The 55,944-nt window shown below is 66.5% G+C and carries 56 protein-coding genes, 1 tRNA gene, 1 rRNA gene and 1 pseudogene (1 of these 59 only partly in view); 39 read left to right on the forward strand and 20 right to left on the reverse strand.

Annotated elements, in window-relative coordinates; all coding sequences use genetic code 11:
• The first annotated feature begins 3 nt into the window (after positions 1–3).
• Positions 4–117 (forward strand): 5S ribosomal RNA (rrf, locus tag E0T84_RS13840).
• A gap of 103 nt (positions 118–220) precedes the next feature.
• On the opposite strand, the gene E0T84_RS13845 is transcribed toward rrf, so the two are convergent.
• Positions 221–718 (reverse strand): methylated-DNA--[protein]-cysteine S-methyltransferase, encoded by a 498-nt coding sequence (locus E0T84_RS13845; protein WP_070188296.1) that lies wholly within the window; start codon positions 716–718, stop codon positions 221–223.
• Complete coding sequence (locus E0T84_RS13850; protein ID WP_070188302.1) at positions 715–2,205, reverse strand: DNA-3-methyladenine glycosylase 2 family protein; 1,491 nt, start codon at positions 2,203–2,205, stop codon at positions 715–717. Before E0T84_RS13850 ends, E0T84_RS13845 begins: the two co-directional genes overlap by 4 nt.
• Before the next feature lie 87 nt (positions 2,206–2,292).
• Here E0T84_RS13850 and glsA point away from each other — a divergent pair, with 87 nt between their 5' ends.
• Entirely contained in the window at positions 2,293–3,576 is a 1,284-nt protein-coding gene (gene glsA / locus E0T84_RS13855; RefSeq protein WP_070188295.1) for a glutaminase A, read from the forward strand.
• Here glsA and E0T84_RS13860 read toward each other — a convergent pair.
• Complete coding sequence (locus E0T84_RS13860; protein WP_070188294.1) at positions 3,573–5,177, reverse strand: mononucleotidyl cyclase; 1,605 nt, start codon at positions 5,175–5,177, stop codon at positions 3,573–3,575. The two genes, glsA and E0T84_RS13860, sit on opposite strands and share 4 nt — an antisense overlap.
• Positions 5,178–5,224: 47 nt before the next feature.
• On the opposite strand from E0T84_RS13860, the gene nucS reads away from it, so the two are divergent.
• A complete protein-coding gene (gene nucS / locus E0T84_RS13865) occupies positions 5,225–5,896 on the forward strand; it encodes an endonuclease NucS (protein WP_070188293.1) in 672 nt (223 codons plus the stop codon).
• A complete protein-coding gene (locus E0T84_RS13870) occupies positions 5,896–6,177 on the forward strand; it encodes a hypothetical protein (protein ID WP_070188292.1) in 282 nt (93 codons plus the stop codon). Before nucS ends, E0T84_RS13870 begins: the two co-directional genes overlap by 1 nt.
• Before the next feature lie 4 nt (positions 6,178–6,181).
• Here E0T84_RS13870 and mce read toward each other — a convergent pair whose 3' ends face one another.
• Positions 6,182–6,655, reverse strand: a complete 474-nt coding sequence (mce, locus tag E0T84_RS13875) for a methylmalonyl-CoA epimerase (RefSeq protein WP_070188291.1) — start codon at positions 6,653–6,655, stop codon at positions 6,182–6,184.
• An 82-nt stretch (positions 6,656–6,737) separates the two neighbouring features.
• Between mce and E0T84_RS13880 the strand changes: the two genes are divergently transcribed.
• From E0T84_RS13880 to E0T84_RS13890, 3 genes are all read left to right on the forward strand, one after another.
• A complete protein-coding gene (locus tag E0T84_RS13880; RefSeq protein WP_070188290.1) occupies positions 6,738–7,916 on the forward strand; it encodes an acetyl-CoA C-acetyltransferase in 1,179 nt (392 codons plus the stop codon).
• Positions 7,917–7,977: 61 nt separating this feature from the next.
• Complete coding sequence (locus E0T84_RS13885) at positions 7,978–8,373, forward strand: DUF3817 domain-containing protein (RefSeq protein ID WP_138744710.1); 396 nt, start codon at positions 7,978–7,980, stop codon at positions 8,371–8,373.
• Positions 8,374–8,386: 13 nt separating this feature from the next.
• Positions 8,387–9,289 (forward strand): tetratricopeptide repeat protein, encoded by a 903-nt coding sequence (locus tag E0T84_RS13890; RefSeq protein ID WP_138744711.1) that lies wholly within the window; start codon positions 8,387–8,389, stop codon positions 9,287–9,289.
• A gap of 33 nt (positions 9,290–9,322) precedes the next feature.
• On the opposite strand, the gene glgB is transcribed toward E0T84_RS13890, so the two are convergent.
• A complete protein-coding gene (gene glgB / locus E0T84_RS13895) occupies positions 9,323–11,530 on the reverse strand; it encodes a 1,4-alpha-glucan branching protein GlgB (RefSeq protein WP_138744712.1) in 2,208 nt (735 codons plus the stop codon).
• 7 nt (positions 11,531–11,537) lie between these two features.
• Entirely contained in the window at positions 11,538–13,634 is a 2,097-nt protein-coding gene (locus tag E0T84_RS13900) for an alpha-1,4-glucan--maltose-1-phosphate maltosyltransferase (protein ID WP_138744713.1), read from the reverse strand.
• 180 nt (positions 13,635–13,814) lie between these two features.
• Here E0T84_RS13900 and E0T84_RS13905 point away from each other — a divergent pair, with 180 nt between their 5' ends.
• The 3 genes from E0T84_RS13905 (at position 13,815) to E0T84_RS13915 (ending at position 18,083) form a co-directional block, all read left to right on the forward strand.
• Positions 13,815–16,436, forward strand: coding sequence for a glycosyltransferase family 1 protein (locus E0T84_RS13905; protein WP_138744714.1), 2,622 nt, complete (start codon positions 13,815–13,817; stop codon positions 16,434–16,436).
• 65 nt (positions 16,437–16,501) lie between these two features.
• Positions 16,502–17,281: a virginiamycin B lyase gene (locus E0T84_RS13910; RefSeq protein ID WP_249383642.1), complete on the forward strand. Its 780-nt coding sequence runs from the start codon at positions 16,502–16,504 to the stop codon at positions 17,279–17,281.
• A 76-nt stretch (positions 17,282–17,357) separates the two neighbouring features.
• On the forward strand, positions 17,358–18,083 hold the full coding sequence (locus E0T84_RS13915; protein WP_249383638.1) for an MspA family porin: 726 nt from the start codon (positions 17,358–17,360) through the stop codon (positions 18,081–18,083).
• Positions 18,084–18,094: 11 nt separating this feature from the next.
• Here the strand turns inward: E0T84_RS13915 and E0T84_RS13920 are convergent, their stop codons facing one another.
• The 3 genes from E0T84_RS13920 to E0T84_RS13930 all read right to left on the reverse strand — a co-directional run bounded on the left by E0T84_RS13920 (position 18,095) and on the right by E0T84_RS13930 (position 22,982).
• Positions 18,095–19,537 (reverse strand): neutral zinc metallopeptidase, encoded by a 1,443-nt coding sequence (locus E0T84_RS13920; protein WP_138744716.1) that lies wholly within the window; start codon positions 19,535–19,537, stop codon positions 18,095–18,097.
• Positions 19,538–19,629: 92 nt separating this feature from the next.
• Positions 19,630–21,675, reverse strand: a complete 2,046-nt coding sequence (locus E0T84_RS13925; RefSeq protein ID WP_138744717.1) for an ATP-dependent DNA helicase — start codon at positions 21,673–21,675, stop codon at positions 19,630–19,632.
• Positions 21,672–22,982: a nicotinate phosphoribosyltransferase gene (locus E0T84_RS13930; protein ID WP_249383639.1), complete on the reverse strand. Its 1,311-nt coding sequence runs from the start codon at positions 22,980–22,982 to the stop codon at positions 21,672–21,674. Before E0T84_RS13930 ends, E0T84_RS13925 begins: the two co-directional genes overlap by 4 nt.
• Before the next feature lie 65 nt (positions 22,983–23,047).
• On the opposite strand from E0T84_RS13930, the gene clpS reads away from it, so the two are divergent.
• From clpS to rdgB, 11 genes are all read left to right on the forward strand, one after another.
• Entirely contained in the window at positions 23,048–23,362 is a 315-nt protein-coding gene (gene clpS, locus E0T84_RS13935; RefSeq protein WP_070188281.1) for an ATP-dependent Clp protease adapter ClpS, read from the forward strand.
• A gap of 6 nt (positions 23,363–23,368) precedes the next feature.
• Complete coding sequence (locus E0T84_RS13940; protein WP_070188280.1) at positions 23,369–23,947, forward strand: DUF2017 domain-containing protein; 579 nt, start codon at positions 23,369–23,371, stop codon at positions 23,945–23,947.
• Positions 23,948–23,952: 5 nt separating this feature from the next.
• A complete protein-coding gene (locus E0T84_RS13945) occupies positions 23,953–24,984 on the forward strand; it encodes a P1 family peptidase (protein WP_138744719.1) in 1,032 nt (343 codons plus the stop codon).
• Between the two features lie 13 nt (positions 24,985–24,997).
• The gene (locus tag E0T84_RS13950; RefSeq protein WP_138744720.1) at positions 24,998–25,414 is read left to right on the forward strand and encodes a Mov34/MPN/PAD-1 family protein; all 417 of its coding nucleotides are present in this window, start codon (positions 24,998–25,000) and stop codon (positions 25,412–25,414) included.
• 9 nt (positions 25,415–25,423) lie between these two features.
• Positions 25,424–25,699 (forward strand): MoaD/ThiS family protein, encoded by a 276-nt coding sequence (locus E0T84_RS13955; protein WP_070188277.1) that lies wholly within the window; start codon positions 25,424–25,426, stop codon positions 25,697–25,699.
• Positions 25,700–25,705: 6 nt separating this feature from the next.
• Entirely contained in the window at positions 25,706–26,677 is a 972-nt protein-coding gene (locus E0T84_RS13960) for a cysteine synthase (RefSeq protein WP_138744721.1), read from the forward strand.
• A gap of 10 nt (positions 26,678–26,687) precedes the next feature.
• Entirely contained in the window at positions 26,688–27,353 is a 666-nt protein-coding gene (locus tag E0T84_RS13965) for a rhomboid family intramembrane serine protease (protein WP_138744722.1), read from the forward strand.
• A gap of 4 nt (positions 27,354–27,357) precedes the next feature.
• Positions 27,358–28,182, forward strand: a complete 825-nt coding sequence (murI, locus tag E0T84_RS13970; protein ID WP_138744723.1) for a glutamate racemase — start codon at positions 27,358–27,360, stop codon at positions 28,180–28,182.
• 64 nt (positions 28,183–28,246) lie between these two features.
• Complete coding sequence (locus tag E0T84_RS13975; protein WP_138744724.1) at positions 28,247–29,014, forward strand: cyclic nucleotide-degrading phosphodiesterase; 768 nt, start codon at positions 28,247–28,249, stop codon at positions 29,012–29,014.
• Between the two features lie 17 nt (positions 29,015–29,031).
• The gene (gene rph, locus E0T84_RS13980; RefSeq protein ID WP_138744725.1) at positions 29,032–29,811 is read left to right on the forward strand and encodes a ribonuclease PH; all 780 of its coding nucleotides are present in this window, start codon (positions 29,032–29,034) and stop codon (positions 29,809–29,811) included.
• Positions 29,812–30,417, forward strand: coding sequence for an RdgB/HAM1 family non-canonical purine NTP pyrophosphatase (gene rdgB / locus E0T84_RS13985; RefSeq protein ID WP_138744726.1), 606 nt, complete (start codon positions 29,812–29,814; stop codon positions 30,415–30,417).
• 155 nt (positions 30,418–30,572) lie between these two features.
• Here the strand turns inward: rdgB and E0T84_RS13990 are convergent, their stop codons facing one another.
• Together E0T84_RS13990 and E0T84_RS13995 are read right to left on the reverse strand one after the other, a co-directional pair.
• Positions 30,573–30,917 (reverse strand): DUF3817 domain-containing protein, encoded by a 345-nt coding sequence (locus tag E0T84_RS13990; RefSeq protein WP_138744727.1) that lies wholly within the window; start codon positions 30,915–30,917, stop codon positions 30,573–30,575.
• The gene (locus tag E0T84_RS13995; RefSeq protein ID WP_070945153.1) at positions 30,914–31,297 is read right to left on the reverse strand and encodes a hypothetical protein; all 384 of its coding nucleotides are present in this window, start codon (positions 31,295–31,297) and stop codon (positions 30,914–30,916) included. The genes E0T84_RS13990 and E0T84_RS13995 overlap by 4 nt, the downstream gene beginning before the upstream one ends.
• A 79-nt stretch (positions 31,298–31,376) precedes the next feature.
• On the opposite strand from E0T84_RS13995, the gene E0T84_RS14000 reads away from it, so the two are divergent.
• Positions 31,377–32,075 (forward strand): DUF6882 domain-containing protein, encoded by a 699-nt coding sequence (locus E0T84_RS14000; RefSeq protein ID WP_070188269.1) that lies wholly within the window; start codon positions 31,377–31,379, stop codon positions 32,073–32,075.
• On the opposite strand, the gene E0T84_RS32290 is transcribed toward E0T84_RS14000, so the two are convergent.
• Positions 32,072–32,242 carry a hypothetical protein gene (locus E0T84_RS32290; protein WP_234998490.1) on the reverse strand — a complete coding sequence of 57 codons (171 nt, stop codon included), beginning with the start codon at positions 32,240–32,242 and terminating at the stop codon, positions 32,072–32,074. The two genes, E0T84_RS14000 and E0T84_RS32290, sit on opposite strands and share 4 nt — an antisense overlap.
• A gap of 283 nt (positions 32,243–32,525) precedes the next feature.
• Here E0T84_RS32290 and E0T84_RS14010 point away from each other — a divergent pair.
• Positions 32,526–32,610: transfer RNA gene (locus E0T84_RS14010), tRNA-Leu, on the forward strand.
• A 20-nt stretch (positions 32,611–32,630) separates the two neighbouring features.
• Here the strand turns inward: E0T84_RS14010 and E0T84_RS14015 are convergent.
• Positions 32,631–33,032: pseudogene (locus E0T84_RS14015) on the reverse strand (potassium channel family protein); the annotation flags it as partial.
• A gap of 87 nt (positions 33,033–33,119) precedes the next feature.
• Between E0T84_RS14015 and E0T84_RS14020 the strand changes: the two are divergent.
• The 4 genes from E0T84_RS14020 (at position 33,120) to E0T84_RS14035 (ending at position 35,476) form a co-directional block, all read left to right on the forward strand.
• Complete coding sequence (locus E0T84_RS14020) at positions 33,120–33,773, forward strand: nitroreductase family protein (RefSeq protein WP_138744769.1); 654 nt, start codon at positions 33,120–33,122, stop codon at positions 33,771–33,773.
• A gap of 96 nt (positions 33,774–33,869) precedes the next feature.
• The gene (locus tag E0T84_RS14025; RefSeq protein ID WP_171055023.1) at positions 33,870–34,283 is read left to right on the forward strand and encodes a hypothetical protein; all 414 of its coding nucleotides are present in this window, start codon (positions 33,870–33,872) and stop codon (positions 34,281–34,283) included.
• Positions 34,284–34,329: 46 nt separating this feature from the next.
• Positions 34,330–34,698, forward strand: a complete 369-nt coding sequence (locus tag E0T84_RS14030; RefSeq protein ID WP_138744728.1) for an STAS/SEC14 domain-containing protein — start codon at positions 34,330–34,332, stop codon at positions 34,696–34,698.
• Positions 34,699–34,729: 31 nt separating this feature from the next.
• Positions 34,730–35,476 carry an alpha/beta fold hydrolase gene (locus E0T84_RS14035; RefSeq protein WP_070188297.1) on the forward strand — a complete coding sequence of 249 codons (747 nt, stop codon included), beginning with the start codon at positions 34,730–34,732 and terminating at the stop codon, positions 35,474–35,476.
• Between the two features lie 110 nt (positions 35,477–35,586).
• On the opposite strand, the gene E0T84_RS14040 is transcribed toward E0T84_RS14035, so the two are convergent.
• The 3 genes from E0T84_RS14040 to E0T84_RS14050 form a co-directional block, all read right to left on the reverse strand.
• Entirely contained in the window at positions 35,587–37,419 is a 1,833-nt protein-coding gene (locus tag E0T84_RS14040; protein ID WP_070945150.1) for a fatty acyl-AMP ligase, read from the reverse strand.
• A 92-nt stretch (positions 37,420–37,511) separates the two neighbouring features.
• Complete coding sequence (locus tag E0T84_RS14045; protein WP_249383640.1) at positions 37,512–37,805, reverse strand: DUF4333 domain-containing protein; 294 nt, start codon at positions 37,803–37,805, stop codon at positions 37,512–37,514.
• Positions 37,806–38,099: 294 nt separating this feature from the next.
• On the reverse strand, positions 38,100–39,533 hold the full coding sequence (locus E0T84_RS14050) for a peptidase (protein WP_138744729.1): 1,434 nt from the start codon (positions 39,531–39,533) through the stop codon (positions 38,100–38,102).
• Between the two features lie 99 nt (positions 39,534–39,632).
• On the opposite strand from E0T84_RS14050, the gene E0T84_RS14055 reads away from it, so the two are divergent.
• The 7 genes from E0T84_RS14055 (at position 39,633) to E0T84_RS14085 (ending at position 46,333) form a co-directional block, all read left to right on the forward strand.
• Positions 39,633–40,286, forward strand: a complete 654-nt coding sequence (locus tag E0T84_RS14055; RefSeq protein ID WP_138744730.1) for a nucleoside/nucleotide kinase family protein — start codon at positions 39,633–39,635, stop codon at positions 40,284–40,286.
• Between the two features lie 119 nt (positions 40,287–40,405).
• Positions 40,406–40,993, forward strand: coding sequence for a peroxiredoxin (locus E0T84_RS14060; RefSeq protein WP_070945148.1), 588 nt, complete (start codon positions 40,406–40,408; stop codon positions 40,991–40,993).
• A gap of 2 nt (positions 40,994–40,995) precedes the next feature.
• The gene (ahpD, locus tag E0T84_RS14065; RefSeq protein ID WP_070188307.1) at positions 40,996–41,529 is read left to right on the forward strand and encodes an alkyl hydroperoxide reductase AhpD; all 534 of its coding nucleotides are present in this window, start codon (positions 40,996–40,998) and stop codon (positions 41,527–41,529) included.
• 130 nt (positions 41,530–41,659) lie between these two features.
• Complete coding sequence (locus E0T84_RS14070) at positions 41,660–42,958, forward strand: MFS transporter (protein WP_138744731.1); 1,299 nt, start codon at positions 41,660–41,662, stop codon at positions 42,956–42,958.
• Positions 42,955–43,947: a LacI family DNA-binding transcriptional regulator gene (locus E0T84_RS14075; protein ID WP_138744732.1), complete on the forward strand. Its 993-nt coding sequence runs from the start codon at positions 42,955–42,957 to the stop codon at positions 43,945–43,947. The genes E0T84_RS14070 and E0T84_RS14075 overlap by 4 nt, the downstream gene beginning before the upstream one ends.
• 113 nt (positions 43,948–44,060) lie before the next feature.
• Positions 44,061–45,263, forward strand: coding sequence for a cytochrome P450 (locus E0T84_RS14080; protein WP_138744733.1), 1,203 nt, complete (start codon positions 44,061–44,063; stop codon positions 45,261–45,263).
• Between the two features lie 50 nt (positions 45,264–45,313).
• The gene (locus tag E0T84_RS14085; protein ID WP_171055032.1) at positions 45,314–46,333 is read left to right on the forward strand and encodes a phosphotransferase; all 1,020 of its coding nucleotides are present in this window, start codon (positions 45,314–45,316) and stop codon (positions 46,331–46,333) included.
• Here the strand turns inward: E0T84_RS14085 and E0T84_RS14090 are convergent.
• A complete protein-coding gene (locus tag E0T84_RS14090) occupies positions 46,330–47,706 on the reverse strand; it encodes an FAD-dependent oxidoreductase (protein WP_138744735.1) in 1,377 nt (458 codons plus the stop codon). The genes E0T84_RS14085 and E0T84_RS14090 overlap by 4 nt on opposite strands.
• A 116-nt stretch (positions 47,707–47,822) precedes the next feature.
• On the opposite strand from E0T84_RS14090, the gene E0T84_RS14095 reads away from it, so the two are divergent.
• From E0T84_RS14095 to E0T84_RS14110, 4 genes are all read left to right on the forward strand, one after another.
• A complete protein-coding gene (locus tag E0T84_RS14095) occupies positions 47,823–48,296 on the forward strand; it encodes a flavin reductase family protein (RefSeq protein ID WP_138744736.1) in 474 nt (157 codons plus the stop codon).
• Positions 48,297–48,333: 37 nt separating this feature from the next.
• Positions 48,334–49,527, forward strand: a complete 1,194-nt coding sequence (locus tag E0T84_RS14100; RefSeq protein ID WP_171055024.1) for an acyl-CoA dehydrogenase family protein — start codon at positions 48,334–48,336, stop codon at positions 49,525–49,527.
• A gap of 22 nt (positions 49,528–49,549) precedes the next feature.
• On the forward strand, positions 49,550–50,704 hold the full coding sequence (locus E0T84_RS14105; protein WP_171055025.1) for a CdaR family transcriptional regulator: 1,155 nt from the start codon (positions 49,550–49,552) through the stop codon (positions 50,702–50,704).
• Between the two features lie 76 nt (positions 50,705–50,780).
• Positions 50,781–51,518 (forward strand): SDR family NAD(P)-dependent oxidoreductase, encoded by a 738-nt coding sequence (locus tag E0T84_RS14110; protein ID WP_070188314.1) that lies wholly within the window; start codon positions 50,781–50,783, stop codon positions 51,516–51,518.
• Between the two features lies 1 nt (position 51,519).
• On the opposite strand, the gene E0T84_RS14115 is transcribed toward E0T84_RS14110, so the two are convergent.
• The 3 genes from E0T84_RS14115 to E0T84_RS14125 are packed head-to-tail and all read right to left on the reverse strand — an operon-like array spanning position 51,520 to position 54,160.
• Positions 51,520–51,822: a hypothetical protein gene (locus E0T84_RS14115; RefSeq protein WP_070188315.1), complete on the reverse strand. Its 303-nt coding sequence runs from the start codon at positions 51,820–51,822 to the stop codon at positions 51,520–51,522.
• Positions 51,819–53,321, reverse strand: a complete 1,503-nt coding sequence (locus E0T84_RS14120) for a class I adenylate-forming enzyme family protein (protein ID WP_138744739.1) — start codon at positions 53,319–53,321, stop codon at positions 51,819–51,821. The genes E0T84_RS14115 and E0T84_RS14120 overlap by 4 nt, the downstream gene beginning before the upstream one ends.
• Positions 53,318–54,160 (reverse strand): NAD(P)-dependent oxidoreductase, encoded by an 843-nt coding sequence (locus E0T84_RS14125; RefSeq protein WP_138744740.1) that lies wholly within the window; start codon positions 54,158–54,160, stop codon positions 53,318–53,320. Before E0T84_RS14125 ends, E0T84_RS14120 begins: the two co-directional genes overlap by 4 nt.
• Before the next feature lie 255 nt (positions 54,161–54,415).
• Here E0T84_RS14125 and E0T84_RS14130 point away from each other — a divergent pair, with 255 nt between their 5' ends.
• A protein-coding gene (locus tag E0T84_RS14130; RefSeq protein ID WP_138744741.1) for a methylmalonyl-CoA mutase family protein crosses the window boundary here: on the forward strand, positions 54,416–55,944 show its 5' portion. The gene runs 61 nt beyond the window's last position; 1,529 of the gene's 1,590 nt are visible here — the first part of the coding sequence; its start codon is at positions 54,416–54,418; its stop codon lies off the right edge, out of view.

Genomic DNA, 55,944 nt, shown 5'->3' on the forward strand with positions numbered 1-55,944 from the left:
AGTTACGGCGGTCCATAGCGGCAGGGAAACGCCCGGTCCCATCCCGAACCCGGAAGCTAAGCCTGCCAGCGCCGATGATACTACCCACACGGGTGGAAAAGTAGGACACCGCCGAACACAAATTAAGTCCCGGGCCCTCCAACTTCGATTGGAGGGCCCGGGCAATTTTGTATGTATGTACGTTCCCAATTTTATTGGCGAATCGCGAAACGCCCGTCGTTCAATTGAAAAGGGCCGGGGTGGTTCGGCTTTTCTCCAATTCCAACAACGCTCGCTTGCGGTCCAGGCCGCCGCCGTACCCGGTGAGGCTGCCATTCGCGCCGATCACCCGATGGCACGGGACGATGATGCCGATCGGGTTGTGCCCGTTGGCCAGACCGACTGCTCGGAATGCGCTCGGCGAACCGATCTGCCGGGCAATCTCGCCGTATGAGCAGGTTTGTCCGTAAGGAATGGCCTGCAGCGCTTGCCACACCCGGCGCTGAAATTGCGTGCCCATCATGTCGAGCTCGAGGTCGAACTCGGTGCGGTCGCCGGCAAAATACTCCGACAGCTGCTCGACGGCTTCGGGGAACGCGTTGTCGTCGACTTCCCACCCCTGGCGGCTCGGCTCATAGGTCTGATCGACCATCCGTAGATGCATGAGCTTTCCGTCCCGGCCGGCCAGGGTGAGGAGGCCGACGGGGCTGTCCATGGTGCGGTACTGCAGTGTCGTCATGACGTCTCCTGTCGATCGTGCGGGGGCCACTGGTTCACCGCGTGGTCCAGTGTGGTCCACAGGTGTTGTGTCGCATATGCGCGCCACGGACGCCAACGGGTGCTGTGTTCGACCAACACGTCAGGGGCGAGGCCGAGGTGCTCGGCGGCCGCGCGGACTCCGAGATCGGTGGCGGGGAAGGCATCTGGATCCCCGAGCGCCCTCATGGCGATCAACTCGGTCGTCCATGGACCCACCCCGGGTAGGGCGAGCAACTGTTCGCGAGCCCGATCCCAGTCGCATCCGGGGTCGAGGGTCAGATCGCCGGTTGCAATCGCGGACACCAACGCGGCGACGGTGCGTTTCCTGGATGCCGGCATCGCCAGACCATCGGGATCGAGACCGGCGAGCTCGGTTGCGCTCGGAAATACCTGGGTCAGACCTCCGGCCTCGTCGGAGATCGCGGTTCCGTAGCGGGCGACGAGTCGACCGACGTGCGTGCCGGCCGCCTTGATCGACACCTGTTGTCCGATCACCACCCTGAGTGCGAGCTCGGATTCGTCGACGGTCCGGGGGATGCGTTGCCCGGGCGCCTTGGCCACCACAGCCGCCAGTCGGGAGTCGTCTTGGAGTGCTTCCACCACAGCTTCGGGATCGGCGTCGAGGTCCAACAGGCGCCGGCACCGGGCGATCGCGGCCGCGAGATCGCGGAAGTCGTCGAGCACCAACTGGCAGCGGACATGATCGGGCTGTGGCGTCAGGCCCACCACGCCGTACCCATGTGGCAGCCGCAAGGTGCGCCGGTACTGACCGTCGCGAACCTCCTCAAGTCCTGGCACCGCGCTGGCCGCCAGATGCCCGAACATCCCTTCGTACGCGAATGGGGTGCGCACCGGCAGCCGTAGGGACAGGACGCCGGGAGTGGAAGCATCTGAGGAAAACCGGGTGCGCGCCCGCTGCCGCAGCTGAGTCGGGGTCAGATCGCACACTGCACGGACGGTGTCGTTGAATTGCCTGATGCTGGCGAAGCCCGCGGCGAATGCGACATCGGCGAACGGCAATTCGGTGGTCTCGATCAAGACCCGGGCGGTCTGGGCGCGTTGCGCCCGCGCCAGCGCCAGGGGATTGGCACCGAGCTCGGCCTGCAGGATGCGCTGCAACTGCCGGCTGGTGTAACCCACCCGGGCGGCCAGGCCGGTCACGCCTTCGCGGTCCACGGTGCCATCGGCGATCAGCCGCATGCACCGAGCCACGATGTCGCCGCGCACGTTCCATTCCGGGGAGCCCGGTGACGCGTCCGGACGGCACCGCTTGCAGGCCCGGAAGCCGGCTGCCTGCGCGGCAGCAGCGGTCGGATAGAACCGCATGTTGCGGGCGAACGGAGGGCGCACCGGGCAGCTGGGGCGGCAGTAGATGCCCGTGGTGAGTACGGCGGTGACGAACCAGCCGTCGAACCGGGCGTCCTTGGACTGGACTGCCCGGTAGCAGCGGTCGAAATCCTCGTGCATGCGCTCCACGATGGCACGGGTCCCGGCGCCGCACTAGCGGAAAAACGACATGGTCGTGGGATGGTGCCCGCGGTTAGACTCCGACTCGTGGCCGAGCTGGTGCAGCACTACCTGGACCGGATCCGTGCCGAGCAGATCGAGCGCCGCGACGGCGCTCTGGCGAGCTACATCCCTGAACTGGCCTACGTCGATCCCGAGTGTTTCGGGCTGAGCCTGTCCTCCTCGGATGGTTATGTCTACGAATCCGGTGATACCGCAGTGGAATTCACCATTCAGTCGATCTCCAAACCGTTCACCTATGCGCTGGCAATGAGCCGGATCGGTCAGGACGCCGTCGACGCCAGGATAGGTGTCGAACCATCCGGTGAGGCGTTCAACGAGATCAGCGTCGACGATGTCACCAAGACACCGAAGAACCCCATGATCAATGCCGGTGCCATCGCGGCGGTTTCGCTGATTCCCGGCGCGAACGCAGACGAACGGTTCGACCGCATCCTCGAGTTCCACTCGGCGTGTGCGGGCCGCAGGTTGGATATCGACATGCAGGTGTACGCCTCGGAAAAGGCGACCGGCAACCGCAATCGCGCGATCGCGTACATGCTGACCAGTTTCGGCGTGCTGGACGGTGACCCGGACGAGGTCCTCGACGTGTACTTCCGGCAGTGTTCGGTCAAGGTGACCAGCACCGACCTCGCACGGATGGCCGCGACCCTGGCCCGGGGCGGGCTCAACCCGCTGACGGGTCGGCGCGCCATCGATGCGGACGTGGTTCGGCGGACGTTGAGCGTGATGGTGACTTGCGGCATGTACGACGCGACAGGCGATTGGGTCAGCGCCGTCGGCATGCCCGCCAAGAGCGGCGTCGGCGGCGGCATCGTGGCGGTGCTGCCCGGTCAACTCGGGATAGGGGTGTACTCACCACGCCTCGATTCCCGCGGCAACAGTGTGCGCGGCGTGCAGGTGTGCCGCAATCTGTCCTCGCAGCTGGGGCTTCACTTCCTCACCGTCGGTCGTGAGTCGTCGTCGACGCTGCGGGCGGTGTTCGATGTCCATCCGGGTGTCCGCGTCTACGAGGTTCAGGGTGACCTGCTGTTCGCCGGGGCTGAGCAGGTGCTGCGGAGTGCCGAGCATGCGCGTGGCGAGTATGACGTCGCCGTGCTCGACGTCACTCGTGTGGATGACATCAACGATGCCGCGCGGGGCATGCTGACCGGAATGCGGGCAGGCCTGGCCGCCGCGGGCAAAGAGGCCTATCTCGTCGACCCGGATGGCCGCGTGGTGCCGCCCGACCGGCGAGGCGACTACGACGCCATCGTGTTCCGCACCGTCGACGAGGCAGTCGAGGCGGCACGGCAATGGGCCGCCGGCTAGGCCGGAACCGCTACCCGGGTCTGCTCGCCGAGACCGCGCAGGGTTACCGATTCGCCCAGTGTCCAACGGGCTCTCTCGGTTTCGGACGCGTTGGCGATCGTGTCCGATGAGGCCACCAGGTGCCCGGGGACCTGCTTGGAGAAATCGCACAGCCGCGCGGCCTCGTTGACCGGTTCCCCGATCACGGTGTATTCGAAGCGCTGTTTGGCGCCGACGTTGCCGGCCACCACCTGGCCGGCCGCCACCCCGATGCCCGCCTCGAGCTCGGGCACCTCGGTACGCAACCGACTCGCGATCGCCCTCGCGGCCCCCAGAGCTTCGTCCTCGGGATTCGGAAGTGACGCCGGTGCACCGAACACCGCGAGTATCGCGTCGCCCTCGAATTTGTTGACCAGGCCACGGTGGTTGTCGACCTCATCGACGATCACGGCGAAGAACCGGTTGAGCAGATCGACCACCTCCACCGCGGGCCGCGTGGTGACCAACTGCGTCGAGCCGATCACGTCGACGAAAATCACTGCGGCGTGGCGCTCCTCGCCGCCGAGGACAGGCTTCTCCTGTTCGGCCAGTGCCGCGACCTCGCGGCCGACGTGACGGCCGAACAGGTCGCGGACCCGCTCGCGCTCGCGCAGGCCGTGCACCATCGAGTTGAATCCCCGTTGCAGCTGGCCCAGTTCGGTGCCGTCGAACACCACCAGGTTGGTGTCCAGATCGCCTTGCTCGACACGGTTGAGCGCCGCACGCACCACCCGGATCGGGGTTGCGGTCAGATAGGACAGGATCCACATCAGCAGGAAGCCGAATATCAGCGCGAACGAGCCGAGACCTATGACGGCGTAAGCGAATTGAATCGGGGTCAGATTGTTCAGCGTCACGGCGAACATCGCGGCCAGCATGATGCCCACGATCGGGACCCCCGAGCTCAGTGCCCACACCACCATGGTGCGGCCCATGATGCCCGGAGCCAGCCGGACCGGCGGTGGGCCGGCCTCCAATGCCTGAGCGGCCACCGGCCGCAGTGCGAATTCGGTGAAGAGATGACAGCTGACCGACACCACGATGCCGGGAAAACTGACGCCCAGCAGGAACTTCGGAATGTAGTTGGTGTCGACGAGACCGTAGAGCGTCGTCAACAGCGCGGTGCCCACGCCCCAGAGGACCAACAGCACGCGGGTGAGCCGAAACGGGGCCAGGAACGTGTTCCGCTGGTCGGTGGCGGTGGGCGGACGTTCCTCGATCGCCCAGCGCACGTTGTCGATCACCCGGGTGGTCGCCCAGAACACGCCCACGATCAATGCCGTGGCGATGTAGATGGGAGCCACGATGAACGTGATCCAGCGGACCTGCGGATCGAACACCCCGGGAGAGGGGAACAACAGCGTGACGATGATCATCGAGATGCCGATGCCGAGCAGGTTCCCCAGGACCACGAACGCCGTGAGGATGGCCTGGATGCGCACCCTGCGGCGGCGCTGGCTCTCCGATACCCGCCCCAGGACCCACGATCCGTATTCCGGGGTCGCCGGGATCCGGCTGCTCTGGCGAGTGACACCCTCAAGGACGCGGCCCAGCCGTCGTGCCAGCGATTTGTCGGAGTTCATTGTGGCGTCAGCCTAGTTCGTCCGGGGATGCCCCTAAGGTGGTTCGAGTGCGCCTTGTGATTGCCCAGTGCACCGTCGACTATGTGGGGCGGCTGACCGCCCACCTCCCATCAGCCCGCAGGCTGTTGTTGTTCAAGTCCGACGGTTCGGTCAGCGTCCATGCCGACGATCGCGCCTACAAGCCGCTGAACTGGATGAGTCCGCCGTGCTGGCTCACCGAGGATGACGGCGATGGCGTGCCCGTCTGGGTGGTCGAGAACAAGGCCGGCGAGCAGCTGCGCATCACCGTCGAGGACGTCGAGCACGACTCCAGCCATGAACTCGGTGTCGATCCGGGTCTGGTGAAGGACGGCGTGGAGGCGCACCTGCAGGTCCTGCTGGCCGAGCACGTCGAGCTCCTGGGCGCCGGCTACACCTTGGTGCGCCGGGAGTACCCGACCGCGATCGGTCCGGTGGATCTGATGTGCCGCGACGAGCTCGGTCGGTCGGTGGCTGTCGAGATCAAACGGCGCGGGGAGATCGACGGCGTCGAACAGCTGACGCGCTATCTCGAACTGCTCAACCGCGACACCGTGCTCGCTCCGGTGACGGGTGTGTTTGCCGCCCAACAGATCAAGCCGCAGGCTCGAACCCTCGCTACTGACCGTGGAATCCGCTGCGTGACATTGGATTACGACCAGATGCGGGGTATGGACAGCGACGAGTACCGGCTGTTCTGATGAGTCGTCGGCCCCGTGAACACCGCCGGTTGGCGTCGTTGCCGCCGACGCGCCGAATCGAGACGGGCCCGGACGGATACGACTACGAAGTGCGAACAGTCGCCGCATCGCGTGCGGTGAAGGTCTATCGCTGCCCCGGCTGTGACCACGAGATCCGTGTGGCCACCGCGCACGTGGTGGTACTTCCGATCGACGTCGGCGACATCGAAGACCGCAGACACTGGCACACCGCCTGCTGGGCGAACCGGGCCAACCGTCGCCCGACGAGAAAGTGGTCCTGAGCGGTCAGTGCTCGTCTGCGGACGGTTCCACCAGCTCGATCAGCACGCCGCCGGCGTCCTTGGGGTGGATGAAGTTGATGCGTGAGTTCGCGGTGCCCTTGCGGGGAGCCTCGTAGAGCAGCCGAACGCCTTGGCTGCGCAGACGCTCACTCAGCGCGTCGATGTCGCTGGTCCGGTAAGCCAGCTGCTGCAGGCCGGGGCCGCTGCGATCGATGAACTTGGCAATCGTCGACTTCTCGTCCAACGGGGCCAGAAGTTGGATCTGGGCGCTGCCCTTGGCGGCGCCGCGCACCGAGAGCATCGCCTCGCGGACACCCTGTTCCTCGTTGATCTCCTCGTGGAGGACGATCATGCCGAGGTTGTCGTGGTACCACTTTGCGGCGGCATCGAGATCGGGGACGGCGATACCGACGTGATCGATTGCCGTCACCAGTGCGGAAGCGAGCGCGGGACGGGCATCAACCTGATCGGCGGTCATAACGCAACGGTAACCTTTCCTTGAACGTTCGCGTATGTGTGATGGGCCACACACACTTATCGAGTACCCACTGGAGGTAGGAATGACAACGTCGGTAATCGTTGCTGGAGCGCGTACTCCGGTGGGCAGGCTGATGGGTTCGCTCAAGGACTTCTCGGGCAGTGACCTGGGCGCAATCGCGATCCGCGGGGCGCTGGAGAAGGCGAAGGTCGACGCTTCGCTGGTGGATTACGTGATCATGGGCCAGGTGCTGACCGCAGGCGCCGGTCAGATGCCCGCTCGTCAGTCCGCGGTAGCCGCAGGCATCCCCTGGGATGTCCCCGCGCTGAGCATCAACAAGATGTGCCTGTCGGGCATCGATGCGATCGCCCTGGCCGACCAGCTCATCCGGGCCGGCGAGTTCGAGGTCGTGGTGGCCGGTGGTCAGGAGTCGATGAGCCAGGCGCCGCACCTGCTGCCCAAGAGCCGCGAGGGCTACAAGTACGGCGATGCCACGCTGGTCGATCACCTGGCCTACGACGGTCTGCACGACGTGTTCACCGACCAGCCGATGGGTGCGCTCACCGAGCAGCGCAACGACACCGACAAGTTCACCCGCGCCGAGCAGGACGAGTTCGCTGCCCAGTCGCATCAGAAGGCCGCCGCGGCATGGAAGGACGGGGTGTACGCCGACGAGGTGGTGCCGGTGTCGATCCCGCAGCGCAAGGGCGACCCGATCGAGTTCACCGAGGACGAGGGCATCCGCGCCAACACCACGGCCGAGTCGCTGGGTGGTCTGCGCCCGGCCTTCCGCAAGGACGGCTCCATCACCGCAGGTTCGTCGTCGCAGATCTCCGACGGGGCGGCCGCGGTCGTGGTGATGAGCAAGGCCAAGGCGCAGGAGCTGGGCCTGGACTGGTTGTGTGAGATCGGCGCGCACGGTGTGGTCGCCGGTCCGGACTCCACGCTGCAGAGCCAGCCGGCCAACGCGATCAAGAAGGCGGTCGAGCGCGAGGGCATCAGCGTCGATCAGCTGGACGTCCTCGAGATCAACGAGGCGTTCGCTGCGGTGTCGCTGGCCTCGACGAAGGAGCTGGGTGTCGACCCGGCGAAGGTGAACGTGAACGGCGGCGCCATCGCCATCGGCCACCCCATCGGCATGTCGGGCGCCCGCATCACGCTGCACGCGGCACTGGAGCTGGCCCGCAAGGGCTCCGGCTACGCGGTGGCCGCGCTCTGTGGCGCCGGTGGCCAGGGTGATGCGCTGATCCTGCGTCGCTGACAGCTAATCGGAGGGCGGTCAAAACGACGCTGTGTAGTAGCTGACGGTCCGCTGCGGCACAATGGCGGTCATGACACGCTCCTTCGACCCGCGCACGGTTGCCGGCTGGTTCCGGCTCATCGCTCTTGCCGAGGCGGTGAGCTGGGCCGGCCTGCTGGTCGGCATGTACTTCAAGTACCTGGGCAGTCCGCGTACCGAGATCGGGGTCAAGGTGTTCGGGCCGATCCACGGCGGCATCTTCATCGCCTTCGTGGGGGCTGCCCTGCTGGTCGGAATCGCCCGCAAGTGGGGCCTCGGCACCTGGATCCTGGCTTTGCTGGCCAGCATCGTGCCATTGGGCAGTGTGATCTTCGTCATGTGGGCTGATCGGACGGCCCGATTGGGTTCGGGCCCGGAGGCGGCCGGTGCTCCGGTGCTGGTGACGCAACCGGGCGGCGCGGTGCCCGAAACGACGTGACAGACTTGGTGACGTGACTCGTCCACGACCTTCTGTCGGGCCGGCGCTGGCCGGCGCGGTTGACCTCTCGGCACTCAAACAACGGCCCGCGGCGGGCGGCGACAGCCCCAGCCCGGCCGGCGGCCCGAACGCCACCGAGGTCAACGAAGCGAACTTCGAAGCCGAAGTACTGGTCCGTTCGGGCCAGGTACCGGTGGTGGTGCTGCTGTGGTCGCCGCGCAGCGATTCCAGTGCCGCGCTGGGGGACACCTTGGCGGGCCTGGCAGCGGCCGACAACGGCAAGTGGTCGTTGGCCCTGGTCAATGTCGACACCACCCCGCGGGTGGCGCAGATGTTCGGCATCCAGGGCGTGCCGACCGTCGTGGCGCTCGCCGGAGGGCAGCCGATCGCCAGCTTCCAGGGCTCGCAACCAGCCGACGAACTTCGGCGCTGGGTCGATTCGCTGCTGCAGGCCACCGCAGGCAAGCTGACCGGATCCGGTGCCGGTGACGATGAGCCGGAGCAGGTCGATCCCGAGCTGGCAGCGGCCAGGGCGCACTTGGACAACGGCGACTTCGCCGAGGCAGCGGCCGCCTATCAGACGATTCTCGATGCCCAGCCCAACCACGCAGAGGCCAAGGGCGCAGTGCGACAGATCGCCTTCCTGCAGCGGGCGAGCGCGCAGCGTCCCGACGCGGTGGCCGCGGCCGACGCCGCCCCCGACGACATCGAGGCGGCATTCGCCGCCGCCGACGCCGAGATCCTGGCCCAGAACGTGGCTGCGGCGTTCGATCGGCTGATCGCATTGATCAAGCGCACCGCAGGCGACGACCGGACCAAGGTGCGGACCCGGCTCGTCGAGCTGTTCGAGCTGTTCGACCCGGCCGATCCCGAGGTGATCGCGGGCCGGCGCAACCTGGCCAACGCGCTGTACTGATTTCCGGCCGTTTTCCCGCCCAGCGGAAAAAACTCAGACGGGCTCGAACCACAGCATCGCCAGCGGCGGCAGCACCATCACCGCCGAGGCCGGGCGGCCGTGCCATGGCTCCTCGGTGGCTTGGACCGCGCCCATGTTCCCGATGCCCGCACCGTTGTAGATCGTGGCGTCGGTGTTGAGCACCTCGCGCCACTCGCCGGCGTGCGGTAGGCCGAGCCGGTACTCGCTGTGCTCGCTGCCGGCGAAATTGACCACGCAGGCCAGCACGGATCCGTCCGCGCCGAACCGCAGGAAGCTCAGCACGTTGTTGGCCGAATCGTTCGCGTCGATCCAGGAGTAGCCCTCCGGGCTGGTGTCGCGGCTCCACAGCGCCGGGTGGCGGCGGTAGATCCCGTTGAGATCGCGCACCAGCCGCTGCACGCCCCCGGAGAAACCCTGCTCGCCGAGTTGGAACCAATCGAGCCCGCGTTCCTCTGACCATTCGGCCCGCTGGCCGAATTCCTGGCCCATGAACAACAACTGCTTGCCCGGGTGCGCCCACTGGTATGCGAGCAGGCTGCGCAATCCGGAGGCCTTGGCATGATCGTCACCGGGCATCCTGGTCCACAACGTGCCCTTGCCGTGCACCACCTCGTCGTGACTGATCGGCAGGACGTAGTTCTCGCTGAACGCGTACAGCATCGAGAACGTCATCTCGTGGTGGTGATAACTGCGGTGTACCGGATCATGGCTGACGTAGTCGAGCGTGTCGTTCATCCAGCCCATGTTCCATTTCATCGAGAAGCCAAGGCCGCCAAGGTTGGTCGGGCGGGTGACACCGGGCCAGGAGGTCGACTCCTCGGCGATGGTGACGATGCCCGGGGTCACCTTGTGGACGGTGGCATTCATCTCCTGAAGGAACTGCACCGCCTCCAGATTCTCCCGGCCACCATGGATGTTGGGCGTCCAGCCGCCCTCGGGGCGGGAGTAGTCCAGATAGAGCATCGAGGCGACGGCATCAACCCGCAGGCCGTCGACGTGATACTCCTTGAGCCAGTACAGCGCGTTGGCAACCAGGAAGTTGCGCACTTCGGGCCGGCCGAAGTCGAAAACGTAAGTGCCCCAGTCGAGCTGTTCGCCGCGGCGGGGATCGGAATGCTCGTAGAGCGCAGTGCCGTCGAACCGCCCCAGTGCCCAGGCGTCTTTGGGGAAGTGGGCCGGCACCCAGTCGACGATCACCCCGATGCCGGCCCGGTGCAGCGAATCCACCAGAAACCGGAAGTCGTCAGGGTCGCCCAATCGCGACGTCGGGGCGTAGTACGAGGTGACCTGATAGCCCCACGAACCGCCGAACGGGTGCTCGGCGACCGGCAGCAGTTCGACATGGGTGAAGCCTTGTTCCACAACGTATTCGGTCAGCTCCGTCGCCAGCTGCCGGTAGCTGAGCCCCGGGCGCCAGGACATCAGGTGCACCTCGTAGGTGCTCATCGGTTCGAATACCGGGTTATGCGTGGCCCGCCGGGTCATCCACTCACCATCGTTCCAGGCGTAGGAGCTGGTGGTGACCCGGGAGGCGGTCTGCGGTGGTACCTCGGTGGCGAAGGCCATCGGATCGGCACGGTCGGCGGTCACGCCGCCGGCGCCATGTACGCGGAACTTGTACAGGCCGCCGACCGGGAACCCGGGCCAGAACAGCTCCCATACCCCAGAGGACCCCATCACGCGCATCTGCGCCTCGTTGCCGTCCCAGTGGTTGAAGTCGCCGATCACACTGACACCCTTGGCGTTCGGCGCCCACACGGCGAACGAGACACCTTCGACGATCCCGTCAGGGGTGGTGAAGCTGCGCGGGTGTGCGCCCAGGATCTCCCAGAGGCGTTCGTGGCGGCCCTCGGCGAACAGGTGCAGATCCAGTTCGCCGAGCGTGGGCAGGAACCGGTAGGCGTCGGCGGTGGTATGGGTGAAGAGGGCGTCGTCCGCGCCGGGATAACTGATCTCCAAGCGGTAGTCCGCCAGGTTGGTGAACGGAACGGCCACCGCGAAGAGCCCGGAATCGATGTGCTGCAAGGGGTATCTATCTCCGCCGATCACCGCCACGACTTTGGCGGCATGTGGGCGGAAGGCGCGGATCACGGTTTTGCCGCCGTACTCGTGGGCGCCGAGCACCGAATGCGGGTCATGGTGCTGACCGACCAGCAATCGCTGGATGTCGGTGGGGTCGGGCCGCAGATGTAGGTCGGTGATGTGGTTGCTTCTTGTCATCTCGTTCTCATTCCCTGCGTAGCAAGCCCAGTCGTTGCTCATAGGGTACGAGCGGCATGTTCAACACGTGCGCCACCGCCTTGGCGGGATCGATGCGGACGTAATTCGTCTGCCCCCATTGGTATTCCTCGCCGGTGATCTCGTCACGTACCCAGAACCGGTCATGTGATTCCATACCCAGAGCCTCCATGTTCAACCACAGGGTGGCTTCCTCCGGGCCGAACGGGTTGAGAGTGACCACGACCAGTACGGCGTCGCCGGTGATCGGGTCGAACTTGCTGTAGGCGAGCAGCGCGTCGTTGTCCACGTGGTGGAAGGTGAGCGTACGCAGCTGGCGCAAGGCCGGGTGCAGGCGTCGGATCTCGTTGAGCCGGGTCACGAATGGCTCAAGGGAACGGCCCTCGGCCAGTGCGCCGGCGAAGTCTCGCGGCCGCAGCTCGTACTTCTCGGAGTCCAGGTATTCCTCGCTGCCCTCGCGGACGGCCCGGTGCTCGAACAGTTCGAAGCCGGAGTACATGCCCCACGATGGGCTCATGGTGGCGGCCAGTACCGCACGGATCGCGAACATGCCGGGGCCCCCGTGCTGCAGCGACTCGTGCAGGATGTCGGGCGTGTTCACCCACAGGCTGGGCCGTGCACTGTCGGCGTTCGCGGTGATCTCGTTGCCGAATTCGGTGAGCTCCCACTTGTTGGTGCGCCAGGTGAAGTACGTGTAGGACTGGGTGAAACCACGTTTGGCCAGGCCGTAAAGCCGCGCCGGCCGGGTGAACGCCTCGGACAGGAACAGTACATCCGGATCCTCGTTCTTGATCTCGGCGATCAGCCAGACCCAGAAGTTGGGTGGTTTGGTGTGCGGATTGTCGACACGGAAGACCTTGACGCCGTGTGAGATCCAGTACCGAACCACACGTAGCACCTCGTGATAGAGCCCGGAGGGGTCGTTGTCGAAGTTGAGCGGGTAGATGTCCTGGTATTTCTTCGGCGGGTTCTCCGCATAGGCGATGGTGCCGTCGGGTAGCACGGTGAACCACTCCGGATGCGCTGCGGCCCAAGGATGGTCGGGTGCGCACTGCAGCGCCAGATCCAGCGCCACCTCGACGCCCTGCTGGCGGGCGGCGGCCACGAACGCATCGAAGTCATCGATCGTTCCCAGTGCGGGGTGTACATCGTCGTGGCCACCCTCGTCGCTCCCGATCGCCCACGGCGACCCCACGTCGTCCGGTGCGGCGGTCACGGCGTTGTTGCGGCCTTTGCGGTGCACCTTGCCGATGGGGTGGATGGGCGGCAGGTAGACGATGTTGAAACCCATGCGGGCGATCCGGGGAAGTTGCTCGGCGGCGGTGGCGAACGTGCCGTGCACCGGATGACCGGCCTTGTCCCGGCCGCCGGTGGACCGCGGAAACATTTCGTACCACGAGGAGAACCGGGCCAGTGGCCGGTCCACCCAGACGCCGTATTGCTCACCGCGGGTGACCAACTCGCGCAACGGGTACTGGTCGAGGAGTTCGGTGACCTCCTCGGACAGCGCCGCCCCGGCACGCAGGAACGGGTCACCGGGGATGCGTAGCGTCGCAGCGGCCTCGATCAGGGGGTCGCGCAGTTTGCGGGGCACGCCGGCGGCGGCACGCTCGATGAGGCGCGCGCCGACCAGCAGGTCGTTGGACAGCTCGGCCTCGCTCTGGCCGGCGCCCAGCTTGGCCTCGACCGCGTGGCGCCAGGTGGCCAGCGGATCGCCCCAGCCGTCGACCCGGTAGGTCCAGAGTCCCACGCTGTCGGGTGTGAACTGGCCATGGAAGACGTCTGGAGTGTGCCCGGTGGACATGGGCAGGGCCTGCGGCTTGATGCGCTGTGAAGGACGCACCGCAGCATTGGCCGGCAACACGGTGTCGATCGGTACGGGAGCCGTTGCGGTGCCGGGACCGGTGGCCAGCCGCGGGTAGTCCACACCGAGGTAGCGCACCACCAAGGTGGCCGCAACCGCGTCATGTCCCTCGCGCCAAACCGTGGCCCGGACCGGCACGACCTCGCCGACGACGGCTTTTGCCGGGAACTGTCCACCGAACACCACAGGCGCGACGTCGTCGATTCCGATCCGACCGGCCACCCATCCACTCCTCACGTCGCCTCGATCAAGCGGCTGTCTCTCGTTCACTTGCCTTGTCGCGTCTGATACCCACCGTAATGGGCTGCCCAATCTCGCGGGTGTTAAGCGCGACCTCAACGCCGTCTGAACGGATACCGCTCACCGGTGCATGAACCGGAATTGTCAGTAAGGTTGGTTCGCGTGAAAGCCCTCAGAAGGTTCACCGTCCGCGCGCACCTTCCCGAGCGGTTGGCGGCGCTGGAACGGCTGTCGATCAACCTGCGCTGGTCGTGGCACAAACCGACCCAGGATTTGTTTGCTGTCGTCGATGCCGAGCTGTGGGAGCAGACCAACGGGGACCCGGTGGCCCTGCTGGGGGCGGTCAGCCCGCAACGGCTCGACGAACTCGCCGGTGATCGATCGTTCCTGGCGCGACTCGATGAGCTGACTGCGGACCTGGACACCTATCTGAGTCGTCCGTTGTGGTACCAGCAGCAGATCAGCGACGGAGTCGAGATGCCCAAAGGCATCGCGTATTTCTCGATGGAGTTCGGCGTCGCGGAGGTGCTGCCGAACTATTCGGGCGGTCTGGGCATCCTGGCCGGTGACCACCTGAAGTCCGCTTCGGATCTGGGCCTGCCGTTGATCGCCGTGGGCCTGTACTACCGCTCGGGTTACTTCCGGCAGTCGCTGACCGCTGACGGTTGGCAGCATGAGACCTATCCGGCGCTGGACCCGCAGGGGTTGCCGTTGCGGCTGCTCACCGATTCCTCGGGGGCACCGGTGCTGGTGGCGCTGGCGTTGCCCGATGCCCGCGAGCTGCGGGCCCGGGTGTGGGTGGCGCAGGTGGGCAGGGTCCCGCTGTTGCTCCTCGACTCCGATGTCCCGGAGAACGAGCACGAGCTGCGCGGTGTCACCGATCGGCTCTACGGCGGCGATCAGGAGCACCGCATCAAGCAGGAGATCCTGGCCGGTATCGGCGGCGTGCGTGCGATCCGGGCCTTTACCGAGATCGAGAACCTGCACGCCCCTGAGGTATTCCACATGAACGAGGGTCACGCCGGTTTCCTGGGCGTGGAACGCATCCGCGAATTGGTCGCTGCCGGGCTGGACTTCGACACCGCGCTGACCGTGGTGCGGTCGTCGACGGTGTTCACCACCCACACCCCGGTGCCGGCCGGCATCGACCGGTTCCCGGTCGAGATGATCAGGCGCTACTTCGGCAGCCCGCCCGATGAGCGCTCGCGCGAAGAGCATCGATGGAGCGGGCCGCCCGACTCCCGCCTGCTGCCGGGTGTGCCGCTGGAACGGGTGGTCGCGTTCGGTGCCGAAGATGACCCGTCGAAGTTCAACATGGCGCACATGGGTCTGCGGCTGGCACAGCGGGCCAATGGGGTTTCCTTGTTGCACGGTCGCGTCAGCCGGGCGATGTTCAACGATCTGTGGCCGGGATTCGACCAGGCCGAGGTGCCGATCGGTTCGATCACCAATGGCGTGCACGCGCCGACCTGGGCGGCCCCGCAGTGGCTGGCCCTGGGCCGTGAGCTGATCGGTTCGGAGGCAGCGGAACCGGCGGTGTGGCAGCGGCTGCAGGAGGTCGAACCTGCGCACATGTGGTGGATCCGCTCCCAGCTGCGGGAGACGTTGATCGCCGATGTGCGTGACCGGTTGCGTTGCTCCTGGCTGGAACGCGGTGCGTCCGAGGCCGAGCTGGGCTGGATCGCAACGGCTTTCGATCCGTCGGTGCTGACTGTCGGGTTTGCGCGACGGGTGCCGACGTACAAGCGGCTGACGCTGATGCTGCGTGACCCGGAACGGCTGGAGAAGCTGTTGCTCGACGAGAAGCGGCCGGTGCAGTTGATCGTGGCGGGCAAGTCGCACCCGGCTGACGACGGCGGCAAGGCGCTCATCCAGCAGATCGTGCGATTCGCCGACCGGCCGGAGGTGCGGCACCGGATCGCGTTCCTGCCGGACTACGACATGTCGATGGCCCGGTTGCTGTACTGGGGTTGCGACGTCTGGCTCAACAATCCGCTGAGGCCGTTGGAGGCCTGCGGCACGTCGGGAATGAAGAGTGCGCTCAACGGCGGGCTGAACCTCTCGATCCGGGACGGCTGGTGGGACGAGTGGTATGACGGCGAGAACGGATGGGAGATCCCGACCGCCGACGGCGTCGACGACGAGGCACGTCGCGACGACCTGGAGGCCGCCGCGCTCTATGACCTCCTCGAGAACGCCGTCACCCCGAAGTTCTACGAGCGCGACGAGCACGGGGTGCCCACCCGGTGGGTCGAGATGGTGCGTCACACGTTGCAAGTGCTCGGGCCGAAGGTACTGGCCTCGCGCATGGTGCGGGACTACACCGAGAAGTACTACCTGCCGGCCGCACAGTCGTTGCGCGAGACCGTCGAGGCCACCTCGGGCGAACCGTTCGGCGCGGCCCAGGAATTGGCCGATTACCGCAGGCGGGTAGAGGAGATGTGGCCGAAGATCCAGATCACCGATGTGGACAGCTACGGGCTGCCCGACACGCCTCTGCTGGGGTCACAGCTGACGCTGACCGCCACGGTGCAATTGGGCGGACTGCGGCCCGATGAGGTCACGGTGCAGGCCGTGCTGGGCCGGGTGGACGCCAGGGACGTGATCCTCGATCCGGTGACGGTGCCGATGGCGCACACCGGTTCGGCGGACGGCGGGACCGAGGTGTTCTCCACCGCCACACCGCTTCCGGCGGCCGGGCCGGTGGGCTACACCGTCCGGGTGCTGCCGCACCACCGGTTGCTGACCGCCGACAACGAGCTCGGCCTGGTGGCACTGGCTTGAGTAAGGCGCTCAAAGTACGGCTCGACGGCGGACCGTACGCGCTGGCCGCCGGAAGTGACGGCGCGATGTGGGTGACCCTGGTGCACGGTGGCGGCGTCGCGCGGGTTTCGGCCACCGGGGAGGTCTGCACCTACTCGGTCGGGGAAGGTTCGCGCCCGTCGATCATCGCGGCAGGACCGGACGGGGCACTGTGGTTCACCCGGTCCGGCGACGATCGGATCGGCCGGATCACCACGGCGGGGGAGCTGAGTTCTTACGAGTTGCCCAGTGGTAGTGCGCCTTTCGGTATCACCCCCGGTCCCGACGGTGCGTTGTGGTTCACCACGATGTCGTCCGGTGAGGTGGGCAGGATCGATACCGACGGTGAGATCACCACAGCGGCCACCGTCGGCGGAATGCCGTCGATGATCACCCGGGGGCCTGACGACGCGTTGTGGTTCACACTCAACGAGTCCGGCGCGGTGGGCCGGCTGACCGTTGACGGAATCCTCAAGACGCGCGAATTACCCACTGCCGCAGCTGGTCCCGTCGGCATCACGGCCACCCATGACGATGCCGTGTGGTTCACCGAGATCCGCGCCGACAAGATCGGCCGGATCCCGGTCGACGACGCCATCCAGGAGCTGGACCTACCGGGTAAACCACATGCGGTGGTCGCCGATCCCACCGACGGGGTGTGGGTCAGCCTGTGGGGTGCCGATCAGGTCGCCCGGATCAGCGGCGACGGGGACGTGGTGACCATCGACTTGCCCGCCGGCAGCGAACCGCACGGTCTGGCCATCGGTCCCGACGGCGCTTGCTGGGTGGCCCTGGAGTGTGGATTCGTCCTGAAAATGCCCACCTGAGTGCCGGGCGGCTCTGAGGGTCGGGTAAGTAGATAGGCGATACGTTCCCGCGGGGAACCGTAACGGGAGGCCGCCTGTGTTGATTCGCTCCTTGGGATTGCTCGCCGCCGTGTCGGTAGCCGGCGCGGCCTCGGTGACACCGGCCTGGGCCGACCCCATCGTCGCGCCGGAGGTCGAGGTCGTCGCCGATATGGCGCCCGCCCCGGGGGAGCCGGCCGCCGACCTCGTCGAGTCGACCCCACCCGCCCATCTGACGACCCCGGATGGCTGGCACCTGACCGTGTCGGCCAGTGACGAGACACAGGCCGCGGTACCACCGTTGACCACCGCCATCTCGTCCCGCGAGTACGTGGTCGGCGGCACCTACCGCGGTTCGATGACCGGGCCGGACAGTGGTGAGGATCTGCGCGGCACGCTGGAGGCCGGCTACCAGATCGGTTGCGGTATCGACATGAGCACGTCCAACGGCGTGGCGCTGACCGGCACCGCAGGGCTCAACAGTTCGATCGGCATCCTCGGTACCGATGCGATCTCACCCTGGCCGGAGGGCATCCTGCCGGGCGTCGGCGCCAACATCGGCGGCGGCATCACGATAGGTCTCAAACCGGGCATCATCAATCTCATCCGGGTCACCGAGAAGGAATTCAAGGGCACCGAGCCGTGGGTGATGATCAGCAACTTCCGGGTGAAGATCGACGGCTGCGTCGGGCAGTCGTTCATTCGGTCATACGCCGTGCTGACCCGGTCGACCGATGAGTCCGAGGCGGTGCTGGCCTGGTACGGCACCACGAAGGTGGTCTGAGCCGGCGGTTCTCAGGCGAATCGCTTGAGGCAGCGCTGCTCGTCACCCAGAATGCCGACGCGGAAGGCGTCGATGCGGGCGAAACCGGAGGGCACCGACTCGCCGTTGACGTCACTGGCTGCCAAACCGTTGGTGAGGATGCCCGAGACCGCCTCGTCGATGTCGCCTGCGGTGAGCAGGATGGTGTCTCCGTTGGGCAGGTTCACGGGCTTGATCATCTTGGCGGTGGCCACCCCGGTCAGGCAGGCGGTGCGCAACGCCGCCTCGGCATTGTCGAGCACCAGGCCGCGGGCGTGCTGCAGGGCCAGCACGTAGCGCGAGATCAGCACCGAGAAGGCGGTGTTGTCGCCGCCGGCCAGGTCGCCGACATCGACCTCGTCGGACGGCGCTGCAAGAGCTTGTAGTTCAGCCAGGTCGATCACGATGGTGTTGGTGTCCGGGCAGTAGGACGCCGGCGGGCTCGGCCGTGCGCTCGGACATTCCACCGCGACGTCGGGCCGGAAGTTGAGCCGCGGGGGATCGGCGGGCTTGAAGACGGTGTTGAGCGCATCCACCATCGAGCGCACCCAGCGCTCGGTGATGTCCAGGTCGCCGCTCTGGTCCTCGGGCAGCAAGACCGGTAGTTCGCCGCGCCGCTGGCCGATCTCTTTGACGTCGATAGCGGCACAGGCCGCCGGACCGTCGGTGAAGCCGAACTGGAACGCCGAGATCCGTTCGAACGCCGATCCGTGCTCATCGATACCGACCTGGGCCTCGGCCTCGGTCAGCAGCGGATCCCGGAACGAGATCACCGCGGCCAGCAGATTGTTGAGCCCGTCGGCGGTACTGAGCGTGAACCGCGCGGAATCGCCCTGGGCCACCCACCGCATGTAGCTGCCTGCCAGGCAGTCGGCCTGCTGCTCGGCGACCAGTGTCGGCGTCTTGCGGTCGATCAGTCCCGCCTGTTGCTGGATCGCATGCCCGTACTCGTGCGCGAGCACCATGACGGCGCCCATCTCGCCATTCTGCTGACGCAGACCAGGTATCAGCACGCCCCGGTCCCAGCCGATGGTCCGATCCGGTTTGCAGAACGCGGCGTTGACCAGACCGTAGGTCTGCATCCCGCAGAACCGTCCATCGAAACTGTCGGCGTCCCAGGAGATCAGCGCGCGCACCGGTTGAAACTGGCCATCGAACGCCTCGGGATAGGCGTCCGACCAGAACTCCTCGAGATCGCTGACGGCGCTGGCCGCGAGATGGTCGTCCTTACCGCCGTCGGTGTCGTCGACCCGGCGCGACGGCGGCTGGGCGTCGGGACGCAGCCCGCTGGAACCGTCGGTCGCAGGCATGCCGGCGACCGAGAACGGATCGGCGAACACCGACACCGCCGCACCGTCGACCAGCGACGAGCATGACGCCATCGGCAACACCGCGCACACCGCCAACGCTATGCCGATCATGGTGCGTCGGCTCATCCTCGCTGCCTTCCGGTGCACTCTGGCGGCCAACTGTCCGCGCGGCTATGCCGCACACACTAGTTAACTCTGCGGGCGCCGGGTGCGATTTGTCAGCTCGCGCCCCGAAGCCGCTTCAATGACTGACGCACCCGGTCAGGGTCGGTGGTGGACCAGAACGGCGGCAGTGACGAACGCAGGTATCCGCCGTAGCGGGCCGTGGCCAGCCGGGAGTCGAGCACCGCGATCACCCCGCGATCGTCGGTGTGGCGCAGCAGCCGCCCGGTGCCCTGGGCCAGCAGCAGCGCGGCGTGGTTGGCCGCGATCGCCATGAAGCCGTTGCCGCCGTGCGCACTGATCGCGCGTTGCCGCGCGGTCAGTAGCGGATCGTCCGGTCGCGGGAACGGAATCCGGTCGATCAGCACCAACGACAGCGACGGTCCGGGGACATCGACGCCCTGCCACAGCGACAGAGTGCCGAACAGCGAGGTCTCGGGATCGTCGGAAAACTGTTGCACCAAAGCCGAAGTCGTGTCTTCGCCTTGGCAGAGCACCGGCGTGGACAGCCGATCGCGCATGACCTCGGCGGCGGCCTTGGCCGCCCGCATCGACGAGAACAGGCCCAGGGTGCGACCGCCTGCCGCGGTGATCAGGCCTTCGATCTCGTCCAGCGTGCGGGTATCGGTGCCGTCCCGACCGGGTGGCGGCAGATGCTTTGCCACGTAAAGGATTGCGGATTTGGCGTGGTCGAATGGTGAGCCCACGTCGAGACCGCGCCAGCCCGGTCTGGCAGGCGCGCCGGCCCCAGCTGGTTTGGCCGGCTCGCCGGCGTCGGCGAAACCGCCCAGACCCCAGTTGCGCGCCATGGCGTCGAAGTTGCCGCCCAGGGTCAGCGTCGCCGAGGTCAACACCGCGGTGGTGTTGGCGAACAGCCTGGTGCGCAACAAGCCCGATACCGACATCGGGGCAACCCGCAGGATCACCCGGGTGGCGTTCGCGCTTTCTTCCCGCGCCACCCAGACCACGTCGACGCGGTCGGGGATGGGTGGGACGAACGATGTGAGGATTCGGGTGGCGGTGTCGCTGACATCGCTGAGCGCGGTGACGGCCTCGGTGCGGGCCGAGGCCGCCTGTGGGTCGCTGGGGGTGGTGTCGATCGCTGTGCGCGCCGCATTGGCTGCGTCGCGCAAGGCGGTCAGGTAGGTACCCAGCTCTTCGCCCAGCACGTCGATGCGACCGGCGTCGAGTTCGTGCAGCAGCGAGGACAGTGTTGCGATGGCGGCCTCGAAGCGTTGCGCCAGTTCGTCATCCACCAATCGGGCCATCCGGCGGTGCGCCACCGCCATGGACGTCGCCGACAGTTCGGCGGTGGCCACCCCGGTCACCCGGTCGGCCAGTTCGTGGGCCTCGTCGACCACCAGCAGCTCGTACTCGGGCAACACCGAGAAATCGGAGAGCGCGTCGATGGCCAGCAGTGCGTGATTGGTGACGACGACGTCGGCGGCACCGGCCTTCTCCCGGGCGCGCTCGGCGAAGCAGTCCGTCCCGAACTGGCACCGGGACACCCCGATGCACTCGCGGGCCGACACACTCACCTGCGACCAGGACCGGTCAGGCACCCCGGGAGTCAGCTCGTCGCGGTCGCCGGTCTCGGTGTCCGAGGACCATTCGGTCAGCCGCTTCACATCGCGGCCCATGGCACTGAGTGCCATCGGTGAGAACAGCTCGTCTTGTGGACGATCGGCTGGTTCCTCGGCGGCGCCGTTGTGAATCTTGTTGAGGCACAGATAGTTTCCGCGACCCTTCAGCAACGCGAACGTGGGCTTGCGGGGCAGCGCGTCGGCCAGTGAGTTCACCAGCCGGGGCAGATCGCGGTCCACGAGCTGACGCTGCAGCGCGATGGTGGCGGTCGAGACGACAACCGGTTGCTCGGTCTGCAAGGCGCGCGCGATCGAGGGCACCAGGTAAGCCAGCGACTTGCCGGTGCCGGTGCCGGCCTGCACGGCCAGATGCTCACCGGATTCGAAGGCATGGGCGACCGCCTCGGCCATTTCGACCTGGCCCGGCCGACCGGCTCCGCCGAGCCCCTTCACTGCGATCTTGAGCAGATTGGTCACCACGTTGGCCACCTCGCGGGATGGCTTCGACTTGGTCGTCATGACTGGGGCGGCAGGACCCGGGTGGGGATGGCCGGCTCACCGCGAGACAGCTTGAGGCCGTCCCACGGCAGGCTGTGCAGCCCAGCGGTGACCCGCTCGCGGGCGGTGGACAGGTCGGCGGCGGGGTGGTGCCCTTCGGCCGGGACACCGCCCGTCACCAGTGGCACGGTGAGCCGCCGGGCGGTGAGCCCCGAATCCGGCGGGGGCTCCTGGCCGTATGGATGGACGACTTCTTCGACGATCGTGCCCGAGGCCTTGGTGAGCCGCACGGCCTGCTTGCGGCCCCCGTGGGACTCCTTGTGGCTGCTGCGCTTGGCCACCGGCATGCCGTCGACCTCGACGAGCTTGTAGACCATGCCTGCGGTCGGTGCGCCCGAACCCGTGACCACGGAGGTGCCGACCCCGTAGCTGTCGACGGGCTCGGCGCGCAGGGCGGCGATCGCGAACTCGTCGAGATCGCCGGACACCACGATCTGAGTGTTCGTGGCACCGAGGTCGTCGAGCTGCTGGCGCACCTGACGGGCCAGCACACCGAGATCTCCGGAGTCGATGCGTACCGCGCCCAGGTCCGGCCCGGCCGCCGCGATCGCGTTGGCCACGCCCGCGGTGATGTCGTAGGTGTCCACCAAGAGGGTGGTCTCGACCCCGAGGGCTGCCACCTGGCCGCGGAACGCAGCCTGCTCGTCCGGTCCGGACTCGGTGGTGTGCAGCAGTGTGTAGGCGTGTGCCGCCGTGCCCAGGGCGGGCACGCCGTAACGCTGCTGGGCGGCCAGGTTCGACGATCCGGCGAAGCCGGCAAGGTAGGCGGCGCGGGCCGCTGCCACGGCGGCCAACTCATGAGTCCGCCGTGAGCCCATCTCGATCATCGGCCGGCCGTGGGCCGCACTGGCCATCCGGGCTGCCGCCGAGGCGATCGCCGTGTCGTGGTTGAGGATTGACAGCACGAGAGTCTCCAGCACGACGCACTCGGCGAAGGTGCCGTGCACCGACAACACCGGTGAACCGGGGAAGTAGAGCTCGCCTTCGGCGTAGCCGTCGACGTCACCGCCGAACCGGTAGTCCGACAGGAAGTCCAGTGTCTCCGAATCCAGGAACTCCGAGAGCGCGGCGAGTTCGTGGGCGGCGAACGTGAACTCTGCCAACGCTTCCACGAACCGCCCGGTGCCCGCGACCACCCCGTAACGGCGGCCTTCGGGCAGCCGACGGGCAAAGACTTCGAACGTGGTGCGGCGGTGCGCCGTGCCGTCGCGCAATGCGGCGGCAAGCATCGTCAGCTCGTACTTGTCGGTGAGCAACGCGACGGTCACATCAGCAACCGTAGCTGTTCGCGGCTGCTTCAAGAGGCCGGCACCCCGGCCGGTATTGTGGGCCCATGGTTACACCGGCGAAGGCCCGACCGGGGACCCGCGAAGAGCGGAGTGCGGGTGGGTCGCCCCGGGAAGATTCAGCGCCCGAAAGCCCGTGGGTGACCATCGTCTGGGACGATCCGGTCAACCTGATGACCTACGTCACCTACGTGTTGCAGAAACTTTTCGGATACAGCGAGCCGCACGCCACCAAACTCATGCTGCAGGTGCACAACGAAGGCAAGGCCGTGGTGTCGGCAGGCAGCCGTGAGTCGATGGAGACCGACGTCTCCAAACTGCATGCCGCGGGCCTGTGGGCGACCATGCAACAGGACCGCTGATCGACAGTGCGCAAATGGAAACGGGTCGAGACCGCCGACGGTCTGCGGTTGCGTTCGGCGTTGGAAGCCCACGAGGCCGCATTGCTGTCGAGCCTGGGCGCTTCGATGCTCGGCATGCTCGAAGATCGTGGATCATCCGGACCCACAGACGAACTCGAGATGATCACCGGCATGAAGACCGGCAACCCGCAGCCGCCCGAGGACGCCACCATGAAGCGTCTGCTGCCGGATTTCTTCCGTCCGCAGACCGAGCATCCGGCCGGTTCGGGCACCGCCGAGAGCCTCAACAGTGCGCTGCGCGGGCTGCACGAACCCGCCATCATCGAAGCCAAACGTGAAGCGGCCCAACGTTTGTTGGACACCATTCCGAATGGCGGCGGCAAGTTCGAGCTGACCGAGGACGACGCCGAGGCGTGGGCGGCTGCCGTCAACGACATCCGGCTGGCGTTGGGCACGATGCTCGACATCGGGCCACAGGGGCCCGAGGAGTTGTCCCCCGAACATCCGATGGCCGGGCATCTCGACGTCTACCAGTGGCTGACCGTGCTGCAGGAGTACCTCGTCCTCGGTCTGATGGGGAGATAGGTCTGATGGGTTCGATCACCGACGTCGGCGGCATCCTCGTCGGGCACCACCACCGCATCGACCCGGACGCGACGCTGGGATCGGGGTGGGCGTCGGGATCGACTGTGGTGCTGACGCCGCCGGGCACCGTCGGCGCTGTCGATGGCCGCGGCGGAGCCCCGGGCACCCGTGAGACGGACCTGCTGGACCCGATCAACACCGTGCGCCACGTCGACGCCGTCGTGCTGACCGGCGGCAGTGCCTACGGGCTGGCCGCTGCCGACGGGGTGATGACCTGGCTGGAGGAGCAGGGCCGCGGGGTGGCGATGGACGGTGGCGTGGTGCCGATCGTGCCTGCCGCGGTGATCTTCGACCTGCCCGTTGGCGGATGGGCCAACCGGCCGACCGCGGAGTTCGGCTACGCGGCCGCCGCGGCTGCCTCCACCGATTTTGCCCTGGGCACCGTCGGCGGCGGGGTGGGCGCGCGTGCCGGAGTGCTCAAGGGTGGCGTCGGCACCGCCTCGGTGACCTTGGACTGCGGGGTGACGGTGGGCGCCCTGGTCGTGCTCAATGCCGCCGGCGACGTGGCAGACCCGGCCACCGGCCTGCCCTGGATGGCGGCGTTGATCGAGGAGTTCGGGCTCACCGCGCCACCGGCCGACCAGCTCGCCGCCTACGCCGAGCGCCACCGGGAGCTGGGCCCGCTGAACACCACCATCGCGGTGGTCGCCACCGACGCCGCGCTCAGCCCGGCCGGATGCCGCCGCGTGGCCGTCGCCGCGCACGACGGACTGGCCCGGACCATCTCCCCGTGTCACACCCCGCTGGATGGCGATACGGTGTTTGCGCTGGCGACCGGCGCGGTGACCGTCGAGCCGGACGAGAAGACACCGGTGGCGATGTCGCCGGAGACGGCGTTGGTCACCCGGGTAGGTGCCGCCGCGGCGGACGTCCTGGCCCGTGCCGTCCTGGTCGGGTTGCTGGCCGCCGAGCCGGTGGCCGGAATACCGACCTACCGTGACATGTTGCCGGGAGCGTTCGCCGTGAAGGAAAGCTGATGGGAGTGATCAAGTGCTGGTGATCCGCCGGGACCTCGTCGAGGCCATGGTGGCGCATGCCCGCGCCGACCACCCCGACGAGGCGTGTGGGGTGATCGCCGGGCCTGAGGGCTCTGACCGGCCCGAGCGCTTCATTCAGATGGTCAACGCCGAGCGTTCCCCGACGTTCTACCGCTTCGACTCCATGGAGCACTTTCGGGTGTGGAAGGAGATGGACGAGGCCGACGAGGTGCCCGTCGTCATCTACCACTCGCACACCGGCACCGAGGCCTATCCGAGCCGGACCGACGTCTCGATCGCCGCCGAACCCGATGCGCACTACGTGCTGATTTCCACGCGTGACCCCCACGAGCACGAGCTGCGCAGCTACCGCATCCTCGACGGCGTCGTCACCGAAGAACCCGTCACTATCGTTGAGCAGTACATCTAAGGAGTTTCCATGGCAGTCACCGTTTCGATCCCGACCATCCTGCGTCCGCACACCGATGGGCAGAAGCGCGTCAGCGCTTCGGGCGACACCCTGCAGGCGGTGATCGCCGACCTCGAGGCCAACTACTCCGGCATCTCGGACCGGCTGGTGGATAACGGCAAGCTGCACCGCTTCGTCAACATCTACGTCAACGACGAGGACGTGCGCTTCTCGGGTGGGCTGGAGACCGTGATCGCCGACGGCGACTCGGTGACGATCCTGCCTGCCGTCGCGGGTGGAGCCTGACCCTCTATGACCAGATACGACTCGCTGTTGCAGGCCCTGGGCAACACTCCGTTGGTCGGGCTGCAGCACCTGTCGCCTCGGTGGGACGAGGGCGCGGACGGGCCGCATGTGCGGTTGTGGGCCAAGCTCGAGGACCGCAACCCGACCGGCTCGATCAAGGACCGGCCCGCATTGCGCATGATCGAGCAGGCCGAGCGCGACGGCCTGTTGAGCCCGGGCGCCACGATCCTGGAGCCCACCAGCGGCAACACCGGCATCTCGCTGGCCATGGCGGCGATGCTCAAGGGCTACAACATGATCTGCGTGATGCCCGAGAACACCTCCATCGAGCGGCGTCAGATTCTCGAGCTCTACGGTGCGAAGATCATCTTCAGCCCGGCTGAGGGCGGTTCCAATACGGCCGTGGCGACTGCGAAAGAGATTGCGGCCCAGAACCCTTCGTGGGTGATGCTCTACCAGTACGGCAACCAGGCCAACTCTGACGCGCACTACTACGGCACCGGCCCGGAGCTGCTGGCCGACCTTCCCGAGATCACCCACTTCGTCGCCGGGCTCGGCACCACCGGCACCCTGATGGGCACCGGCCGCTTCCTGCGTGAGCAGGTGCCCGGTGTGCAGATCGTGGCCGCCGAACCGCGCTACGGCGAAGGCGTGTACGCGCTGCGCAACATCGACGAGGGGTTCATCCCCGAGCTGTATGACCCCGACGTGCTCACCACCCGGTTCTCGGTGGGTTCGTATGACGCGGTCAAACGCACCCGTGACCTGGTGACCCGCGAGGGGATCTTCGCCGGTATCTCCACCGGCGCCGTGCTGCACGCCGCGCTGGGCATGGGGGCCAAGGCGATCAAGGCGGGTGAGCGCGCCGACATCGCGTTCGTGGTCGCCGACGCCGGTTGGAAGTATCTGTCCACCGGTGCCTACGCCGGTAGCCTTGATGACGCAGAGGACGCGTTGGAAGGGCAGCTATGGGCGTGAGCGGGCAGGAATGACGAACCTCCCTTCGACCGCACCGAAGAAACGCCCGGCCTGGATTGTCGGCGGCGTCACCATCATCTGCTTCGTCGCGCTGCTCTACGTGATCGAGTTCGTCGACACCGCCATGGGCCACCGGCTCGACCAGGACGGCATCCGCCCCCTGCAAACCGACGGACTGTGGGGGATCCTGTGGGCGCCCCTGCTGCACGGCGGCTGGCCGCACCTGATCGCCAACACCGTGCCGGCGCTGGTGCTCGGCTTTCTCATGACGCTGGCCGGGATGGGGCGGTTCATCGCCGCGACGGCCATCATCTGGATCCTCGGCGGCTTCGGCACCTGGCTGATCGGCAACATCGGCCTGCGCTGCCCCTACGTGACCGTGCAGTGCACCAGCACCCACATCGGCGCATCGGGCCTGATCTTCGGTTGGCTGGCATTTCTGATCGTATTCGGATTCTTCACCCGCAAGGTGTGGGAGATCGTCGTCGGCATCGTCGTGCTCTTCGTGTACGGCGGTGTCCTGTTCGGTGTGCTACCCGGTAACGCGGGCGTCTCGTGGCAGGGCCATCTCAGTGGTGCCATCGCGGGCATCGTCGCGGCGTATGTGCTGTCCGGGCCGGAACGCAAGGCGCGCGAACTCAAGAACCGGCCCGGCCAGCCGCGACTGAACGCATGACCATATGAACGACCGTCTCGCACCCGTCGGCATCTTCGACTCCGGCGTCGGCGGACTGACCGTGGCCCGCGCCATCATCGACCAGCTGCCCGACGAGGACATCATCTATGTCGGCGACACCGGCAACGGACCGTACGGGCCGTTGACCATCCCCGAGATCCGGGCGCACTCGTTGTCCATCGGCGACGATCTGGTGGCCCGTGGCGTCAAGGCTCTGGTGATCGCGTGCAACACGGCTTCGTCGGCCAGCCTGCGTGACGCGCGCGAGCGCTACTCGCCGGTGCCGGTGGTCGAGGTGATCCTGCCCGCGGTGCGACGCGCGGTGGCAGCGACGCGCAACGGCCGCATCGGGGTCATCGGCACCGCGGCGACCATCGCCTCGGGCGCCTATCAGGACGCGTTTGCCGCCGCGCGTGACACCGAGGTGTTCGGGGTGGCGTGTCCGCGGTTCGTCGATTTCGTCGAGCGCGGGGTCACCAGCGGCCGTCAGGTGCTCGGTCTGGCCGAGGGATATCTGGAGCCGCTGCAGCGGGCCGAGGTGGACACCGTGGTGTTGGGCTGCACGCATTATCCGATGTTGTCCGGGCTGATCCAGTTGGCGATGGGAGACAACGTCACCCTGGTGTCCTCGGCGGAGGAGACGGCCAAGGACCTGCTCAGGGTGCTCACCGAGCTCGATTTGCTCAAGCCGCACGAATCCGGCCCGGCCCAACGGGTGTTCGAGGCGACCGGAGATCCCGAGGCGTTCACCACCCTCGCCACGCGGTTTTTGGGGCCGGGGCTGGACGGGGCACGGCAGGTCCGGCGTCACGCGGGGGCCGGAAAATGATCTCTGTCGGCCAAAGCGGCGATGTCTTGGCAACGCGCACATCGGGCATGGCAAGCTAGACACTGTGCGATTGACCATCCTGGGATGTTCCGGCAGCGTTGTCGGCCCGGATTCGGCAGCCTCCGGCTATCTCGTCACCGCACCAGACACGATTCCGATGGTGGTCGACTTCGGCGGTGGCGTCCTGGGTGCGTTGCAGCGCTACGCCGATCCGAATTCGGTCAACGTGTTGCTGTCGCATCTACATGCCGATCACTGCCTGGATCTGCCGGGTTTGTTCGTCTGGCGGCGGTACCACCCGATCCCGGCCACCGAGCGCGGGCTGATGTACGGGCCGGCCAACACGTGGGCCCGGCTGGGTGCGGCGTCGTCGCCTGAGGGCGGCGAGATCGACGATTTCACCGACATCTTCGAGGTGCGGCATTGGGAGGACGGCTCCCCGGTGCAGTTGGGCACGCTCAACATCACGCCGCGGCTGGTGTGCCACCCCACCGAGTCCTACGGCATGCGCTTCACCGATCCGTCCGGTGCGACACTGGTCTACAGCGGGGACACCGGATACTGCGACGCTCTGGTCGACCTGGCTCGCGGGGCCGACGTCTTCCTGTGCGAGGCGTCGTGGACGCACGATCCGTCGCGCCCGCCCAAGTTGCACCTGTCCGGCACGGAAGCGGGACGAGCCGCGGCTGAAGCCGGCGTCGGTGAGCTGCTGCTGACCCACATTCCGCCGTGGACTTCACGCGAGGACGTGATCAGCGAAGCCAAGGCCGAGTTCGACGGCCCGGTGCACGCCGTGGTGTGCGGCGAGACCTTCGACGTCACCCGGGGCTGACCCGCTAGGGTTGGCGGGTGTCCAAGCGAGAAGACGGTCGTCTTGACGACGAGCTGCGTCCGGTAACCATCACCCGCGGTTTCACATCGCATCCCGCCGGCTCGGTACTGGTGGAGTTCGGCCAGACCCGCGTGATGTGCACCGCCTCGGTCACCGAGGGTGTGCCGCGGTGGCGCAAAGGTTCCGGGCAGGGCTGGCTGACCGCCGAATACGCCATGCTGCCGGCCGCCACTCACGATCGCTCGGATCGAGAATCGGTCAAGGGCCGCGTGGGCGGGCGCACCCAGGAGATCAGCCGCCTGGTCGGACGCTCGCTGCGCGCCTGCATCGACCTCGGCGCGCTGGGGGAGAACACGATCGCCATCGACTGCGACGTGCTGCAGGCCGACGGAGGTACCCGCACCGCGGCCATCACCGGCGCCTACGTGGCACTGTCCGATGCGGTCATGTATTTGGCTGCGGCCGGGCGGCTTTCCGACCCGCGCCCGCTGTCCTGCGCGATCGCGGCGGTGTCGGTGGGAGTGGTCGACGGGCGCGTCCGCGTCGACCTGCCCTACGTCGAAGATTCCCGCGCCGAGGTGGACATGAACGTCGTCGCCACCGACACCGGCACCCTGGTCGAAATCCAGGGCACCGGCGAGGGCGCGACCTTCCCGCGGTCCACGCTGGACAAGATGCTCGACGCCGCGCTCGGCGCGTGCGAGCAACTGTTCGTGATCCAGCGCGAGGCACTCGAACTGCCGTATCCGGGCGTGCTGCCCGAGGGCCCCGCGCCCAAGAAGGCGTTTGGCAGCTGAGTGCCCGCCCTTCTGGTAGCCAGCCGAAACGCCAAGAAGCTGGCCGAGCTGCGCCGGGTGTTGGATGCCGCCGGGGTGGTCGGTCTGGAGTTGTTGTCGCTGGCCGATGTTGCGGCGTATGACGAGGCGCCCGAGACCGGTGCGACGTTCGAGGACAACGCGCTGGCCAAGGCTGCGGACGGTTTCCGTGCCACCGGATTGGCTTGCGTGGCAGATGATTCCGGGATCTCCGTGGACGCCCTGAACGGCATGCCGGGGGTGTTGTCCGCGCGATGGTCCGGTTCTCACGGCAACGACGCGGCCAACACTGCGTTGCTGCTGGGGCAGCTGGCCGACGTGCCCGACGAACGGCGCGGGGCGGCGTTCGTGTCCGCCTGTGCTTTGGTGTCTGCGTCGGGTTCGACGGTGGTGCGCGGCCAGTGGCCGGGCGCGGTGACCCGCGAGCCCCGCGGTGACGGCGGGTTCGGCTACGACCCGGTGTTCCTGCCTGAGGGGTCCGACCGGACCGCAGCCGAGCTGACTCCGGCAGAGAAAGACGCGGCATCGCACCGCGGCCGGGCGTTGGCGCTGTTGGTGCCCGCGCTGCGGGAGCTGGCCAGGGCGTAGTCAGCCCCGTTTGTCACGCCCGAGTGGCTCCGGCCACCGAGCGTCACGCTGGCGTGACGCTGGGGAGCCGGCCGCGTGGAATGGATTCCGGGTTGTCACGCCAGCGGGGCGGTCGACTGCCCGAGCCACTCCAGAGTGACGGTGGGAACGAACCGTCAGAGCTCGAAGCGCTTCTTGAGGTCGAGCGTGTTGAAGTGTTCGACGATGATGCCGAGTAGCGGGATCGTGCCCGCGAGCAGCACACCGATGGTCTTGCCGATGGGCCAGCGGACCTTGACCGCGAGGTTGGCCGTGAACATCAGGTAGATGAAATACACCCAGCCGTGCACGATGCCGATCCAGCTCGGCGGATTGTCCACCTGCACGATGTACTTGAGCACCATTTCGTAGCACAGCGCGATGAGCCAGATACCGGTCGTCCACGCCAGCACGCGGTAGCCCAGCAGGGCTTTGCGGATGGTCTCCTTGGGCGTGCTGACCTCGGCCTGGGGTTCGGTCATCTGTCGGTCCTGTCTTTCGTCTCGGACTGGTCGGACTTGGCCAGCTCGGCGAGGTAGGCGTTGTACTCGGAGAGTTCTCGGTCGCCGGCGTCCGTCGCCGCGGCCTTGGGACGTTCTGGCAGCAGGCCCGCGGGGATCTCGGTGACGTCGTCATGAGGCCGGGGCGACGGTGGTGTTTCTTCGTAGCGGACGAACTTGTAGTAGGCGTAGAAACAGAACCCGGCGAACATCGGCCATTGCAGCGCGTAGCCCAGATTCTGGAAGGTGCCCGAGGCCGATTCGTAGCGGGTCCACTGCCACCAGGCCAATGCCAGGCAGCCGGCGGCGCCAAGACAGACCAGCGCGATGAGCGCCGGTCTCCTACGCCGTGTAGTGGACATTCGTCCATGGTACGGCGCGGGTCTCGGGCGTCGAAAATACGTGCCAGGATGGGCAGTGGATGCCGCTTAGGCTTTTCGCGTGCTGCTATACGACCTGCTCCTCGACGCCGCGATCGTCCAAGCCGAGACGCAAGCCCACCTCTCCGACCTCATCGGCGAAAATTCACCGTACGACGGAGACTGGAGCCTCGATCTCGGCGCCGGCATGTTCTCGAAGGCCTCGACGAGCGGTGCCGACCCGTTTGTTGCGCGGGCTGAATTGCTCGGTTCCGCCGCGCCGGGGCCTGGCACCTGGCTATGGGCATGGGCGAACTCCGCCTACCCGCCCTCGATCACCGAGAGCAGCGCACTGATCCGGAACTTCGGAGAGCAGTACGACGTCGCCGAGTTGCGTGACGCAGAAGTGTCACTCGGAGAGGCCGAGCCGCGTGAGTTCGCGTGGTGGATGGGCGGGGTCGCGGCGCTCCTTCTCGGACAACTGCCCACCTACACCTTTGAGGCCGACGCCTCGACGATCGGCGCAATAGTGCTGGCGGACGACCGGCTGCGGTTGCCCGAGCCGACCGTGCCCAGACTCATGCGCAGCGTGGGCGAGGCGTTGCATGCGATACCGGTCGCGCCCCGCAGCGTGTGGGCGTGGGGTGATGTGCGCGGGGTCCAGGTGGACGAGATGCCGGAGGGTCTGCGGATCGCGCTGCCCGACGGACATGCCGAGTTCCGTTTCGACGAACAGGACCGGCTGATCGACATGTCGGGTCAGGCGCTTCCGTCCGACTAAACCTTGGGGCCGATGAATTCGTCGAGGCGAGCCGTGGCGGCATTGCGATAGATCGACACGATGTACTGGGTGGAACGTGTCCACGGGATGCCGAGGTGGTCCAGTGCGGCGGTGAGAAGGCCGAGGATGTCCTCCGAGGTACAGGCCGAGCAGGTACGCATATTCACGCGGAGGCAGCACCGAAAACTCGTGATCAATGCCGCATGGCGAGGATGCGCCGGGTAGCCGGAGCCGATTGGGTGACCGGGTTCGCCAATCACGCACTGTCGGACGTGGAACGGCGGTTTCCCGTGCAATTGCGCAGTCGTTCGTCCCCGACGCAATCAAGGCTTGGACCCTGTTGAACTCATCCGCCGACCGCACATCGCCTCTCTTGACCGCCGATGCCACCAACATATGACCGACCTCCGACAGATTTCGTCGAGGTGGGAGCTGTACGATCGGTGCTCTGCGGGCGTGGCGAAATTGGGCATACGCGCGGGCTTTAGGTGCCCGTGTTCGAAAGAACGTGTGGGTTCGAGTCCCACCGCCCGCACTCAACTCGCCTGTTTCAGGGTCGCCGGCCGGCACGGTCTGCACGATCCACGACGCGATCGTCGCGGTGATCGAACCGACCAGGCTGATCCCGCCAATCATCAACAGCGCGGCGATGACTCGTCCGGTCGTGGTTACCGGGTACATGTCGCCGTAACCGACAGTCGTGATGGTGGTGATCGCCCACCAGACAGCATCGCCGGAATCGGTGATGTGGGCGTCGGGTTGGCCGCGCTCGGCTTGGAGCACGGCCAGTGATGCGACGTACACCAGCAGGACGGCGCCCGAGATGGTGTAGAGGATGACCTTGCCGCGGATCGCGTGGCCGACGGCTTTCTGGATCACCCCGATCAGCACGATGATGAGCCGTAACAATCGCAGCGGACGCAACAGCGGCAGAATCACGATCGCCAGATCCACCAGGCGGGACCGACCATGCGGCTCCAACGGCGGGCCGAGTGTCCATCGAGAAGGCTCCCTGGCGCAACTGGCCGTGTTGAAATTGTGGCCATGACACAGCAGGAAACGCTGGGTACGCCAATCGAAGAGGCCATGCGTACTCAACGGGCGATCCGTCGGCTCAAGAGCGATCCGGTTGATGACGCACTTGTGCTGCATCTTCTGGAACTCGCGATGAAGGCGCCGACGGGTTCAAATGCGCAGAACTGGGAGTTCGTTGTCGTCAAGGACCGCGAAGTCGTTGCGAAACTCGGCGGGTTGAATCGCCGAGCCCTGAAGTTCGGCGGGCCGATCTACAAGCGCGTCGTCGTGCGCAACATGACTGATCAGATGCTGCGGATCGAGAAGGCGGTGCAATTTCAGGCCGATCATTTCGACGAAATCCCCGTCGTAGTCGTGGCCTGCCTCAAAGGTGTGATTCCGCTCTGGCCGTCGATGGCGGTGAGCAGTTCCTACGGTTCGATTTTTCCCGCGGTTCAGAACCTCTTGCTCGCGGCGCGTGCAGCTGGATTGGGCGCCGCCCTGATCACTTTGCCGTTGTGGAGCAAGTTCTTGGCGCGGCGTGCGCTGGGCTTGCCGTGGAACGTCACTCCGTGTGCGGTCATCCCACTTGGCTGGCCGATCGGCAAGTACGGTCCCACGACTCGTCGACCGGTCGGAGAATTCATCTCTCTCGACCGCTACGGCAATCGAGCTTTCCGGTAGGCAGCGCGACTGGCCGACCGGGCTTGGCGAGGAGACCGTATCGTTCCATCTCGCCAAGGCGTGCGGGGCGCCGGCCTGCGCAGAAGGGATCGATACATGGGTAAGCGGTTGATCGCGTTGGTTTTGGCAGCGATGGTGATCGTCGCCGGTTGCGGTAAAGGCGGTGACGGGGCCGCGCAGACCGTCACACCTGACCATTCCCAGACAGCTCCGTCGGGCAATTACACCGCCTTCGCCGAGGAGGGACCCGAGGAGACGGGCGAGAAGTCTTGGGTCGTCGTGGTTCGGGACAAGGCCGGCAAAGTGGTGTTCCATGACCACGCCTCGTACGACAAAGGCGTGCTGATCACCTGGTTGCCGACGGAACCTGAACAGCTCTGGGTGTATTCGGGTGATACCGGCATCTACCGGATCGCTCCCGGCAGCCACGGTGGGTGGACCCGGAGCGTGGTGAACCGCGACAACGTACCGTCGGAAATATCGAGCCTCTGGGACTCTTCCCATTCCTGAATCAACCCACCGGGTGCAGACTCGAGTGTGAGACGGGAGGAGCCCAATGATCGATGCCCTCCCCGACATGCCCGAGGGCGTGTTCGGGATCCGGGTGTCGGGCCGAGTGCGCGGTGACGATCTGCGCGAATTCCGGCCGACGATGGACGAATTGCTGGAAACCGGTGAGATCCGGATCGTCGAGGTCATCTCGCCGGACTACGAGGGATTCGGCAGCGGCGGGCTCGTGGAGGATCTGAGGCTCGGCCTCGGCGCCCTGCTGCGCCATCACTCTGCGTTCAAACGGATCGCTGTGGTTTCCGACCTGGAGTGGGTAGCCCACGCCATGCATGCGTTCGCCTGGATGATCCCGGGGGATCTCAAGGTGTTTGGGCTGGGTGAACTCGACGCGGCGAAGGACTGGGCCGCCGCCTGAGATCGGTAACCGCCGTGTCACCATGTCGGACATGACAGTCGTTCTGGTGCATGGCAATCCGGAGTCCGACGCGATCTGGGATCCACTGGTCGAGGCGCTCGGACGCCGGGATGTCGTGCGGCTGTCACCGCCAGGGTTCGGGGCGCCGGTGCCCGACGGATTCTCCGCAACGTATGTGGCCTACCGGGACTGGCTTGAACGTGAGCTCGAAGCCATCGGCGCGCCGGTCGATCTTGTCGGACACGACTGGGGCGGGGTCCATGTGGTGAACGCGATGATGCATCGACCCGAGCTGGTGCGTAGCTGGGCCAGCGACATCGTCGGAGTATTCGATCCCGATTACGTCTGGCCTGAGATGGCCCAGGCATGGCGCACGCCCGGAAAAGGGGAGCGCCTCGTCGAGAACATGATGGGTGGCACCGTCGAGGACCGCACCGCCGTATGGTCCTCGCTGCTGCCGGAGGGCATCGCAGCGTCGATGGCACAAGCCCAGGGCCCGGAGATGGGGCAGGCGACCCTGCGGCTGTACCGCTCGGCCGGGGAGCCCGGTGACATGGCCGAGGTGGGCGGCGGGTTGGAGCGGGCGAGCGCCCGTCCGGGTCTTTCACTGCTGGCCACTGCGGATCCCTACGTCGGGTCCGAGGAGATCCGGCGCCGCGCCGCCGGCAGAGCGGGTGCGTCGACCGCGGTACTCGACGGGTTGGACCATTGGTGGATGGTGCAGGATCCGGCGCTCGGTGCTGCGGCCCTGTCGCGATTCTGGGAATCGCTCGACTAGCCGCCAGGTGGTCATCGAGGAGCCGCCTCGCTGAGATCAACGCTGTGGCGGCCCAACGCAACGCGGAACGACCGTAGCGTCGCACTCGGGGAAAGCCCGAGAGTCAACCCCTACTTGTTGAACTTCCCGCTCAAATACTCAGCGCGGCAAGCGCTTCGGGCGAGCTTTCCACTCGTCGTCCGGGGGATCACGCCGGCGGCGACCATCCGCACGTCGGCCACCCGGATCTGGTGGTGGCGGGACACGGCAGCGCGGATGGCGTCGACGATCGGACCGGGCTCGGCGCGGCCGGCGCCGGCGGCCCGCTCGGCGACGATCACCAGTTCCTCGCCGCGGTTGCCGACCACCGAGAATGCCGCCACGTAGCCCGAGCGCACGGCGGGTGAGGCTGCGCTGACCGTGGTCTCGATATCGGTCGGGTAGTGGTTGCGTCCGTCGATCAGGATCATGTCTTTGATCCGGCCGGTGAGGTACAGCTCGCCGTTGAGGTAGACACCGAGATCACCGGTGGCCAGCCAGTGGCTGTTGTCGGGCACCTCTTCGGCGTGGCTGCCGGTCGCCAGGCGGGTCTGCAGCTTGTTGCCGAACACCCGCTCGCTCTCGTCGGGGCGGCCGAAGTAGCCCTGGCCGACGTTGTTGCCGTGCAACCAGATTTCGCCGACGACGCCGTCGGGGGCCTCGCCGCCGTCACCGTCGGCGATCACCGCCCACTGGTTCGGGATCGGCTGGCCGCAGGACACATGGGCCACTGCGCCTTCGTCGGTCGGGTCGACGATCACTGCCCGGCCGGCGCTGAGTTGTTCGCGGTCGAGGTAGACCGCGCCGGCTGCAGCGCTCGGGGCGATGCTGGCCACCGACAACGTCGCCTCGGCCATGCCGTAGGACGGTTTGACCGCGGTCGCGGGCAGCCCGTACGGGGCGAATGCCGAGGTGAACTTCTCGACGGCGGCCATGGTCACCGGTTCGGACCCGTTGAGCAGGGTCACCACGTTGGTCAGGTCCAGGGCTTCGCCGGCCGGGGGCAGGCCACGGTCGGCGGCCAGTTCGAACGCGAAGTTGGGTGCGGCGGCCAGGGTGCGGCCGTGGGCTGCCTCGATACCGAGCTGCTTGATCCAGCGGTAGGGCCGCCGGACGAAAGCCATCGGATCCATCAGCGTGATGTGGCTGCCGCACAACGCCGGGAACATGATCATGATCAGGCCCATGTCGTGGTACAGCGGTAGCCAGCTGACGCTGCGGATACCCATGCTCAGGTCACCGGCCAGGATCATCTGCAAGACGTTGGTGCACACGTTGCGGTGGGAGATCTCCACACCAGCCGGGGTCCGGGTGGATCCCGAGGTGTACTGCAGATAGGCGATGTCATCGGTTCCGACGGTGGGCGCCTGGAACATCGATGCCAGCGAGTCCGGGACAGCATCCACCGCGATCAGGCGGGGGCGTTCGGCGGCGGGCAGCGTGCGCAGGAAGTTTCGCACCGACTCCGAAGCTGCGCTCGTGGTGAGGACCACGGTGGGTTTGGCGTCGGCCAGGACAGCGGCGAGTCGCTCGGCGTGACCGGCCAGGCTGGGCGCGAACAGCGGCACGGCGATGTTGCCGGCGTGAATGGCGGCGAAGAAGGCGGCCACATATTCGACGCCCTGCGGTGCCAGGATCGCCACCCGGTCGCGGGGCTGGGTGACCTGCTGCAGTCGGGCGCCGACAGCGCTCACCTGTGACCACAGGGCGTTCCAGCTGAGCTCGACGGCGCGGCCGTCCGGGTCGGTCGAGTAGTCGAGGAACCGGTATGACGGCTCGTCGCCAAACGTGAACCGGTTGCGATCCAGGAACGACGTGAGGGTGACGCCGTCGGGTACGACGATCGTGCCGTCCTCGCGAACATAGTTCTCGATGTTGGACGTCGACGAATCAACAGCACTGGTTGCGAAGGGATCCCGACCCATAACAGGTAAGACTAATAGCGCCTCTAATAATGCTTGGTGCCGTGGTCCGGTGTGGGTTGTCACCCACTGTGGAGAATGTGACTTGCGTCTCCTTATCGGGGTCCGTCTACGGCGTAAGTCCCGTTATTATCCGTGAATTCCACGATCACCCGGCGCAGTGTGTCGTTGATCTCAACCGCGCAGGTGAACGTCGCGCCGGTCCGCACCACCGGGTTCTTGCCGTCGTTGCATGCGACCGCGACGACGCGGTTGGCGCCGTAGCCGTTGATGGGATCGGACAGGATCTGTGCCACGCCCGCCTCGGCCTGTCGGACGTCGAGTCGGGTGCCGGTGGCATCCGAGCGGCTCCATGCCCACAGTCCGACACCGATCACCGCGACTGCCACGACGGCGGCTGCGCCGATATAACGGCCTCGGTCAGAGAGCTTGGAATTGGGCTTGGGGTGCGACCGCCGTTGCGGTGCGCGCGACGGTGGTGGCGCGGGCCGGGCATGCTGTCGAGGCTGTTGGTGCTGTGGCGGGTAAGACGGTGACGGCTGTCGCGGGGGAGGTGTCCACGACGGCCGGTCGGGGCGAGGCCCGGGTGGCGGGGTGCGGCCCGGTAGGGGGGCACCACCCGGGCGTGCCCACCACGGTTGCTCGGGACCGCTCATCGGCTCTCCTCGACTCGACTCATCGGATCACGCGAACCGGTGGTAGCACTGTGCGTCATCGCCTTGCAGCCCGGATCGGTAGGCCAGGATTCGGGTGAACCCAGCGGGCAGCACCCGGCCGTTGACGTCGCTGGCGGCCAGTCCGTTGGTCAGCAGGCTGCTGATCGCCTCGTCGGTGTCACCGGCTGACAGCGTGATGGGCAAACCCGGCTCGGTCATCCTCGCCTGCCCGACTCCGGTCAGGCAGCCGGTGCGCATGGCAGCCACCGGAGTGTCGAGCACCAGGCCCTTCTCGTGCTGCACGGCCAGCGCGTACCGCGATGTCAGCACGGAGATCGCCGAGTTGTCGCCCTGCAGGAGTTCCTGTTCGTCGTTTTCGTTCCTGGCTTCCCCCAACGCTTTCAGCCCGCCGAGGTCCACCACGATGGTGTTGGTCGCCGGGCAGTAGGACGCCGGCGGTGACGGCCCGGCGTCAGGGCACGCCCTGGGCTCGGTGCTCAACGTCGGCGGGTTGGCGGGTGCGTAGACGCGTCGCAGCGACTGCATGGTGTTGTCCAGCAGATCGGCGGTGATCGTGCTGTTGCCGTTCTGTGCCCCGCTGAAGAAGTCGAGGAATGTGGGCAGGTCACCGCGGCGCTTCTTGATCTCGTCGGAGTCCATGGCCGCGCACTGGTCGACGTTGCCGCTGAAGCCGATCTGGAATGCGCTGACCCGGTCCAGCGCGGACCCGTGTTCGTTGCCGGTGAGCACGGCGTCGACTCGCGTCATCAGGGGATCACGGATATAGATCAGTCCGCCCAGTACGTGGTTGAGACCGTCGCCGGTGCTCAACTCGAAGCGCGGTGAATTGCCCGCGGCCACCCAGCGCAGGTAAACCCCGGCGAGGCAGTCGGCTTGCTGTTCTGCCACGAGTACGGGCGTGCTCTCGTTGATCAGCCGGGCCTGTTGCTGAACGGCATGGCCATATTCGTGGGCCATCACCCCGACCACACCCATCTGCCCGAAATACTGGGCCGCAACGGGAATCGCCACGCCGCGGTCCCAGGCCATCACGTCGCTCTTGAGGCAGTAGAAGGCGTTGGTCAGGCCGACGGTGTTCTCCCCGCAGATATCGAGGCCGGGGGAGGCGTCGGAGTTGTAGGACACCAGGCGGGAGACGGGTGTGAAGGTTCCCGGCAGTGAGCCGCCGCTGTAGTTCTGCGACCAGAAATCCTCGATGTCGTCGACCGCGAGCAGCGCCAGGTCGTCGATTTGGCCGCCGTCGGTGTTCTCGGCCTTACGGGTGGGCCCGGGCGCTCCGGGCCGGATGCCGCTGTGGCCGTCGGTCACCGGCAGGCCACCGACCCGGTCGGGCAGAAACAACATCGAGGTGGCCCGGCCGGCGATCACCGTGGCGTCGCCGCAGCCGGCGAGCAGTACTGCGCAACAGGCCAGACCGAGCCACCAGCGAAGCCTCGCCACTTTGAGCCGCCTTCCGTGCGATTCACCCCAGCCAGTTCTACCTGCTCGCGCCGACGTTCGGGACCGGCGGCCGATCACCTGGGCGACAATGACCGCGCTATGTGCATTTTCGATGATCTGCTGGCCCGGGTGCTGGCCCGCGCCGCAGATCCGGGAACGTCCGTCATCGGGATCACCGGACCGCCGGGGGCGGGGAAATCCACGCTGACCGAGGCGCTGGTGGCAGCGGCGCGGGATCGGCTCGGCGCCGGCGCGGTGGCCCACGTGCCGATGGATGGTTTCCACCTTGCCGACGTCGAACTGCGCAGGCTGGGCCGGCTGCACCGCAAGGGTGCGCCGGACACCTTCGACGTTGCCGGATTCGCCGCGCTGTTGCGCCGCGTCCGGGCCCGCGACGAGGTGGTGTACGCCCCGGGTTTCGAACGCGATACCGAGCAGCCGGTCGCCGGCGCGATTCCGGTGTTCCCGGAGGCAGCCGTGGTGCTCACCGAGGGCAACTATCTGTTGCTCGAGGAGCTCGGGTGGTTGGCGGCGGCAGCGGAGATCGACGAAATCTGGTACTGCGCAATACAAGACGATGTGCGCGTGGCGCGTCTGGTGGCCCGGCACATGGCGTTCGGCAAGTCGGCGGACGCGGCGCGGCGCTGGGTCGCCGAGGTTGACGAACCCAACGCGCGGTTGGTGGCCGGCACCGCGGTGCGAGCAGATCTGGTTGTCTCGGCGGCAACCGCCGTGATGCCCAACTCACACTGATGTCGTCTGTGTGGATAATCACGCCTGACCGAGTTGCTATAACCATCGGCGGACAGCCAGAATCGACATGTAAATCTGGAATCATTCCAGAAAGAACATGCGAGATTGGATAGGTTGCGATGGCACTTTTGACGATTGGTTCCCAGTTCCCGGAATACGACCTGACGGCCGTCATTGGCGGAGATCTGTCCAAGGTCGACGCCAAGCAGCCCGATGACTATTTCACCCGGGTCACCAACAAGGACCACGAGGGCAAGTGGCGGATCATCTTCTTCTGGCCCAAGGACTTCACCTTCGTGTGCCCGACCGAGATCGCCGCATTCGGCAAGCTCAATGAGGACTTCGAGGATCGCGACGCCCAGGTGCTCGGTGTGTCGGTGGACAACGAGTTCGTGCACTTCCAGTGGCGCGCGCAGCACGAGGACCTCAAGAAGCTGCCGTTCCCGATGATCTCGGACCTCAAGCGCGAGCTCGCCACGGCCACCGGCGTCCTGAACGCCGACGGTGTGGCCGACCGCGCCACCTTCATTGTCGATCCCAACAACGAGATCCAGTTCGTGTCGGTGACCGCGGGCTCGGTGGGGCGCAACGTCGACGAGGTGCTGCGCGTGCTCGACGCCCTGCAGTCCGATGAGCTGTGCGCCTGCAACTGGAAGAAGGGCGACCCGACCATCAACGCCGGTGAGCTCTTGTCCGAGGCGGTCTGACCATGAGCGTCGACAACATCAAGGAAGCCCTTCCGGAGTACGCGAAGGATCTCAAGCTCAACTTCGGCAGCATCGTGAAGTCCACGGAGCTCAACGAGCAGCAGCTGTGGGGTGCGTTGGTGGCCACCGCCGCGGCGACCAAGTCGGAGCGGCTGCTCAAGGAGATCTCCGAGGACGCGCTCGACGTGCTGAGCGAGGAGGCGTACCACGCCGCCCTCGGCGCTGCCTCGATCATGGGGATGAACAACGTCTTCTACCGCACCAAGGGGCAGCTCGACGGTCGCTACGACGATCTGCGCGCGGGCCTGCGGATGAACATCATCGCCAACCCCGGTGTGCCCAAGGCTGATTTCGAGCTGTGGTCGCTGGCCGTATCGGCCATCAACGGTTGCTCGCACTGCCTGTCGGCGCACGAGACCGTGCTGCGTGACGCCGAGGTGTCCCGCACGGCGATCTTCGAGGCCATTCGACTGGCATCGATCGTCTCCGGTGTGGCCCAGGCGCTGCTGACCGCGGACGCACTCGCCGCGGTCTGACGCAAAAGCCTCGAGAAAGAGGCTTATGCGCATAACCCAACAGATAAACTCGCCTCTCGCAATCTGAGAGGCGAGTTTTCTGTTGACGGAACGATCAAGAACTACCCGCAGCTCCGCTGGTGACGCCACGGTGCGCAAGGCGATCACCGGCGCATCCATCGGCAACGCGGTGGAATGGTTCGACTTCGCCATCTACGGATTCCTGGCGACCTACATCGCGGCCAACTTCTTCCCGTCCGGCAACGACACCGCGGCACTGCTCAACACTTTCGCCATCTTCGCGGCCGCGTTCTTCATGCGTCCGCTCGGCGGTTTCGTCTTCGGTCCGCTGGGTGACCGGCTGGGCCGCCAACGCGTACTCGCAGTGGTCATCCTGCTGATGTCCGCAGCCACTCTTGGTATCGGCCTGTTGCCCACCTACGCCACCATCGGCGTGGCCGCGCCGTTGCTACTCCTACTGCTGCGGTGCCTGCAAGGATTCTCCGCCGGTGGTGAATACGGCGGCGGCGCGGTGTATCTCGCGGAGTACGCCAGTATGCGGTGGCGGGGTTTCACGGTCACCTTCATCGCGTGGTCGGGGGTGCTGGGCTTCCTGTTGGGCTCGATCACCGTCACGGTGTTGCAGGCATACCTGCCACCTGAGTCGATGGAGAGCTTCGGCTGGCGTATCCCGTTCCTCGTGGCCGCACCGCTTGGCCTGGTCGGTCTCTACATCAGGCTGCGCCTCGACGACACGCCAGAATTCACCAAACTCGACGAGGCCGACCGGGTGGCGGCCTCACCCTTGCGCGAAGCCGTCGGCACGGCCCGTCGGGCGGTCCTGCAAGTCATCGGCCTGTTCATCGTCTTCAACGTCGGCTACTACGTCGTCTTCACCTTCCTGCCGACGTACTTCATCAAGGCGCTGAACTTCAGCAAGACCCAGGCGTTCGTATCGATCACACTGGCCAGCCTGGTGGCCCTGATCCTGATCCTGCCGCTGGCCGCCCTGTCGGACCGGATCGGGCGCAAGCCCTTGCTGCTGGCCGGTTCGCTGGGATTCGTCGTACTGGCGTATCCACTGTTCCTGCTGATGAATTCGGGCTCGGCGGTGGCGGCGATCGCGGGGCACTGTGTGTTGGCCGCCATCGAATCGGTGTATGTGGCGACCGCGGTGACGGCCGGCGTCGAACTGTTCGCCACCCGGGTGCGCTACAGCGGATTCTCGATCGGTTACAACATCGCGGTGGCATTGTTCGGCGGTACCACCCCGTATGTGGTCACCTGGCTCACCGCGACCACCGGCAACAACCTGGCCCCGGCGTTGTATCTCGCTGGTGCGGGCATCGTCTCGTTCCTCACCGTTCTGACCGTGCGCGAAAGTGCGGGGCAACCAATGCGTGGCGTGGACAACCCAACCGATCAGCAACGTGCCACGATGACACAGTGAGCACGACCAAGCCGACGGCCCGTCCAACGAAAGCCGATGTTGCCAGGCTCGCCAACGTCTCCACGGCGACGGTCAGCTATGTGCTCAACAACGTTCAAGGGCAACGTATCTCGGAGCAGACTCAGGCCGCGGTGCGTAAGGCCGCAGCCGAACTCGGGTACCGCCCCAACCTCGCGGCCCGCAACCTCGCGGTCGGTGGCAGCGGTGTGGTGCTCTACATCGTGCCGCGCACCGATCTCGGCGAACTGCCTCTGGAGGTGGGCAGTCGGCTGACCACGGCGCTCGGCCGGCACGGCATTGTGCTGTCGATGCAGCTGGAGACCGACGACGGCCAGAACATCGTCGACGCGGTGGCGAACCTCAACCCGGTCGCGGTCGCCGGCGTGTTCCCCCTCACGGGCGCCGCCGCCGCGGCGGTCGAGGCGGCCAAGATCCCGCAGATCTACCTGGGCAGCGAGAAGTTGCGCGCGCTCGGCTCGTTGCACCTGACCGTCGGTGCGATGCGGGTGGAGCATCTGATGTCGCGCGGGCATACCCGCCTGGCCTTCGCCTATTCCGGCACTGAGGTGTTGCGGCCGCTCGGTGACTATTGGTTGTCGGGTCTGCGGGTGGCCGCCGGTGAACACGGCCTGCCCGAGATCGAGGTCGACAGCGTGGCCGCCGACGGGTCCGACGCGGCCGAGGTCGTCTCGGAATGGGTGTCGGCCGGCGTGACAGCCGTATGTGCGCAAAGCGATGAGACGGCGTTCGTGGTGCTGCACGGGATCCGGGAGGCCGGGTTGCGCTGTCCCGACGATCTCGCGGTCATGGGAGTCGACGCAATCCCACTGGGCCCGGTGAGTTCCCCACCGCTGACGTCAGTCATGTTCGATGCCAAGACGATTGTCGACGCCGCGGTCCCGGCCATGATGGCCGAACTGGGGTATCCCACGGACGCTGACGTCGACGGCAGCGACCCTGCCCGGCTGATCGTGCGCTACAGCACCTGAGATTACAAGTGACCGGCAAACCGTAACCCGTGGTGGCCTTGTCCGGTGACCCGCCCGGCGTGTAACTTACGCGTGTAAGTAGCTCTCCGCAGCCCTCAGAGAGGCGGACCGCCGTGAGTGTGAGCACCACCAGTGACGTCTACTTCGACCCCTATGACGTCGAGATCAACGCCAACCCCTATCCGACGTTCGCCCGGCTCCGCGAGGAGTCGCCGCTCTACTACAACGAGCAGCACGATTTCTACGCGTTGAGCCGCTTCGCCGACGTCAACAAGGGCCTCGTCGATCACGAGACGTTCAGTTCGGCCCGCGGCGCGATCATCGAACTGATCAAGGCCAACATCGACATCCCCTCCGGCGCCCTGATCTTCGAGGATCCGCCGATCCACACCGTGCATCGCAAGCTGTTGTCACGGATGTTCACCCCACGCAAGATCAATGCGCTGGAACCCAAGATCCGCGAGTTCTGCGCGCAGTCCCTGGACCCGATGGTGGGCACCGGACAGATCGACTTCATCAAGGACTTCGGCGCGATCATGCCGATGCGGGTGATCAGTGCGCTGTTGGGCATCCCCGAGGACGACCAGGAGATGATCCGCGACCACGGAAACGATCAGTTGCGTACCGAAGCCGGCAAGCCGATGAAGGCCGCCGAGCAGGGTCTGGTGGACGGTTCGATCTTCGAGACCTATATCGACTGGCGCAAGGACAATCCGTCCGACGACATCATGACCGACCTGCTCAACGTCGAGTTCACCGACGAGCACGGGGTCACCCGCAAACTCACCCGCGAAGAGCTGCTGATCTACATCAATGTGGTCGCGGGCGCGGGTAACGAGACCACGACCCGGCTGATCGGCTGGGCGGCAAAGGTGCTCGCAGAGCATCCGGACCAGCGGCGTCAGCTGGCCGAGAACCCGGCACTCATCCCACAGGCCATCGAAGAGCTGCTGCGGTTCGAGCCTCCGGCCCCACACGTGGCCCGGTATGTCACCCGTGACATCGAGTTCTACGGCCAGACGGTTCCCGAGGGCAGCATCATGATGATGCTGATCGGCGCGGCCGTTCGGGACAGCCGCCAATTCCCGCCCGACGGTGAGGTTTTCGACATCCACCGTGAGCAGCGTCAGCATCTGGCATTCAGTGTCGGCACCCACTACTGCCTGGGCTCGGCGCTCGCGCGGCTGGAGGGCCGGATCGCCCTGGAGGAAATGCTCAAGCGTTTCCCGGAGTGGGATGTCGATCTCGACAACGCGGTGCTGTCGCCGACGTCGACTGTCCGCGGCTGGGATTCGATGCCGGCGGTGTTCCGGTGACCGCTGCGCTCACCGTCCCGAAGGACTGGGCCGAGATCACGCCCGAATGGATGACGGCGGCGCTGGCCGATCAATACCCGGAGGCGGTGGTGGACGGCGTGACCATCGACATGCGCGACGACGGCACCAATCGTCGGGCGCGCCTGTCGGTCACGTACTCCTCGGGATCAGGGCCTGCCACGGTCTTCGCCAAGGCCGTCGACCCTGGCCACAAGGAGATGATCAAGTACACCAGCGGCTTGTTGCATGAGCCCAGGCTGTTCAGCGCGAAAGTTGACCTGCCGCTGGAACATCCGACGGTGTATGCCGCGCCCGTCGACGAGGGTGACGAAGACTTCGTGTTGGTCATGGAGGACCTCACGGCCCGAGCTGCCGATCCGCGAGACGCCACCCGTCCGCTCACGGTGGAGCAGGCCGCGCGCGGGGTGCGTGGCCTGGCCCGGTTGCACGGCGCGTTCTGGGGCGAGCGCGTGCATCGTCCTGGCCTGGAGTGGCTGGAGCCGTTCGTGCCGTGGGATGGAATGCAGTGGGCGCCCCTGCCCGCCGCACTCGAGCGGTTGGGCGACGACGCACCGGAGTCAGTGCATGCGCTGACCATCGATCAACTGGTGGAAGGGATTTGGAAGCCCTTCATCCGCACCCTGACCTTGCCGGGCACGTCCCAGACTCTGCTACACGGGGACCCGCACATCGGGAACACCTATGTGGTGCCCGGCGGCGATGTCGGATTCCTCGATTGGCAGGTGGCCCGCCGAGGCAACTTCTCACTGGATCTCGGCTACTTCCTGCAGGGCGCGCTGACCACCGAGGACCGCCGGGTGGCCGAGCGTGAGTTGCTCGAGGAGTACCGCGACGAACTGGGGCTGCCCGCTGACGAGATGCCGTCGCCCGACGAGATCTGGCTGCGTTACCGGGCTTCGGTCGCCCATGGCCTGATGACCTGGCTGGCCACTGCCAGCGCGGGGGAGCTGTGGCAGCGCCCGGACATCGCGCTGGCACTGGCACAACGGTATTCGGCGGCGTACGAGGACCTGCAGACGGCGCAGGCCCTGGCTGATCTCATCGGTTAGGCAGGCTGCAGCGCGTCCGCCACTTCGCGCGCGGCACGTTCGCCGGCCTCCACCGCACCCGAGATCCAGCCGCTCCACCGCAACGCGGTTTCCGTTCCGGCCCAGTGGATGGGCCCGACGGGGCTGCGTAGCGCCTCCCCGAAAGCCGTCAGCAGACCAGGTGGGGTGGCGCCGAGAACACCGGAGATGTGCGGTTCGAGCGCCCAGTTGTGGATGAGCACCGTGGTGGGCTCGGCGGCCGCGGCGCCGAAATACTCGGTGAGTGCCCCGACGATCTCGTCGCGCAGGCGTTCTGGGTCGTCGAGGAGCTCCGGTTCATTGCCGCCGAAGAGCCGGGGACTGTGGATTGCCAAGAAACCGAGCAGAATTCCCACGGAATCGTCCTCGGGTGAGTCGTCGAAAACGATTGGTGCACCAGGCAGATCCGAAAGAGCCGCGCCGCTCAGTCCAACGGCGCGCCAGAACGGTGTGTGGTAGAACACGTGAAATTTCAGGATCGCGTGCTGCTGCCAACTGGTCTGCAGCGCTTGGCGTGCGGTGGGTAGATGGGGACCAAACTCGATATGTCGGGCGTCGGCCGGGCTCATCGCGATGATGAGGCGACGTGCCGTCAGCACCTCGCCGCCGGGCCCCGTCACCGACACCCCGTCGTCGGTCCGGTCGACGACCCGCAGCGGCCAGTCGCACCGGACGCGATCACCCAGGTCGGTGGCCAGCCGCTGAGCCACTGAACCGGCACCGCCGACGATGGTCAGGTCGACGTCGGCGCCCATGCCCTCGATGCCCCCCGCGCCGGCCAGAAACCACAGGGCGAACAGCATCGACAGCTGAGCCGGTGGCGCCACACACGCCAACGAAAACAACGCCGTCAACACATACGTCGCTTCCTCGTCGGTGACATTCGCATCGAGCCAGCCGCCCAGCGTCATCGCATCGAGGCGGGCAGCACCCGGTGAGTCCCACGGTTTCTCCAGGGATATGCCGTCGGACATGGCCTGCAGTTGTCCCATCGCGGTCAGCAATGCAGCACCGCCGGATTCCGACAACGGGGGCAGCTCGCCGCGATAGGTCTGGCGTTCCCCCTTGCGGTACCACACGTCGAGGTCGTCCGGATTGCGCATGGAGCCATTGGGTTTGGTTCCGATCTCCAGCTCCTCGAGCAATGCAACCAAGTGCCGCATGCCGGTGCCGAAAAATTGACCGCCCCGGTCGATGGTGATTCCGTGGGCCTCGGTCAGCATCGTGCGGCCACCGACCTGCGGGCGTGCTTCCACCACCGCCACGGTCAGGCCGCCGGACACCAGCCTGCGGGCTGCCACCAAGCCGGACACCCCTGCGCCCGCCACGATCACGTCGAGATCTGAGCTTGTCATGGACTCGAAGCTAGGCAGCGTTTACGAGCACGTCTGCGCAGTTTCCGGAGAATTCTACAGTGAACATTGCGGTTTCCGTAAAGCACTCCCAGTGCGTTCCGGGCAACCGTATTCACATGTCTGACACCCGCCGATACCGAGACGTGCTCGGCCATTTTGCCACCGGAGTCACCGTGATCACGACGTTGCGCGACGCTGAACCGGTTGGTATGGCCGTCAATTCGTTCACCTCAGTCTCGCTCGACCCTCCGTTGATCGCGTTCTGCGCCGCACTCGGCTCCAGCACCTGGGATCACATCGCACGGGCTGGACACTTCTGCGTCAACGTGCTGTGTCGCGAGCAGGCTGAGCTGTCGCACCGGTTCGCCGCCCGCGACACCGACCGCTTCGCCGGGGTCGCCTGGACACCGGCACCCAGCGGCGCGCCCAGGCTCACGGGTGCCGCCGCGTGGTTTGACTGCCAGCTGGAATCACGCATCGTCGCAGGCGATCACGTGATCGCTCTCGGCCGGGTGATCGCTCTCGATGCCGAACCCGAATCCGTGCCGCTGGTCTTCTTCCGCGGCGATTACCAGCTGCCCCGCGTCTGAGTCCCTACATCCGATCACCGAGGAGTTCACCATGTCCATGACGACACCTGTTTCCGATCCGACCACCGAAGATCTGGTTGCCCGCGCTGCCGCCCTGGTGCCCACGCTGCAGGGCCGCCAAGCCGAGGTCGACGCAAGCTGTCGCATCCCCGACGAGACCATGTCCGACCTCACCGGGGCCGGAATGTTCCGACTTGCGGTACCACGCGACTTCGGCGGCTACGCACTGACCATGTCCGAATACGTCGATGTGATGGCCGAACTTGCCAAGGGCTGCCCGGCCACTGCGTGGGTGACCGCGATCTCCAACTCGTCGGCCTTCCAGGTCGGAATCTTTCCGCCGGAGGGGCAGCGTGAGGTGTTCGCCGCCGGTGCCGATGTGCGGCTGGCCAGCGTGCCGCAGGCCAAGATCTGCACGGCCCGGTTCAAGGACGGTGGCGTGCAGATCGACCAGGCTCGGTGGTTCTTCAATTCCGGTGTGACACTCGCTGATTGGGCTGTCAACGGGGTCGTCGTGGTGGACGAGCAGGACAATCCGCTCGACCTGGTGCTGTGTTTGATCCCAGTGGCGCAACTGACGGTCAACAGTGACTGGAACACGATGGGCATGCGGGGGACCCAGAGCGTCAGCACGGAGGCGCGTGACCTGTTCGTCCCGGCTCATCGCACGGTGTCGTCGATGGCTGTGCTGACGGGCCAACACGTGTCCCCGCTCGCCGATCAGCCGTTGTATCGCAGTGCGTCGGTTCCCGCGCTGGCATTGTTCGTGACACCGTGCGGCATCGGTATGGCCGAGGCGGCACTGGACCGGTTCAAAGCCAAGGCCGAAGGCAGGCCTGTCATCTACACCACGACCGACAATCAGGCCGACGATGCCCATGTGCATGCGAGGGTAGGGGAGGCGCGCATGAAGATCGATGCGGCCCGTGCGCTCACGAAGACCGCCGCGGCCGCGGTGGATCGCTGGGCAGACCTGCAAGGTGAGATGCCCGTCGAGGAGCGCATCCGGGCGCGCACGCAGTGTTCCTATGCACTGCAGTTGAGCTTTGAGGCCGTGGACGCGCTGTACGGCCTGAGCGGCGGCTCGGCGATCGCACAGCCCGAGCCTATGCAGCGGTACTGGCGTGACCTCAAGACCGCGACGTTGCACGGCCTGCTGACCACGACCACGACGCTGCCACTGCAAGGCCGCATCGAGCTCGGCCGCGAGCCCAACGCCGCATTCGTCTGACCGGAGTGGTCGAATGGATGGCGTGGCAGTGCGCCAGATCGATGCCTCGTTGAACGATCTCGCCGACGGACTTGAAATCGTCCTCGACGAGGTCGTCGACGAGATCATGCAGCGCGTGGTGGAGGAACTGCCGCTCGTCGATGAGCGGCTGCGGCTCCAACTCGACCGTGCGATGCGGCGCAGCGCCTACGGCAACACCAGGGGATCGCTGCAGGCGTTGCGGGATCGCCGGCACGAACCGATAGAGACGCCGTCGGAGGCGCTCGACGAGGCACGCGCGGCGGCCCGGGCGGGGCTGGCGCTTGCCGACCTGCTGACGATGTACCGCCTCGGTCATCAGGTGTGCCTGGACCGTTGCCTGCAGATCGCATCTGTCACCTGCGCAGATTCAAAGCTGCGCGCCGAGGTGTTGCGCATCGCGTCGCGGTTCATGTTCACCTATGTCGACAGCGTCGTGAGCGACGTCGAGGAGGCCTTCGAACGCGAACACGAACAGTTCCTTCGCAGCTCCGCCCAACGTAAGGCACAGATGGTGCGTGACGTACTCGACGGTGCATATTTCGGTGCCGCCGAATTCGGTTACGACCTCCTCGGTCGGCATGTCGGTCTGGTTGCCGAGGGGCCGGACGCAGCGATCGTATTGCACAGGGTGGCGCAGGACCTGGCGGTACGGTCGTTCGTCGTGGCGGCTACCGGTGAGGTGGCCTGGGCCTGGCTGACCGCCGACCGATTCGAGCCGTCGGACGAGCCGGGCCTGCACATGGGAATCGGAGATCCGCTCAGTGGCGCGGACGGATTCCGCACCACCCATCGCCAGGCGGCACTGGCCTGTACGGTTGCGTCCCGGCTCGACGAGAACGCTTGCCACTACGACGATGTCACGATCGAGGCGGCCGCACTCAACGATGAGGCAGGCGCACGGTATTTCGTGGAGCGGGAACTCGGTGCGCTCACCGGTGGCGGGGAGCGCAACCGGCGGTTGCGCGAGACACTGGACTGTTACCTGCGTACCGGGCAGACCGCGGCAGCGGCTTGCGCCGAACTCTGCGTCACGGACCGAACGGTGGCTTACCGGTTGCGAACGTGCGAGGAGATCCTGGGCCGTCCTGTGCACTTGAGGGCCGCGGAGTTACAGGTGGCCCTGCGGTGGGGCCGCGTGCTCGGTCAGTTCGGATAGCCTCCTCAGGGGCGGCGTGGACCGCCTGGCAAGAAACTTGAATCCGAACCTCCGTCGAACCACTACGGTGTCCGGCATGACAGGTGTGGTGGTGACAGGTGCAGCCTCGGGGATCGGCCGGGCCAGCGCGGAGGCGCTGATCGCAGATGGTCGGCGGGTTGCGTTGTGGGACATGGCTCCCGAGGTTCGTGAAGTGGCCGACGCTCTGGGTATGCCTTCAGCGGTGATCGACGTGTGTGACACGGGTGCGCTGTCAGGCGCCGTCGAGGAAGCAGCTCAAGCGCTCGACGGCATCGACGGTCTGGTGCACGCCGCGGGCCGGGTGATCCCCGAACCGGTCGGTGCCTACACCGAGGAGTCCTGGGACGCGGTGCTCGATGTGAATCTGCGGGCACAGGCGCTGTTGACCCAGTTGCTGCTGCCGTACCTGGAGAAGGCCGCGGCCGACGGCGAATCGCCTGCGGTGGTCGGCATCTCGAGCATCGAGGGCTTGGCGGCCAACCCGTTCATTCCGGCCTACTGCGCCTCGAAGGCCGGGCTGCTCGGTATGACCCGGTCGATGGCTGCTCAGTTGGGCCCGTTGGGAATTCGCGTCAACGCAGTGTGCCCGGGCTTCATCCACACCCCGATGCTGCAGATTGCGTTGGACGTCGAGGAGATCCGCGCGAGCTTCGAGCAAGCCGCGCCGATGGGCCGGCTCGGTCAGCCCCAGGAGGTCGCCGCGGCCGTGGCGTTCCTGATGTCGGCAAAGGCGTCGTTCATCACCGGCACGCAGCTGGTGGTGGACGGGGGAGTGACCAGCCGTCACGCGTGAACTAGTCGCTGGCGGGCAGCGGCTTGGCCTCCTTGAGGCTGAGTGCGGTGGCTCCGACCGACAGCGTGCCTGCCCCGGCCTTGGTGACGAGCACCTCGGCGCCAGAGTCGTCGACGTAGCGCTTGCCCATCAGGTTTCCGTCGGAGAACGCGGCGTCGATCGTGGCGCCCGAGTCCTTGTCCTGGTCGAGCGGGATCATCGCCACGCCACCGGCGCGCAGGTCGTCGAGGCTGTCGGCGCTGCGCACCACGATGACCTGGGTGTCGCACACCTGGCTCTGCAGGCGGGTGCCGTTCTTGATCATGCTGACTCCTTAGAGATCGGTGCGAGTTCGTCGACGAGTTGGCGGCGCAGAACCTTGCCGGTCGGGTTGGTGGGCAGTTCGTCGCGGAACACCACCCGGTCGGGGGTGCGGGATCCGCGCAGCTGCTGACGCACATGATCTCGTAGCGCTTCGGGGTCGGGGGAGGCGCCCATGGCCGGCACCACCACGGCCACGATGATCTGTCCCCACTGCGGGTCCTCGGGGCCGACGACGGCGACGTCGCGAACTTCGGGATGCTCGACGAGTACGTCCTCGATCTCGGCCGGGGCGATGTTCTCGCCGCCGCGGATGATGGTGTCGTCGGAGCGTCCGCCGATGAACAGGTAGCCGCCCTCGTCGAGCATGGCGACATCTTTGGTGGGAAACCAGCCTTCGGCGTCGAGCACGGAGCCGATGTCGGTGTAGCGACCCGACACCTGCTCACCGCGCACGAACAGCTCACCGGTCTCTCCGGCGCCCAGTACCGTGCCGTCCTCGGCGCGGATCTGGACTTCGATACCGGGCACCACCTGGCCCACCGAGCCGAGTCGGCGGGCGGCGGCAGCATCCTCGGCGGCCAGCGCCTCGCGGTGGTCGTCTGGCCCCAGAACTGCAATGGTGGAACTGGTTTCGGTCAATCCGTAGGCGTTGACGAAGCCGACGCCGGGCAGCAGTTGCAGGGCCTTGCGGACCAGCGGCAGCGCAACTTTGGAGCCGCCGTAGGCGAGGTTGCGCAGGGTCGGCAACTCGAGGCCGGCCTTTTCCAGTGCGGTGACGATGCGGTCCAGCATGGTCGGTACCACCGTCGCCGAGGTGACGCCTTCGGTGCGGACCAGCTCAACCCATTTGTCGGCGTCGAAGTGGCGCAGATAGACCATCTTCCGCCCGGCGTACAGGTTGGACATGGCCGCGCTGACCCCGGCGATGTGGTAGGGCGGGACACAGATTAGGGCCGCGTCTTCGGGTGCCGCCGAGGCGAATTCGACCGTCCCGGTGATGTAGCTGGTCAGGTTGTTGTGGGTGAGTTCGACGGCTTTGGGACGTGAGGTGGTGCCCGAGGTGAACAGCACGACCGCGACGGCGTCGGGGTCGGCGAATTCGGCCGCCGGCTCGGCGCTTCGTGCCGCGGCCAGGAACTCCTCGGACGAGATCACCTGCTTGCCCGCCCCGGCGACGACGTCGGCGTACTCGGCGTCGGCGACCACCAGTGGCTGCGGTAGCCGCTCGATCAGCTCAAGCAAGCCGTCCTGGCTGAGCCGGTAGTTCAGCGGGGTGAACGGCACCGCGGCCCGGGCCGAGGCGAACAGCAGCAGCGGCAGCAGTGCGCCCCCGGTGCCGACGTAAGCGACGTGAGAGGCCCCGGAGGCCGCGATGACGCCGGCGCCGCCGTCGGCCAGGGCGCTGAGCTCTTCGGTGGTCAGGCGCAAGTCGTCGGACACCACCGCGGTGCGGTCCGGTCCGCCCGAGACCGCCATCTCCAGCAGTAGTGAGATGCTCACAGGCCCTGCCCCGGTGCGTCGATGAAGATGTCGATGATCGGATTGTCCCCGCCGCCATAACGGGACAGGTCGGTGACCCCGGCCTCGCCGAGTACGGCGGAGTCGATGAAGGTCTGACCGGTGACCTCGGCTGCCGGGCGGGACAGGATCTCGACCGCCGCGTCGCCCATGATCTCGGGGCTGCGAGACTGCGCAGCCATCTTGTCGCCTTCGGCCAGGTTGGCCACGGCCGAGGTCGCGATGTAGGTCTCGGGCCACAGGCAGCTGAAGCCGATACCCGGATACTCGGCTGCCCATCCCAGCGACAGCAGCGTCATGCCGTATTTCGACAAGGTGTACGACGGGTGTGCGCCCAGCCAGTAGGGGTTCATGTTCATCGGCGGGGCCAGCGTCAACACGTGGGGGGTGGTCGACTTGCGCAGATGCGGCAGGGCGGCCTTGGTGAGCAGGAACGTGCCGCGGACATTGATGTCCATCATGAGGTCGAACTTCTTGGCCGACAGTGCCTCGGTGGGTTCGGTGGCGATGGCGCTGGCGTTGTTGATCACGATGTCGATTCCGCCGAAGTGCTCGACCGCGGTCTCGACGGCGCGGGCCACGTCCTCTTCCTTGCGCACATCGCCGACGACGGCCACGCCTTTGCCTCCGGCCGCCTCGACCTCGGCGACCGCGGTGTGCACGGTTCCGGGAAGCTTGGGGTGCGGTTCTGCGGTTTTGGCCAGCAGCACCACGTTCGCCCCCCGGCGGGCGGCGCCGAGTGCGATCGCCAGCCCGATGCCCCGGCTGCCGCCGGATACCACCAGCGTGCGATCGGTGAATGACTCTTGCTGGCTGGACATGGTCCTCCTCGTCGAGCGCAGCGTCCGCTGTGCGCCGTGTGTCAACCGTACCCAAATGGTATTGGCATTCTCATTTTTAGCAAGTCTCGTAATCGTCGGGTGCGGCGGCCGAGGAATCGGCGTCGACCAGACGGGTTCGCGCGGGGCGCTGTCGGCGGCGGGCGCCCGGGTCGACGCAGTTCAAACCAGTCCAGGCGGCTCATTTCCACCGTGCGGTATTGGCATTCTCATTTTTAGCAAGTACGTTATCCACTGATGAGCGAGCAAGCTGTCCCTTCGGTAGAGACTCCATCGGGCATCCCGCTGGCGCCCGTCTACGGGCCGAGCGATCGCGCGGTCGAGCCGCCTCCCCCCGGGACTTATCCGTTTACCCGCGGCAACTTCGCCTCCGGCTACCGCGGCAAGACCTGGACCTTCCGGCAGTACTCGGGCTTCGGCACCGCCGAGGAATCCAACCGCAGGTACCGCTATCTGCTCGATCAGGGCGGTACGGGTCTGTCGGTGGCGCTGGACCTGCCGACGCAGTGTGGCTACGACTCCGACGACGAAGAGTACGGCGAGGAAGTCGGCCGCGTCGGCGTTGCAGTCGACACGCTGGCCGACGCCGAGATCCTGTTCGACGGGATCCCGCTGGACAAGATCAGCACCAGCTTCACCATCAACGGCACTGCCGCCATCCTGCTGGCCTTCTATGTCGCTGCCGCCGAGAAGAAGGGCGTGCCACGCGAGAAGCTGACCGGCACCATTCAGAACGACATCCTCAAGGAGTACGCGTCCCGCGGCACCTGGATCTGGCCGCCCGAGCCGTCGCTGCGCCTGATCGCCGACACCATCGAGTTCTGCGCCGCCGAGGTGCCGCGGTTCAACGCGATCTCGGTGGCCGGGGCGCACTTCCGCGACGCGGGTGCCAACGCGGTGCAGGAGATGTCGTTCACCCTGGCCGACGGCGTCACCTACTGCGACACCGTCGTCGAACGCGGGCGGATGACGATCGACAAGTTCGCCCCGCAGATCTCGTTCTTCTTCTACACCCACGGTGACTTCTTCGAGGAGATCGCCAAATACCGTGCCGGCCGGCGTCGTTGGGCAACGATCGTGCGCGAGCGCTACGGCGCGACCACCGACAAGGCCTCGATGTTCCGGTTCGGTTGTGTGGCCGGCGGAGCCTCTTTGTACGCGCCGCAGGCGCAGAACAACCTGGTGCGGGTGGCCTACGAGTCGTTGGCGGCAGTACTGGGCGGCGTGCAGTCGATGTTCACCGCAGCTTGGGACGAGCCGTTCGCCCTGCCCAGTGAGGAATCCGCGACGCTGGCCCTGCGGACCCAGCAGATCCTTGCCTATGAAACCGGTGTCACCAAAGTCGCCGACCCGCTGGGCGGTTCGTATTTCGTCGAGGCGCTCACCGACGCCACCGAAGCCAAGATCATCGAGATCATGGACGACCTGGAGAAGCACGGCGGTATGGTCCGGTGCATCGAGGATGGCTACCTGCAAGGCCTGATCGCCGACGAGGCGTTCAAGATCCATCAGGAGACAGAGTCCGGGGTGCGTCCGGTGGTCGGAGTCAACAAGTTCGTCACCGACGAGCCTGCACCCGACATCGACACCTATGAGCTCGATGCCGAGGGCCGCGATCTGCAGCTCAAGCGACTGTCGAAGGTCAAGGCCGAGCGTGATGACGTTGCGGTCAAAGAAGCCTTGGCCGCGTTGGCCAGGGGTGCCGAGGGCGACGACAACCTGATGCACCGGTTGATCGACTGCGCCAATGCGTATTGCACAGTGGG

The organism is Mycobacterium sp. DBP42 (assembly GCF_005924235.1).
Classification (GTDB): Bacteria; Actinomycetota; Actinomycetes; order Mycobacteriales; family Mycobacteriaceae; genus Mycobacterium; species Mycobacterium syngnathidarum.

What these genes read in the sequence shown, in the direction of transcription:
- E0T84_RS13845 (WP_070188296.1), bottom strand. Translation starts at nt 718, where the DNA reads ATGACGACACTGCAGTACCGCACCATGGACAGCCCCGTCGGCCTCCTC.
- E0T84_RS13850 (WP_070188302.1), bottom strand. Translation starts at nt 2,205, where the DNA reads ATGCACGAGGATTTCGACCGCTGCTACCGGGCAGTCCAGTCCAAGGAC.
- E0T84_RS13860 (WP_070188294.1), bottom strand. Translation starts at nt 5,177, where the DNA reads ATGAACTCCGACAAATCGCTGGCACGACGGCTGGGCCGCGTCCTTGAG.
- E0T84_RS13870 (WP_070188292.1), top strand. Translation starts at nt 5,896, where the DNA reads ATGAGTCGTCGGCCCCGTGAACACCGCCGGTTGGCGTCGTTGCCGCCG.
- mce (WP_070188291.1), bottom strand. Translation starts at nt 6,655, where the DNA reads ATGACCGCCGATCAGGTTGATGCCCGTCCCGCGCTCGCTTCCGCACTG.
- E0T84_RS13880 (WP_070188290.1), top strand. Translation starts at nt 6,738, where the DNA reads ATGACAACGTCGGTAATCGTTGCTGGAGCGCGTACTCCGGTGGGCAGG.
- E0T84_RS13885 (WP_138744710.1), top strand. Translation starts at nt 7,978, where the DNA reads ATGGCGGTCATGACACGCTCCTTCGACCCGCGCACGGTTGCCGGCTGG.
- glgB (WP_138744712.1), bottom strand. Translation starts at nt 11,530, where the DNA reads ATGACAAGAAGCAACCACATCACCGACCTACATCTGCGGCCCGACCCC.
- E0T84_RS13910 (WP_249383642.1), top strand. Translation starts at nt 16,502, where the DNA reads ATGTGGGTGACCCTGGTGCACGGTGGCGGCGTCGCGCGGGTTTCGGCC.
- E0T84_RS13920 (WP_138744716.1), bottom strand. Translation starts at nt 19,537, where the DNA reads ATGAGCCGACGCACCATGATCGGCATAGCGTTGGCGGTGTGCGCGGTG.
- E0T84_RS13925 (WP_138744717.1), bottom strand. Translation starts at nt 21,675, where the DNA reads ATGACGACCAAGTCGAAGCCATCCCGCGAGGTGGCCAACGTGGTGACC.
- clpS (WP_070188281.1), top strand. Translation starts at nt 23,048, where the DNA reads ATGGTTACACCGGCGAAGGCCCGACCGGGGACCCGCGAAGAGCGGAGT.
- E0T84_RS13945 (WP_138744719.1), top strand. Translation starts at nt 23,953, where the DNA reads ATGGGTTCGATCACCGACGTCGGCGGCATCCTCGTCGGGCACCACCAC.
- E0T84_RS13955 (WP_070188277.1), top strand. Translation starts at nt 25,424, where the DNA reads ATGGCAGTCACCGTTTCGATCCCGACCATCCTGCGTCCGCACACCGAT.
- E0T84_RS13960 (WP_138744721.1), top strand. Translation starts at nt 25,706, where the DNA reads ATGACCAGATACGACTCGCTGTTGCAGGCCCTGGGCAACACTCCGTTG.
- E0T84_RS13965 (WP_138744722.1), top strand. Translation starts at nt 26,688, where the DNA reads ATGACGAACCTCCCTTCGACCGCACCGAAGAAACGCCCGGCCTGGATT.
- murI (WP_138744723.1), top strand. Translation starts at nt 27,358, where the DNA reads ATGAACGACCGTCTCGCACCCGTCGGCATCTTCGACTCCGGCGTCGGC.
- E0T84_RS13990 (WP_138744727.1), bottom strand. Translation starts at nt 30,917, where the DNA reads ATGACCGAACCCCAGGCCGAGGTCAGCACGCCCAAGGAGACCATCCGC.
- E0T84_RS13995 (WP_070945153.1), bottom strand. Translation starts at nt 31,297, where the DNA reads ATGTCCACTACACGGCGTAGGAGACCGGCGCTCATCGCGCTGGTCTGT.
- E0T84_RS14020 (WP_138744769.1), top strand. Translation starts at nt 33,120, where the DNA reads ATGACACAGCAGGAAACGCTGGGTACGCCAATCGAAGAGGCCATGCGT.
- E0T84_RS14025 (WP_171055023.1), top strand. Translation starts at nt 33,870, where the DNA reads ATGGGTAAGCGGTTGATCGCGTTGGTTTTGGCAGCGATGGTGATCGTC.
- E0T84_RS14030 (WP_138744728.1), top strand. Translation starts at nt 34,330, where the DNA reads ATGATCGATGCCCTCCCCGACATGCCCGAGGGCGTGTTCGGGATCCGG.
- E0T84_RS14035 (WP_070188297.1), top strand. Translation starts at nt 34,730, where the DNA reads ATGACAGTCGTTCTGGTGCATGGCAATCCGGAGTCCGACGCGATCTGG.
- E0T84_RS14040 (WP_070945150.1), bottom strand. Translation starts at nt 37,419, where the DNA reads ATGGGTCGGGATCCCTTCGCAACCAGTGCTGTTGATTCGTCGACGTCC.
- E0T84_RS14055 (WP_138744730.1), top strand. Translation starts at nt 39,633, where the DNA reads ATGTGCATTTTCGATGATCTGCTGGCCCGGGTGCTGGCCCGCGCCGCA.
- E0T84_RS14060 (WP_070945148.1), top strand. Translation starts at nt 40,406, where the DNA reads ATGGCACTTTTGACGATTGGTTCCCAGTTCCCGGAATACGACCTGACG.
- ahpD (WP_070188307.1), top strand. Translation starts at nt 40,996, where the DNA reads ATGAGCGTCGACAACATCAAGGAAGCCCTTCCGGAGTACGCGAAGGAT.
- E0T84_RS14085 (WP_171055032.1), top strand. Translation starts at nt 45,314, where the DNA reads ATGACGGCGGCGCTGGCCGATCAATACCCGGAGGCGGTGGTGGACGGC.
- E0T84_RS14090 (WP_138744735.1), bottom strand. Translation starts at nt 47,706, where the DNA reads ATGACAAGCTCAGATCTCGACGTGATCGTGGCGGGCGCAGGGGTGTCC.
- E0T84_RS14095 (WP_138744736.1), top strand. Translation starts at nt 47,823, where the DNA reads ATGTCTGACACCCGCCGATACCGAGACGTGCTCGGCCATTTTGCCACC.
- E0T84_RS14100 (WP_171055024.1), top strand. Translation starts at nt 48,334, where the DNA reads ATGACGACACCTGTTTCCGATCCGACCACCGAAGATCTGGTTGCCCGC.
- E0T84_RS14110 (WP_070188314.1), top strand. Translation starts at nt 50,781, where the DNA reads ATGACAGGTGTGGTGGTGACAGGTGCAGCCTCGGGGATCGGCCGGGCC.
- E0T84_RS14115 (WP_070188315.1), bottom strand. Translation starts at nt 51,822, where the DNA reads ATGATCAAGAACGGCACCCGCCTGCAGAGCCAGGTGTGCGACACCCAG.
- E0T84_RS14125 (WP_138744740.1), bottom strand. Translation starts at nt 54,160, where the DNA reads ATGTCCAGCCAGCAAGAGTCATTCACCGATCGCACGCTGGTGGTATCC.